The following is a 56,630-nucleotide window of genomic DNA, read 5'->3' as shown; positions in this document are numbered from 1 at the left end:
TGTCGAGCACCTGCGCGACGATCTCGAGAGCGCTCAGGATGCGCTGGAAGCGATCGAAGTGAATGCCCTCGATAAGGCGGGCGGCAAGCCGGCACGGGAAGCGCTTGAGGCGCTGGCCATCGAGCTTGACGAAATCGACGCAAGGATCGTCGAAACAGAGGACCGCCGTGAGGCGTTGACCCAGGAGCAAAAGCAGATTGCTCATGGGGGCGATCCCACTTACGAAATGGCGGTTTCTCAACTCGCAAAAGCGCTTGGCAGTGTTGAAATCGGTCAACTGGTTGCAGATGCACGCGCCACGGCAACCCCTGAGGACGATGCAATTGTCGAGCGCATCGACGAGACGCGCCGTCGTATTCGCACCGAGGACGCCGAAATCGAAGATCAGCGCAATCGGTTGCGGGTTCTTGAAACCAGAAGGCGTGAGCTCGAAGATATGGAGTTCGAGTTCAAAAAGTCCCGCTTTGATGATCCGCGTTCGCGCTTCGGCGAGGACAAACTTGTTGGCGATATGCTGGACGAGTTTCTCAAGGGTGCGATTTCAGCGTCAGCTTATTGGGGGCATTGGCGCAATTCGCAAGGATGGGCGGGCACGTCCGGTCCGATTATCGCTCAGCCACGCGACAAGGCAAAGCGCTCAGGGGGCTTTGCAGTTCCACCAGGCGGATTCAGTCCGCGCCCCCGCTCGGGAGGAAGTTGGAGCAAGCCGTCCGGCGGCGGCTTTTCGCGCCCGCGCTCGGGAGGGTTCTCTGGCGGTGGCTTCAAGACGGGCGGCGGCTTTAAAGGCGGCGGCGGGTTCCGTACCGGCGGAAAATTTTAACGCACGCATTCTGAAAAAATAAAATCGAAACCGGACGCATAAGCGTAACGGTTGCTCTATGGTGCCGCCAAAACGGTATATGCCGCTGGTCTTGAAACAGGAGGGAACGATATGAGCAAACGGATCGTATTTACCGGAGGCAGCGGCAAGGCGGGACGCCACGTCATTCCCTATCTGCTCGATCAGGGCCATTCGGTTTTCAATCTCGACCTTGCGCCGCTCGATTGTCCTGGCGTCAATACGCTTACGACCGATCTGACCGATAGCGGCGAAACCTTCAACGCGCTTTCGATGCATTTCGATTTCGATGGGCTTGCGACGGGCAAAGGCCCGGCACCTGTCGATGCGGTGGTTCATTTTGCCGCTGTGCCGCGTATCCTGCTGCGCCCCGACAATGAGACCTACAGGACCAATGTGATCTCGACCTACAACGTGATCGAGGCTGCCGTGAAGCTGGGCATCCGGAAAATTATTGTCGCGTCGAGCGAAACCACTTACGGGGTCTGTTTTGCCGAAGGCGACAAGGATTACGCCTCCTTTCCGCTGGAAGAAGACTACGATATTGATCCCATGGATAGCTATGGGCTTTCAAAACTGATTAATGAAAAGACGGCGCGCGCCTTTGCGATGCGCAGCGGCGCAGATATTTATGCCCTTAGGATCGGAAACGTGATCGAGCCGCATGAGTATGATCGCTTCCCGCGCTTTGCAGCCGATCCCGCTTCGCGCAAGCGCAATGCCTGGAGCTATATCGACGCGCGCGACCTCGGTCAGATCGTGGACCTGTGCATTAAGAAAGATGGTCTGGGCTTTCAGGTCTTTAATGCCGTCAACGACACGATCACGACCAACGAGCCAACGGCGGACGTTCTCAGAAAATTTGCGCCCAATACGCCGGTCATCCGGGAGATGGGCGAGTTTGAGGCGCCATTGTCAAATCGCAAGATACGTAAAGTGCTTGGCTTTTCCGAAAAGCACAACTGGCGCCAGTATATCTGAGCCGCGCTACCCCTGGCGCAGCAGTAGCCGCAACCTGGGCCGGCGTCCTTGTTCGTGCTCGATCCCTCTTTGGTGTTGAAGTTCCGGCCCGAACGCTCTTGCAGGGACAGCTTGAGCGGCCCATATTTGGCACCAAGGAGAGATTTATTGGCCGAAAAGCGACCCAGTACCAGACCCCAATCCCCTGCATCGAAATCCGATGCGGGCAAGGCAAGTTCGGCTGTGTCCGATTTCATCGCCAAGGTTGGTGCAATGACCGAGGCCAAGGCGGGTGAAGGCGGTGGTCGCGGACGGCTGTTGTTTGCACTCGATGCCACGATGAGCCGCCAGCCGACATGGGACCTTGCCTGTCAGTTGCAGGCCGAAATGTTCGAAGCCGTCGCCGATACAGGCGGGCTCGACGTGCAACTGATCTATTTCCGCGGCTTTGGCGAATGCCGGTCTTCCAAATGGGTTGCCAATGCGCGGGCGCTGGCGGACCTTATGAGCGGCATCGACTGCCGGGGTGGTCATACGCAGATTTCCAAAGTGCTCTCTCACGCACGCAACGAGCACAAGAAGGAAAAGATCAACGCGGTGGTCTATGTTGGAGACGCGATGGAGGAAGACATCGACCGGTTGGCGCAAAAGGCGGGCGAACTCGGCTTGCTTGGCTGCCCGATGTTTGTCTTTCAGGAAGGCCATGATCCGATAGCGGAAAACGCATTTCGCGAATTCGCGCGTCTGACCAAGGGCGCATATGCCCGGTTCGACTCCTCGGCCTCCAAGGAACTGGCGGCGTTGCTCCGCGCCGTTGCCGCTTTTGCAACCGGCGGGCGCAAGGCTTTGCAATTACAGCGCAGCGGATCGGCCAAACTCCTGCTCGAGCAATTGAAATGACGTGGGTGCTCGCCGGATCGGCGATTGTCGTTTTGCTGGTCTATCTTTACTCCCTCTATACTCAGGGCGAAATTCGCCGCCTTGTGCGGACGTTGCGTTGGATTTTCGGGCTTGCCATGATGGCCGCTGCCGCCATTGTCGCTCTGCGCGGCAATATCATGCTGGGCAGTTTCATTGCCATGGGTGCCGCAGGCGTCTTGATGCGCGGCAGGCTCGGTCCCATCGATTTCGGTGCGGGCATGTCCAGCGCCAACAATGCCTCTACCGTCAAGAGCCGCTATTTTTCCATGAAGCTCGAGCATGAGACCGGTTCGGTCAGTGGAACTGTGCGCGAGGGGCTGTTTTCCGGGCGCGATCTGGCGTCTCTTGGTCCCGACGAATGTTGGGCGCTTTATGACGAGGTTAGCGAGGATCCAGATTCCATCGCTCTGCTTGAAAGCTGGCTCGACGCCAATCGCAAGGGCTGGCGCGAGTATTTTGCCGAGCATTTCGGCATGGATGACGGGCAGCGCGAGGAAACCGAAAGGCCTGCCGGGCGCAGTTCGGGTCTGGGCAGCATCGATGAAGCCTATGACGTTCTCGGCCTCAAGCCGGGCGCTTCGGCCGACGAGATTCGCAGGGCACATCGGGAACTGATGAAAAAGGTTCATCCCGATCACGGCGGCTCGTCCTTCCTGGCCGCACGGATCAATGAAGCCAAGGATATGCTTCTGGCCCACACCAAGCGCTCTGCGCGGTGATCCGCCGGTTTCAACTGTATCCAAATCGCGCAATTGCTCTTGATTGTGACTATAGGCTTCGCCATAAGTTGGCGTGGCCGACGCAATCCAAGTGTTTGTCCTGCCATTCCTTTTAACAACACAGGCTCTAACCCGATGGACGACCCTTCCAGTCGTTGCGAAATCAATATGGTGCCGCACCCTTCATGCTGCGCCCGGGATAGTAGACGGGCCTAGCTCCCCGGACTGCCTAAGTCTCGGACGCCGCCCGCATGGCGCGGCAGAAAAGACGAGGCAGACCAATGACCTTCGACACACTCGCTCAAGACCTCGCCATGGAAAATGGCGTAGGAAACGCGACCAATCGCGAATTCCTTGCCACTCAACACGCGGCAGATATCGCGCAATTCCTTACCGAACATGACGCGGACATCGATTGGCGCGTGCTTGACCTGCTGGAATTGCAGCGGCAGGCGGAAGTGCTTGGCTATCTCGACCGCGAAGTGCAGGTCGAACTTGCCAAATCGGCGCCGCGTGCGCGCCTTGCCGCGATCGTTACCGAAATGGATTCGGACGATCGCGCCGATCTTTTCAACGCGCTTTCCGAGGAAGAGCAGGAGGCTTTGCTTCCAGCGTTGGCACAAGCCGAGCGTGAAGATATCCGCCGCCTTGCCGGTTACAAGGAAGGCACCGCCGGGGCCATTATGACCTCGGACTACGCGGTGCTGACCCCGGACATCACCGCGCGGCAGGCACTCGACAAACTGCGCCTTGAAGCGCCTGACAAGGAAACCATCTACCGTGCTTATGTTATCGATCCAGAACGCAAGCTGATCGGTTCGGTGCGGCTCCAGGACCTGATCCTGGTTGCTCCGGCCACCAGGATCGAAAAGGTTATGGAGCGCAATACGCTTGCAGTCAGCGTCGATGAAGATCAGGAATCGGTCGCTCAAAAGATCGCGCGCTATGACAGGTTGGCCCTGCCGGTCGTCGATGCCGACGGACGCATTGTTGGCATCGTAACCCACGACGACGCAATCGACGTTATCACCCAGGAGGCGACCGAAGACTTTCACAAGTCCGGCACCGTGCGCGGCCTTGGTGAAAGCGTCCGCGATGCCGGGATATTCATTCTGTATCGTGCCCGCGTTGCCTGGTTGGTGCTGCTGGTGTTCGGGAATATCTTTTCGGGCGCCGGCATCGCATATTTTGAAGACACGATCGCATCGCATCTGGCGCTCTTGTTCTTCCTGCCGCTGCTGATTGCCTCGGGTGGTAACGCCGGTGCGCAGGCGGCCACGCTGATGGTGCGCGCTATCGCGACTGGTGATGTTCGGACTGCGGACTGGGGTAAAATGCTGGGACGCGAAACGCTGGTTGCCGGACTGCTGGGTCTGACAATGGCGCTTGCTATTTATGGCATAGGCGTTTGGCGCGGCGGGCCGGAAATCGCTGTCGTGGTCTCGGTGTCAATGATTATAATCGTGCTGGTCGGCTCGCTCATCGGCATGACGCTGCCGTTCATTCTAACGCGCTTTCGCATGGATCCGGCGACAGCCAGCGGGCCTCTCGTGACCTCGATAGCAGACGCGGTTGGCGTACTGATCTACTTTGCAATCGCGACCGCCTGGTTGCTCTAGCCCTGTGTATCGCCGCGGATCGTGTCCCAGCGGTTCTGCTGGGTCAGCATGGCACGAATATAGGCCATATTGGCTTCCACCTCTTCAGGGGGAAGCTCTTGGGCGTAAATGGCGCGCGCCTGCTCGAACTGCCCCTTCAAGCCAAGCACGAGGGCGAGATTCTGCCGCACGCGGCTTGACGCGCCTGGAAGGCTCACTGCCTGTCGCAGATGCCGTTCCGCCGAATCCAATTCGCCGGTCATGGCATAGGACAGACCGAGATTGGCGTGCAGGCCTGGGCGCTCAGGAGCCAGTAGTAAGGCCTGTGTATAGGCCTGCCGGGCCGGTTGATGCTGGCCCATCTGATCGAGAATGGCACCTTTTACCGATAGGGGTTCCCAGTCGGGCGCGACGCGGTTTATAGCATTTTCAACAACCGTCAGCGCCTGCTCGAAACGCCCTTCCGATGACAGCGCTTTTGCATAGGCCAACCCGACATCTGGATCGCGGCCATGCTGGGCCATGAGGTTTTCCATCACGAGGACTGCCTGGCTGTTCTGCCCGGCGGCACGCAGTGCCGCTGAATAGTGTATGCCAAGCTCGCGATTACGCGGATCGGAACGATAGCGCTGGGTAAGATCGGCAACGGTCGCCTGAATTTGCGGACCCGAGAGATTGGAGTAATCGGCGCTGACAGGGCCAGTCGTACGGTTCGACGCACACGCTGAAAGCGCCAGCGCAGCAACCCCGGCCAATACAGCAATCCGTGATACGCGCCAGAATGCGCCAAATCCTGCGGCCATCCTCAACTCCAAACCCGATCGACGCGCGGCGCCGTTCTGCAAATGCATAAATCATTAACCCTAACAGCCGGTTAAAGCAGGGCTTGGCGATTGCCTCGCTTGGGGGGAACCGATACACAATGGAGCCAAAGCGAATGCCTGACCAGGAGACGAGCAATGAGCGATTCCCAACCCATTATCTGTGTCAGCGAGGGTGAGCTTGAAGGCGCCGGTCTCTCGCAGGAACAATTGCAATGGGCCAAGGCCAATGGCTTTGCCGGCCAGAGTGGCAGGTTGCTGGCCCTGCCAGATAGCGAAGGTGATATTGGCGCTTATTTGTTCGGTATGGGGGCGCCCGGCAAGGCAGCGCCGCTTGCGCTCGGCGCGGCCTCGGCAGCACTGCAAGAGGGCTCTTATGAACTCAAGGGCAATTTTGGCGACCCCGATCTGGCGGCGCTCGGTTTCCTTCTGGGAGCCTACCGCTTCGACCGCTACAAAAAGGGAAAGGCCGCGCCGGAACTGAAAATGCCTGAAAAGGCCGATAGCGCTGAAGTCAAGCGGCTCGCCGAGGCAGCCTCGATTGCCCGCGACCTCATCAATACGCCGGCCAATGATCTCGGCCCCGAGCTGTTCGAGGCCTCGGTCCGCTATTTTGCCCGTGCGCGGAAAATGAATGTCGCCATGGTTATGGGCGATGATCTGATCGAAGAAAATTTCCCGCTCATCCACACGGTTGGGCGCGCGTCCAGCCAACCCCCGCGGCTGATGGATTTGACATGGGGCAACGCAAACCATCCCAAACTGACGCTTGTAGGCAAGGGCGTGACGTTCGATACCGGCGGGCTCAATATCAAGCCCGGCAATTCCATGGCACTGATGAAAAAGGATATGGGTGGCGCAGCCAACGTGCTGGGACTCGCTCATGCCATTATCGATGCCAAGCTGAAGGTGCGTTTACGCGTTCTGCTGCCGATCGTGGAAAATGCCATTTCCGGCTCGGCCTTCCGGCCCGGCGACGTTCTGCCATCGCGCAAGGGGCTTACGGTCGAAATCGGCAACACCGATGCAGAAGGGCGCCTCATCCTGGCTGACGCTCTGACGCTTGCCGATGAAGAAGATCCCGACCTTGTAATCGACATGGCCACGCTGACCGGCGCGGCCCGCGTGGCGCTCGGCCCTGAACTGCCGCCGCTTTACGCGCGCGACGATGAACTGGCTGCGCGCATCATGAAATCCGGTCTGGCACTGGGCGATCCGCTTTGGCACATGCCGCTGTGGCCGGGTTATGACAAGATGCTCGAGTCAAAGATCGCTGACATCAATCATATCTCGAATGGCCCCTTTGCCGGATCGATTACGGCGGCACTGTTTCTCAATCGGTTCACCAGACAGCAAACAGACTGGGTACATCTCGACATCTTCGGCTGGGCGCCGGAAGCTCGCCCCGGTCATCCATTCGGCGGCACGGACCAGGGCATCCGCGCGCTTTATGGCATGCTCAAGGAGCGATACGGTCAGTAGCCCCGGTCGCGATCAACGACATTGCGCAGTGGCTTGCCGGCTTCGTGGTCGAGCAGCATCTGCGCAAAATACTTCACTCCCGAGCGCTCGTTTGAAATCGCGGCAATATGGGGGGTGATGAAACAGGTTTCGATCGTCCAGAGCGGGCTGTCCTTGGGCAATGGCTCGACCTCGAAAACATCAAGGCTGGCGGCAGAAAGCGTGCCATCGCCGAGCGCGCGGACGATATCGGCTTCCCGCTGGTGCTTGCCACGGGCCGCATTGATGATCACCGGTCCGCCAATGAGCCTGCGGCGCAGTTTGCGGAAGGTTTCGTAGTTGAGAATGCCCTCGGTCTCAGGCGTGAGCGGCAGAAGATTGACAAGAATATCTGTGCTCGCAAGGAACGGATCCAGGCCATCCGGCCCTGCAAAGGTTTCCACGTTCTCAACGCTTTTGGGGCTGCGGCTCCAACCCTTTACGTTAAAGCCTAGCAGGCTTAGCTTTTGCGCAGCATCAAGACCGAGAACGCCCAGTCCCATGATCCCCACATTGATCTCAAAAGCAGCGGGCGGATATAGCTGGCTCCAGACCTTGGCCCTTTGATGCGCCTTGTAGCGAGTGAAAAGCCGTTGATGCATTGTCACATTGGCGACGACGTAATCGCTCATGCACTGGGTCAATTCGTCATCGACAAACCGAACGATCGGTACGTCGGGCAGGCGCGGGTGGGCGAGCAGGGCATCGACCCCGGCACCGAGCGAAAAAATAGCCTTGAGATTGTCCAGACCGTCGAACGCGTCTTGGGCAGGCTTCCACGCAAAAATGTAATGGATATTGCCCGGATCGAAGGACTCATCGCGTCGCAGGACCGGATAACCACCGAGGGCCGATTGCAGCCCTTCCGCCCACGCATGTTCGTTCACGTCCGACAAGTGCAACAATAAGGCCATATCTTTTCCTACCCATAACAAAAAGGCCATGCAACAATTGCACGGCCCTTTGCGATTCTCAAATGCAACGCCTTCTGACTATTGAGCAGCTTCCGCGTTTTCGTCCTCAACCGGAGCAACTTCGGCCTCGGCTTCCACATCCACGTCAGTTGCCTCGGCGTCGGTCGCAGCCGCGTCTTCCGCCGGGACCGATGTTGCGTCGTCTGCTTCTGCCGCCGAAGCATTATTGGCGTCTGCTTCATCTTCAACAACGTCCTCTGCCGATACTTCAGGCAGGTCGATCGGATTGGGCGAAAGGGTGCGCAAAAATGCGATCATGTTTGCACGATCTTGCGGATTGGAAAGCCCGGCAAAGGTCATGCGCGTGCCTGGCGCGAAATTACGGGGCGAAGCAAGGAAGTCATCCATGTGCTGGTAATCCCAGACCTCGCCTTGTTCGCGCAGTGCAATCAGAGCGTCCGAATAGTTGAAATCGTCGTGATGCGCGATCACTTCGCCCATGATGTTATAGATGCCGGGGCCTGTGCGGTTGGCATTGGCTTCCGAATAATCGTGACAAGACTGGCAGCGGTTCATCAGGCGTTCGCCCGCTTCAGCCGATGCGGTCTGCATGCGTACGGCGATTGGTTCGATTTCCTGCACGACAGGGCCGGTTTGTCCTTCGGCAATTTCCGGCTCCGGCAATTCATAGGTTGCGCCGCGATTCTCGATGGGCCGATATATGGCTTCTGCAATAAACCCGACACCCATGACGAATACCAGCGCACCAAGGATGGCGCCGAAAATCTTGTTGAGTTCAAACGAATTCATAATTTCGGTCTCTCCGTACCGTTACCCCCGCCGGCGCCGGCAGTGCTGAATGTGTGTTCTGTGCCGTTCAAGACAAATCCAAATCGCCCGAAAGATAGGCGCTCGCGCCAAACTAGATGGATTCGCCTCCAAAAGCTCGCGCGGACCTTATAATAGAAGCTTTGACCGGCGCAACTGGCATTGGCCGGGTGCGACAATTCCCGCAAGACCTGCCTATGGCATGGTTAAAGCCATGGTGCAATTGACTTGATTGGTCGCCGGGGCCATTAGTGGCGCCGCATCCGGTCTGGGCGGATCTTGATAAAAGGGCTTAGAGGACAATGAGAAATATCGCGTTTCAAGGGGAATTGGGGGCATTCAGCCATGCGACGACGGTTGCCGTTTTTCCTGACGATGCGCCGATGCCATGCGTCACGTTCGAGGAAACCATCGGCGCGGTACAATCGGGCGCTGCCGATTATGCGGTTGTGCCGGTGGAAAATTCGCTCTATGGCCGGATTACCGATATTCACCATATCCTGCCCGAAAGCGGGCTTTATATCATCGGTGAATATTACTTGCCCGTACGCATGAACCTACTGGCGGTTCCCGGTGCGACGCTGTCCGACGTCAAGGCGGTACAGTCGCTTTCAGTGGCACTCGGCCAATGCCGCACCTTCATAAAGAAGCACGGTCTGCGCACCATAAATGCGGTCGACACAGCAGGTTCGGCCAAGGAAGTCGCTCTCAAGGCCGACAAATCGGTTGGCGCCATCGCTTCGCGCTTTGCGGCAGAAATTTATGGCCTCGATGTTATAGCGGAAAACATAGAGGACGCAGAGCACAATACGACACGCTTTCTCATTATGGCGCGCGAGCCGCAAACACCCAAGCCAAACGGTACGCGGATCAAAACCACTTTCGTGTTCCGGGTGCGCAACGTGCCAGCAGCGCTATACAAGGCCATGGGCGGGTTTGCCACGAACGGCGTCAACATGACCAAACTCGAAAGCTATATGGTCGGCGGCTCATTTACTGCAACGCAATTTTACGCCGATATCGAAGGTCACCCTGAAGACCGCAATGTCCAGTTCGCGCTCGAGGAGTTGGGATTCTTTTCCGATCATTTCAAGATTCTGGGCATTTATCCGGTGGCTGAAAACGCACCGGATGCAAAGTAACAATGCACTTTGCCCTGTTGATCGGGACCGGTTTGCCCTTGCAAACCGGTTCGTGATGTAACACATAGGGATCGGGAGGTTGGTGGCGGACGAACCGCTCGCCAACCGGGTCAGGTCCGGAAGGAAGCAGCCCTAACGAGTACGGCACGGGTCGTTGTCAGCCTCCTGCTCATTTGCGTCTGATGCGAAGGCGCGGGATTTTCCAAGCATAAATGGGCCTACATGCCGACCGCGAGCGCCGATATCCAGACAACGCCGTATAAAGTTCTGGCCCGAAAATATCGGCCATCGAGCTTTGAAAGTCTTGTCGGTCAGGACGCCATGGTCCAGACCTTGGGCAATGCGTTCAAGTCAGGCCGCATCCATCACGCCTTCATACTCACTGGTGTCCGTGGCGTAGGCAAGACCACAACCGCCCGTATCCTTGCGCGCGCTTTTAATTATGTCGACGAGAGCGGCGCACGTCCCACGCTGGACCTGTCAAAAGAGGGCGCCCATTGCGCAGAGATAGTTGCAGGCACTCATGTCGATGTGATGGAAATGGACGCTGCGTCCAACACCGGCATAGACTCGATCCGCGAAATCAACGCCATGACGCGTACGCCGCCGATGAGCGCACCTTACAAGGTGTTTATCATCGACGAAGTGCATATGCTGTCGACTTCGGCTTTCAACGGACTGCTCAAGACGCTTGAAGAGCCGCCCCCATATGTAAAATTCATCTTTGCGACCACTGAAATCCGCAAAGTGCCCGTGACGATCCTTTCGCGGTGTCAGCGCTTCGATCTGCGGCGCATCACGCCCGAAGTAATGACCGGTTATCTCGGTGGCCTTTTGGAAAAGGAAGGCGTTTCGGTCGAACCCGAAGCCCTTTCTATGATCGTGCGCGCTGGCGAGGGTTCTGCACGCGACTGCCTCTCGCTGACCGATCAGGCCATTGCCCATGGCGACGGAAAAATCACGACTCAGGCCGTGCGGGACATGCTTGGGCTTGCCGACCGCGCCCGCGTCATAGATCTTTTTGAAAAGCTGATGGGCGGCGATATTGGGGGCGCACTCGACGATGCGCGGGCGCTCTATGATTCCGGCGCCGATCCAACGACCATCATTGCCGATCTGGCCGAATTTACCCACCTTGCAACACGCATCAAGATTGTGCCGTCTGCCGCCGCCGATCCGGTGCTTACCCCTGACGAACGCAGTCGCGGCGCCGAACTGGCGCAGAAACTCTCCTTGCGGGTTCTGACGCGCACCTGGCAGATTCTCTCGCGTGGGCTCGGTGAAATCGCGCAATCGGGCAATGGGCTTCAAGCGGCCGAAATGGTGTTGATCCGGCTGGCCTACGCGGCCGATATGCCCAGCCCCGACGAATTGATCGAAAAGCTCACGAGCCAGCCCGATGCGCCGACAACAGGTTCAGCGCCCGGTATGCCGATGCCCAATGGCGGGGGCGCGCAGGCGCGGGCATTCGCGCCGGTGCCGCAAAGCCAGCCGCAGGCGCAACCGGTCAGCCAGCCGCGGGCGCAGGCAGTGGCTTTGCCCGATCCCAGGTCTTACGACCAACTGGTGGCCCTGGCGGGTGAAAAACGCGACATCCTTTTGAAGCACGCTCTTGAGTCCGATCTTAAACCTGTGACGTTTGAAACGGGCCGGATCGAAGTGGCGCTGACGCCGACGGCCAACCCATCGATCGTTTCGGCTCTTTCGGCAAAGCTCAAGGACTGGACCGGTCGACCATGGATGGTCACTGTTTCCACAAAGCCGGTCGATGCACCGACACTGCGCGAAGCGCGGCAGGCCGCCGAGCAATCGGAACGCAATGCGGCGCTTGAAGACCCTATGGTGCAGGCGGTCATGGAGACCTTTCCCGGCGCGCGCCTCGTCAACATCAAGACACGCAGCCAACATGACGATGCCGAGGGTATCGTTGATGGCTTTGAAAGCGATTCCCCGGATATGGAGGACGACGAATGAAAGACCTTATGGGCATGATGGCCAAGGCCCAGCAATTGCAGCAACGTGCGCAGGAATTGCAGGAAGAAGCCGCCTCTAAAATCGTTGAAGGCAGTGCTGGGGCCGGCCTGGTTTCGGTCACGATGACCGCAAAGGGAGAACTGCGCGGGATCAAGATCGATCCCAGCCTTTTCAAGCCCGACGATGCGGAGATCGTTGAAGATCTTATCGTTGCCGCCCATGCCGATGCCAAGCGCAAGGGCGAAGAATATATGGCCGAGAAAATGTCCGAATTGACAGCAGGCTTGCCGATCCCTCCGGGCATGAAACTGCCGTTCTAGGATAGATCCACAAAATGTCCCAGGCATCCGGCGGCCCGGAAATCGAACAGCTTATTCAGCTTTTGTCGCGGTTGCCCGGTCTGGGGCCGCGCTCGGGGCGTCGCGCGGTTCTGCATCTTATCAAGAAAAAAGAGCAGTTGATGATCCCGCTCGCCGCCGCGCTTGATCGCGCAGTGGCTGCGGTCAAGGTGTGCGAAACCTGTGGCAACATCGATACGGTCTCGCCCTGCACAATCTGCTCCGATCCCCGGCGCGGCGAAAGCGGTCTGTTGATCGTTGTCGAGGATGTTGCCGACCTCTGGGCGCTCGAACGCGCGGGCATTGGCGCGGTGCGCTATCATGTGCTTGGAGGCGTGCTCTCGCCGCTCGATGGCATCGGCCCAGATGATCTTTCCATCAATCAGTTGGTCGGGCGCGCATCCGATTACAAGGAAATCGTGATCGGGGTGAACGCGACGGTCGAAGGTCAGACAACAGCGCATTACATCACCGACAGGCTGGCCGATTCCGGAATTGCTATCACGCGCCTTGCGCATGGCGTACCGGTCGGCGGTGAACTGGACTATCTTGATGAAGGTACACTGAGTCAGGCGCTCAAGGCCCGTACCAAATTCTGAATCACAAACGCCGCCAAAACGTAATTTTTTGTTCACGCTAAGACAACGTGATCTGACGGGCCATCGATCGCCCGGTGTTTTGTTTACGTATTCCCTCCTATGCGAGTGTCTTGTGGCGCATAATGCGTGGGAAGTTTGATGTTTGAAGTATTGTATAACCTGGTCGTCCAGCACGACCTTCGCCTTGTCATCATAGCAGCGGCTATTTGTATGTTATCGGCCTTTGCCTGTGTCTCCATATTGGTGCATGCAAGGCAGGCAAAAGGCGCCGCGCGTCATGTCTGGGTGGCAATAGCATCTGTTGCAGTAGGCTTCGGCATCTGGGCAACCCATTTCGTTGCCATGCTCTCGTTCGATGCTGGCTTTCATGTCGGTTATGACATTGGCCTGACAGGACTTTCGCTTTTAATTGCCATTCTTGTTTGTGGTGGCGGGCTTTGGTTTGCCGCGCAAGGCACGCATAGGGGCGATCTGGCGCTTGGTGGCGCCGTTGTCGGTATAGGCATTGCCGTCATGCACTTTACTGGCATGGCCTCGCTGGTTGTCGGCGGAGCCATCGAATGGAATTCCGGAGCAGTGGCTGCTTCCATCCTTTTAGGTATGGCGCTGGGCGGGGCAGCGCTCTATTGGGGCAGTGATCCAGCCAACAAGAAATCGCGCTGGGTCGGAGCCGGGCTTTTGACGCTCGCCGTCTGCTCCATGCACTTTACCGCCATGGGGGCTGCCGGGTTTGAAAATTGCTATGCAATTGTCGGTGAAACCGACATGTCGCCAGCAAACCTTTCGCTCGCAGCGACTCTCGCTTCGATTTTCATTCTGCTGTTCGCGCTCGGCGCGGTCTTTCTTGACGCCCGTGAGCGCAAACGCAGCCGACTCGAAGCGGATCGCATGCGCGGGCTTGCTGATGCTGCGGTTGAGGGTCTCATCGTTTGCGACGATCAGGCGATCGTTGCGGTCAATACCAGTTTCGAAAATCTCGTCGGTGGTGACAAGAAACGCCTGCCCGGACGGTCGATCCTGGAGTTTATTCCGAGCTCGGCCTGCCAAGCCCTTCTGCATGGAGGTCAGGATCTCGTGGAAACCGAACTCCACGCTCATAATGGGGAGCTTGTCCCGGTCGAGCTTGTAATCCACGAGATCGATTTTGGCGGCAAACCGCATCACGCCATTGCGGTACGCGACCTGCGCAACCGCAAAGAAGCCGAACGGCATATCCGCTTCCTCGCCCATCACGACGCGCTGACCGGGCTGCCTAATCGCGCGAGTTTTTCCGCCCGGCTGGAAAGCGAAATCATGAGCGCTGCCGAAATGGACAAGCGCTTTGCGGTTCTGTGCCTTGATCTTGATCGATTCAAGGACGTCAACGACCTCTTTGGCCATGCGGCGGGCGACGCTTTACTGCGCAAGGTGGCCTCCGCCCTGGAACGCACGCTTGGTGGCGACCAGATTGCGGCAAGGCTCGGCGGGGATGAATTTGCTTTGATCGTGCCCGACATCACGACACCGGCAGAAGCGGGCCATGTGGCTCAGGCTATTCTAGACGCCTTCCGTAAGGAAAATCAGAAAACCCATGACGGCACGCTCATTTCCGCGTCTATCGGCATTGCTATTTACCCGAAGGATGCCGAGGAGGCCGAGCACCTGATGAACTGCGCCGATACGGCGCTTTACAGTGCAAAAGATGAAGGGCGCGGCATTTACAAGTTCTTCGAGATGGAAATGGGCGCGCAATTGCGTGATCGCCGTTTGCTCGAGCACGATGCCCGACATGCGGTTGTGCGCAATGAGTTAAGCCTCGTCTATCAGCCGCAGGTCGACATAAAGAGTGGAGAAGTTACAGGTTTTGAGGCGCTTGTGCGTTGGGATCATCCCGAGCGTGGCAGAATTTCGCCAGCCGAATTCATTCCCGTGGCCGAAGATAGCGGATTGATCCTCCAGATCGGGGAATGGGTTCTGCGTCATGCCTGCCAGCAGGCCGCGAAATGGCAAAACCCGCTATCGATCGCAATAAACGTTTCGCCCGTGCAGCTTCATGCGCCGCAATTTCCTGCGCTCGTTTGCGAGATTTTGTTTGAAACCGGCTTGGCACCCAATCGGCTCGAAATCGAAGTGACTGAAACGGCGCTCGTAAAGAACATGAGTCGGGCGCTCTCGGCCTTGCGGCAGATCAAGGCTCTGGGCGTTAAGGTTGCCATGGATGATTTCGGCACGGGCTATTCATCCCTGTCCAACCTGCGCGCCTTCCCTTTCGACAAGCTCAAAGTCGATCAGTCCTTCATCAAATCGGTCGATTCCAACGGCCAGTCCGCAGCAATCGTGCAAGCGGTTCTGGGGCTGGGCAAGGGGCTCAATCTTCCCGTGCTCGCGGAAGGGGTAGAGCGGCCCGAAGAACTGGAGTTTCTGAGAGGTGCTGTATGTCAATCGGCACAAGGCTACTGGTTCGGCCGTCCGCAAACCATCGATGTCTATGAGGCGATCACATCAGGGACGACAACGAACCTCGATACGATTGATTTTGAGCCCATGCGCGAACGCAGAAGCGCTTAATCAGCTATGCGCGGCTTTTCCTCGAAGTCCAGCGCTTCTATGCGTTCGCTGCGCTTTGTGACCTTTCCGGTTGAGATCAGGATTTGGTCGACATCGTTCTGCGTCTGGGTGAAGTGGGACTTGAGTTTGTTGACACGCTCGTCGAGGCGACCAACGTCTTCAAGCAGTGCCATGACTTCTTTCTGAATGACATGGGCCTGCTCGCGCATCCGCACATCGCGCAGCAGCGCCTGAATGACCTGAATTGAAAGCATGAGCAGGGACGGCGATACAATCACAACCCGCGCGCGCGCGGCACGTTGCACGATATCCTCGAACCGCTCATGCAGATCCGCAAAAATCGATTCCGAGGGCACGAACATGAAGGCAGTGTCCTGCGTCTCGCCTGCTATCAGGTATTTCTCTGAAATTGCCTTGATATGAACCCAGCAATCGTTGCGGAAACCAGTCATGGCGGCCTTGAGGGCTTCAGGGTTTTCCGCCTCATTTATCCGCTGCCAGCTTTCGAGTGGAAATTTTGCATCGATGACGAGAGAGGGCGCATCGTTGGGCATATGGATCAAGGCATCCGGGCGGCTGCCATTGGAAAGCGTGACCTGAAAATTATAGGCGTTTGAAGCCAGCCCGTCGGCGATGATCGCTTCCATTCGACCCTGCCCAAACGCCCCGCGCTGCTGCTTGTTGGAAAGGATCGATTGCAGCGAAACGATCTCGCCGGACAATTGGGTGATGTTCGATTGTGCCTTGTCGATAACGGCAAGCCGTTCATGGAGCTTGGACAGAGTTTCTTCCGTCTTGCTTCGGCTTTCGGTCATGGATTGATTGACCCGGTGGCTCGAAGCGTCGATGCGTTCGGTCAAAACCCTGGCAAGATCGGATGTGCGGGTGCCGAAAATCTCGCTCATGGTCTGCATCCGGCCCGTCATCTCCGATTGCACCCGCATCATGTCCGCGAGATGGCGCTCCATTTCCGCAGCACGCACCGCGTCACTGGCTGCCTCATACTGCCGCTGCCGCGCCGAGCGCAGCAAAACAACCAGAAGCACCAGCAGCAAAAACAGCGCCAACCCCAGCCCAATGGCGAGCGATTCAATAACCGTTATGGTGTGACCAGCGATTTCAAACAGAACCGTTTCCATAATGTTCTTGTTATCTGATTCGCGGCTTCCCATATCGCTTTGCTTGACCAGCCTGCAACAAGTGCATTAACCAGAGGCCCAATTGCCCCTGAGCTTGAGACCATAGATGACCAAACGCGAAATCCTGATCCTGCCTGACCCTTTGCTGCGCAAGGTGGCCGAACCTGTCCATGAATTTGACGATGCGCTGAAAAGCACTGTCGAGGACATGTTCGAGACCATGTATGCCGCGCCGGGGATCGGGCTTGCCGGCCCGCAAATCGGCTATATGAAGCGGGTTGTGGTGATCGATCTCGCTGACGAGGAAAATCCGGATTCCGGTAAGATCGCCATGGTCAATCCCGAGATTGTCGCCATGAGCGAAGAGACCGCGATCAGCGAAGAGGGCTGCCTGTCTATTCCCGAATTCGCCTATGAGGTCGAGCGGCCAGCCGAAGTCACCGTCAAATATTTCACGCCCGAAGGCGAGGAAGTTGTGCGCGAGGCCACGGGGCGTCTGGCGGTGTGCATGCAGCACGAAATCGATCATCTCGATGGTGTGCTCTATATCGACTATCTCTCCCGGCTCAAGCGTGACCGGGTGGTCAAGAAGTTCCAGAAACGGGCCAAGGTTGCTGGCTAGATCGTGTTAGCGCTTCATTGAAGAGCTGGCATGACCCGGCCTTTTGTTTTGTCGCAAGTCTTTTCGGAAAGCCGGTTCCCACTTTTCCGGACTTGCTCACTAGGGAGATAGTGTGATGAAGGTGGTCTTCATGGGCACCCCCGATTTTGCCGTGCCCACGCTGACCGAAATCGTCATGCGCGGCCACGATGTTGTGGCCTGCTATAGCCAGCCGCCGCGCCCTGCGGGGCGCGGGCAGGCTGAACGCAAGAGCCCGGTCCACGCCGCGGCGGAAGAGTTCGGCATTCCGGTCTTCACCCCACTCAACTTCCGCAATGCCGAGGATCGCGAAATCTTTGCGAGCCTTGACGCTGATGTCGCGGTGGTCGTCGCCTATGGCTTGTTGCTACCGCCTGCCATTCTCGAGGCGCCTGCCAAGGGCTGCCTGAACCTGCATGGTTCACTGCTTCCGCGCTGGCGTGGTGCCGCGCCGATCCAGCGCGCGATCATGGCGGGCGACAGCCGCACCGCCGTTTCGGTGATGCTGATGGAAAAAGGGCTCGATACCGGCCCGGTTTCGCTGCTGGAGGAAATTCCAATCGGACCCGATATGACAGCGGGCGAACTCCATGATGAAATGATGCGTCGCGGCGCCGATCTTATGGGCCGCGCCCTTGCGGCGCTTGAGCGCGATGGTCTTGTTTTTACGCCCCAGCGGGAAGATGGCGTAACCTACGCCAAAAAGATCGAGAAGGCCGAGGCGCGGATCGATTTTTCGCGCACGGCCCAGGACGTGCATAATCACATCCGCGGCCTGTCGCCATTTCCCGGCGCGTGGTTCTCGCTTGAGATTTCCGGCAAGCCGGTGCGGGTAAAGGTGATCCGTTCGTCGCTGGCGCAGGGCAGCGGAGAGCCGGGTACCGTGCTCAATGGCCTCACAATCGCTTGTGGCGAGGGTGCCGTGTCTTTCAAGACCGTGCAGCGCGAAGGCAAGGGCGCAATGGACGCCGAGGCCTTCTTGCGCGGCTCAGGCGATCTTGCTGGCACGCAAGTGTCCTGACCCCATGCCACGCTATAAGCTCACGATAGAATACGACGGAACCCCGTTTGTGGGTTGGCAACGTCAGGCTGTTGGACTTTCAGTCCAGCAGGCACTGGAAGAGGCGATCGAAAAATTTTCAGGCGAGGCAATCCGCACCCAGACCGCCGGACGAACCGATGCCGGTGTTCACGCGCTCGGGCAGGTCGCGCATTGCGATCTGCAAAAGGACTGGGAGCCCTTTACCGTTCAGCAGGCATTGAACTTCCATCTCAAACCGCTGCCGATTGCCGTTCTGGCATGTGAAAAGGCGGGGGAGGATTTCGAGGCGCGCTTTTCAGCGATTGCCCGCCACTATCAATATCGTATTCTCAACCGCCGTGCCCGGCCCGCGCTCGACGCAAATCGCGTGTGGTTCGTGAACCAACCGCTCGATGCCCAGGCCATGGACAGGGCTGCGCAAACGATCTTGGGCCGCCATGATTTCACGACCTTTCGCGCTGCCCAATGCCAAGCAAAATCGCCCGTTCGTACGCTCGACAGGCTCGATGTTCGCCGGGATGGCGATATGGTTGTGCTGGAGGTTTCGGCTCAATCATTCCTGCATCATCAGGTGCGCTCGCTGACCGGTTCGCTCAAGCTCGTTGGGCAAGGCAAATGGCCGGAAGCCGAGTTGCGCGCTGCACTCGATGCAAAAGACCGCACCCGCTGCGGCGCGATGGCGCCTGCATCGGGGCTTTATCTCGTCAAGGTGGATTACTGAACCGAAACGCCGAACATTGCACCCAAAAGCATCAGGCCGACAAAGCCGCCAACCGCTTGAGCGATAATCAGCATGACGATCTGAAGCGCGGGCAACTCGACGATAAGCCGCGCAATATTGATTTTTACGATGAAGGCCGTGATTGCTGTCAGGAAGGTCATTATCGTCGCAAAGTCGGAAATGACGGCGCCCTGTCCCTGAAACAACCCCAAATTTGCCAGGACAACAATCGCAAAGACGGGCGTGATAAAGACAAGCGAGATGATCGCGGTCGACCAGTTATCTGCGGTCACGAATGCCTCGAACATATCGCCCTTTTGCAACTGGCGCAGCACGATCCAGGTCGCAAGGATTTGGCAGACATAGAGAATGGTCTGAGATGCCAGCATTTCAAGGCCGGAAAGCGTATCGGGATTGGAGGCCGACCGGGCCGAAAATCCGATAATGATGCCATTAGCAACCAGAAGCCCGATAAAACTGCCGATCAATCCATAGCGGGAAAAATCGAAGTAAGTGCCTGCATTACGCTTACCGGTCAGCAAGGCCCATGTGCCGCGCAAGGCCGAACGGAGCTCGTCGATGAGATCGGACACATTGGAAGACACGGGCGGCAATTATCCTTTTTAGGCGGGAACGGTGAAGCTGTTGACAAGCATGTAGAGTGCCAGCGGCAATCCGGCAAGGAGCAGGAAACCGATTATGGCATAGCCGACTGAATGCGCCATATTAAGTCCATTACCGCGCGCCAGTTTATAAAACAGAAATGCGGTTAGTCCCAAAAGTGCTCCAAGCAGCGGGAATCCGATAAAAATCGTTATCGCTTCAACGATCTTGACCAACGCCAGAAGATAGAGCGCAGGCACGAAGAACGCCGCAAATGGCGCGGGCGCGGCCGAGATCGCGCGCACGATAATCGTAACGATCACCGTGGCGACAACCGGCAGGCTGTGCCCGATCACCTCGACCATCATGATGGCGGGAGCCGGCAGTCCAAAACGCACAGAAACAACGATGATGGCCAGCAGGGCGGCGGAGAAATAGACCCAGATGGCCCGGTTTATGCCTTCCGGCGTCAAATCGAAATGCTTCGGCCAGTCATTTGTTTTGACCATGATGCCGGACCAGCCGTTCGCCGCATGCTTTATGCCATCGATCAAGTTCATCTGCCGTCCCCTGTCATGAATGCCTCGATGATTTTTGCATAGAGGCCGGTCAGTTTTTCGACATCGGCAACGGGCACACGCTCATCGACCTGATGCATTGTCGCGCCGACCAGCCCACATTCTACGACCGGGCAATAATCGGCAATGAAGCGCGCATCCGACGTGCCGCCTCCTGTCGCAAGGTTCGGAGCGATACCGGTATAGGCTTCCATGACTTTGCGGAGTGTTGCAACCGACCCGTCGGGCGGACAGATAAAACACTTGGAAATCGGGCCGAGCACTTCCATTCTCGCCGTGCAGCCGCGCAAATCGGCGTTGGCGATCCGGCGCTCGATTTCAGCAAGCAGCGTTTCACCGGCCCAGGTATCGTTGAACCGGACATTGAACCGCAAGGTTCCCTTGGCCGGGATCACATTGGAAGCCGGGTTGCCGGTATCGAGCGAAGTTACTTCCAGATTGGTCGGCTGGAAATGTTCGGTGCCCCGATCGAACGGCGCATCAAGCGTGGTGGCAATGGACGCCAGCGCAGGCATTGGATTGCGCGCGCGCTCCGGATAGGCCGAATGGCCCTGCTTGCCTTCAACCGTCACGCGGCCGGAAACCGATCCGCGCCGCCCGATCTTTATAGAATCGCCGAAAATCTCGAACGAAGATGGTTCGCCTACAATGGCGAAATCGAACTTCTCACCCTGTGCCTGCGCCCACTCCATCAGCTTTCTGGTGCCGTTGACCGCGTCCGCTTCCTCGTCATTGGTAATGGCGAGCGACACCGAGCCATGATCGAGTACGCCGCTGTCATGCGCCTTTAAAAGCGCCGCGCAAAAGGCGGCGACGCCGCTTTTCATGTCGGTGGCGCCACGCCCCCATATCACGCCATCTACGATCTCGGCAGAAAACGGTCCATGCGTCCAGGCATCAAGATCGCCAGGCGGCACGACGTCGGTATGCCCGGCAAACAGCAGATGAAATCCTTCCCTGTTGCCCTTGCGCGTCGCGTAAAGATTATCGACCGGATAAGAGCTGCCGCCTTCAAATTTCAGGCGCGTACACTCAAACCCGAGCGGGGTCAGAAAAGCCTCGAGTATGGCAAGCACGCCTTCTTCGGCCGGCGTGACCGAGGGGCACCGGATAAGATCGGCCAGAAGCGCGGTTTCAGGGCTGCTCACAATATTTCCGATCAGTCGCGCAAAAGATCGTTGATCGAAGTTTTCGAGCGGGTCTGTTCATCCACCCGCTTGACAATGACAGCGCAGTAAAGGCTGGGGCCGGGCGTGCCATCGGGAAGAGGTTTGCCCGGCAGACTGCCCGAAACGACAACAGAATAGGGCGGCACTTCGCCGATAAAGACCTCACCGGTGTTACGGTCGACGATCTTGGTCGATTTGCCGATGAAAACGCCCATTGAAATGACCGAACCCTCGCCGACCTTTACGCCCTCGACAACTTCCGAGCGGGCACCGATAAAGCAATTGTCCTCGATGATTACAGGATCGGCCTGGAGGGGCTCAAGCACGCCACCAATGCCTACACCGCCGGAAAGATGCACATTCTTGCCGATCTGCGCGCAGGAGCCGACGGTGGCCCATGTATCGACCATCACGCCCTCATCCACATAGGCGCCCAGATTGACGAACGAGGGCATGAGAACCGCGTTCTTGCCCACAAATGCCGAATGACGAACGATGGCACCGGGCACGGCGCGGAAACCGGCTTCGCGGAACTGTTTCTCGCTCCAGCCGGAAAATTTCGAGGGCACCTTATCCCACCAATGTGCGCCGCCGGGGCCGCCTGCAATCGCTTGCATGTCGTTGAGGCGGAACGACAAAAGCACGGCTTTCTTGAGCCACTGGTTCACAACCCATTGTCCGTCCGCACCTTTTTCTGCAACGCGGGCCCTGCCGGTGTCGAGCATCTCCAGGGCTTCGTTCACCGCATCACGCACGGTCCCTTGCGTCTGATAGTTTACAGTGTCGCGGGCTTCAAAAGCGGTATCGATGGTGGCGGCAAGATCGCTCATGGACATATGACGGGCAGCCTTTGTTCTTGATTTGGTAAGGGGTTGCAGCTTTGTGGCGGACCATAGCCGAACCTTTTCCCGCGCGGAACCCTAGAACAGTCAGGTTTGGCCAGAATCCAAAGAGATCGGCCATTGCCTTCACATTTGCGTGGGGGGTATCGAAAAACCGTGTGCTGGAGCCACTCATCCTTAACATCCACCTGAGATAATCAAACGAAATGAACCTAAAGGAGCCAACCGGCATGGGCCGCAAACGCCATTCATCGCTCAGGACGTCTCAGGAAGACATCGAAGTCGTAAAACATTCCCCGCAAACGCCCCAGACCAAGGCTTCCGCCTACCGTCTCGCCTTTGCCGACGAGGAATTCCTGACCTCCGAAGACCTGCGCGGCATGCGGTTCCAACTCGAATATCTCAAGGTCGAGATGCGCCTGCGCGAGGCGGGGGTAAATTCAACCGTGGTTTTGTTTGGCGGCGCGCGCATCCCCGAACCCGGCAAGGACGCCTGGGCCGCTAAAAATGCGGTGCAGAGGAAAAATCTCGAAGCCAATTCCAAATATTACACCGAAGCGCGGCGCTTTGCTCAACTGGCCTCCAAGACTTCCGAGGCGACCGATTATTCCGAATATGTTGTTGTAACAGGTGGCGGGCCGGGCGTGATGGAGGCGGGCAATCGTGGCGCAACCGATGTTGGGGCGCCCTCGATCGGGCTTAACATCGTGCTGCCCCACGAGCAGGCGCCCAACCAATATGTGACCCCTGATTTCTCGTTCAATTTCCACTATTTTGCGACGCGCAAGATTCATTTTCTGGTGCGCGCAAAAGCGGTGGCCATCTTCCCTGGCGGCTTTGGCACGCTCGATGAGTTCTTTGAAACGATTACGCTCATTCAAACCGGCCGCATGGCGCGCATCCCGCTGCTGTTGTTTGGGAAATCATTCTGGAGCCGTGTACTAAACCTTGAAGCACTCGCCGAGGAAGGGACGATTTCTCCCCAAGACCTCGATTTGTTCACACTGGTCGATACGGCCGATGAGGCCTGGGGCCATATCCGAAAGACATATAATTTGCCCGAAATCGCTGTCTGAAAGAAAAAGGCCCGGATGAAAATCCGGGCCTCTTGCCGTTTGAAGCTATGCTCGCTTACTGATTTGCCCTGATCTCGATATTGAGCATATCGACGAGAATAAACGGATCGTTCTCGATTTCGATCGTGTCGAGATCGGCAAAGCTTATGGGCTCAACGGGTGCTGCTTCGATTTCAAGGCTCTGGGGGTTATCGATGAATGCGTTCAAAGCACTTGTGATCATCGATACCAGGGGCGGGTTATCCACCTCGGTCAATACCATGGGCACCATGAACTTGAGCCCACTGGCAAAAGTGGCGCCATCGATACCTTGTTCCTTCCCGATAAAATCGAGGACTTTCATAAAGAGCGAGGCATCGTCGTAACGTATCTTCGCATTATCGAGGCGCAGGTTCATGACGATTTCCATCATCGCATTGTCGAATGCGTCCAGATCGGCCATCGAGGCGTCTTCACCCAGCTCCGCCATTTTCATGTTGAGTTTCATCATGTCCCGATAAAGCTCCAGCGTATAGCCACTGATAACGCCGGTAATATCAATGCGGCCCAGATCGGCAATGTCGTAGGACATCTCGGTCAACTCCATGACGCCCTCGCTCGGCAGCCATGTGCCCAGTATGCGCAACTCGGAAGTCAGGGTTTCGACGCCGAACGCCTCAAAGACCTCTCGCGCCTCTGCATCTGGAATCAACCCGAGATTGGCGGTCATGCCGGAGAGAACAAAGCCCGACGATAATGCGCTCATATCCGCAGCGCTGTCGGTCCAAAGTTCGATGGATTCGATAACGAATGCGTCCTGCGCATCGTCTTCGAGCACCGAGATGACCAATGGTCCGGCGCTGGCACGTTCGATCATCGTGTAAGAGAGCAGCATTGCGTTGTCAGGCGAAATATCGGCAGGCAATGAAATGCCTTGTGCCATGATATTTTGCAGCGAAATCGCAACGTCGTCATCGGCGAAGTCGATATCTTCGATAGTCGCTGTCTGCGCAAAATAGCCGCCGTCACCGGTTTCGGTGACGCCGCTGAAGACAAGGTCGCCTTCAATTTCCACGGGGGCCTCGCCCGGAATGCTAAGCGTAAAGTCGGAAAGCGTAACCGTGTCGCCGTCAGTATGGCTGGCGCCGATTTCAATGCCAATGCCCATAATGCGGCCAAGTTCGCTAAAGCGGTTGGCAAATTCATCGGCGTCCAGTGCCAAAGCGCTTTGGGCGGAAAATAGCGCAATGGCTGCGCTTGTCAGGGCGAGTTTCGTTGCCGTTCTTGTCATGCTGGTCCCCGTTTGTGTTTTTCTGGTGCAAGCGCAACTGAGCAGCTTGGAGTCATTCAGCGCATATTATCTCAATGGGCAATGCACTTACCATGTCTTAGTTGCCGACAAAAAGCGACACAAGCATGACGGAAAGATAGCTAAGAATTTACAGATATTTATGCACGCAATGCCGCAAGAAATGCTGCCAGATCGTCTGTCACATGATGCACATGTTCCAACTGGTCGCCGCGCCCAAGCTCCCAGGCATCGACCTGCTCATGCGCAAAATCTTGCCCGGCAACAACCTGCACGGTGGCCATGCCTGTCTGATGGGGGACGAGAAGGTTCTTTTCCAGATCGTCGAACATGATTGCGCTTTTGGCGTCTATTCCGTGACCGGCAAGAAAAGTGTCATAAGCAACTTGAAGCGGTTTTGGCTGGTATTTGGCCGATCGGATGTCGAAAACAGCCTCGAAAATGTCGCCCGCACCCAGGCGTTTGAGGACGGCATGGGCATGGCCCGCATCGGCATTGGTGAAAATGAACTTGCGGCCGGGCAGGGCTGCAATCGTCTCAACAAGCTCCGGATGCGGATCGACTATCGAATAATCGATCGCATGGACGGAATTGAGATAGTCGTCCGGATCCACGTCATGCTTGTGCATGAGTCCGTTCAATGTCGTGCCATAATCGCGGTAATAGGCTTTTTGCAGATCCCGCGCCGCCTCGAATTCCAGCCGGGTCAGCTCCATCACATATTGGGTGATCTTGATGTCGATCTGCGCAAACAGATTGCACTCACGCGGATAAAGCGTGTTGTCCAGATCGAACACCCAATCGGTAATGTGGTTCAGCGAGTCAGCAGGCGTAAATGGCTTTGTCATTTGCCCATTATGCGCCAAATGGGTGAACGGTAAATGACCGGCAACGCAGTTGTGATCCGGTCATCTTACAATCAGCGTGCCTGCGCCATGCTCGGTGAAAAGCTCCAGCAAAACCGAATGCGGCGTCTTGCCGTTGACGATCACGACGCCTTCGACGCCGCGATCGAGCGCCTCGATGCACGTTTCAACCTTCGGAATCATGCCCCCCGAAATCGTGCCGTCGGCAATCATGCGCTTGGCATCAGACACCGAAAGCTGCGGGATGAGGGTGCCGGATTTGTCGAGTACGCCTGGAACGTCGGTCAAGAACAGCAGCCGTTTGGCAAAGACCGCACCGGCAATCGCGCCTGCAAACGTATCGGCATTGATGTTATAGGTCTCCCCATCTCGCCCCGGCGCTACAGGTGCGATAACCGGGATCATTTCCGAGCGTGCCAGAAGGTCGAGCAGCGTCCTGTCGACTTCAACAGGTTCACCTACAAAGCCCAGATCGAGAATTTTCTCGATATTGGAGGTCGGATCGACATATTTCTTGTTGGCTTTTTCGGCAAAGACCATGTTGCCGTCCTTGCCGCAAAGCCCGATTGCCCATTCGCCTTCGGCATTGATGAGCGCAACGATTTCCTTGTTGATAGAACCAGCCAGGACCATCTCGACAATTTCGACGGTCTTCTTGTCGGTAACGCGCAGCCCGCCCTCGAACTTGGACTCAATGCCAAGCTTTTTCAGCATTTCCCCGATTTGCGGGCCACCGCCATGCACTACAATCGGGTTGACGCCTGATTGCTTGAGAAGTGCCACGTCGCGTGCAAATGCCCGGCCCAATGCGGGGTCGCCCATGGCATGGCCGCCATATTTAATGACGACTGTCTTGTTCTCATAGCGCTGCATGAAAGGCAGGGCCTTGGCAAGAATTTCGGCGTCATAGGCATTTTCGTGCGTATCGGTCATTGATTCCCACGGTTTTTTAACGGGTTTTGCCTTTACTAGCGCAAGAAGCGTTTTGCTGCATAGTGCCCATACTGATCCAAATTGTCCCTTTGAGCGTATTGGGGCCAGGACGCAGCGCAACGGGAGCGTCAATTGGCAAAACAAATGCCCGATCTGGAGTATTTGCTGTCTCGGATTGCCTTGCGTGACCGGGATTGCTTTCGTGAGCTTTATCGGTTCACCAGCGCGAAACTTTTTGGCGTCAGCTTGCGTATCCTTGGCAACAAAAGCGAAGCTGAGGATGCCTTGCAGGATATTTACATAAAAGTGTGGCAGCGCGCAGGCTCCTTCCAGTCGGGTATGTCGCAGCCTATGACGTGGCTGATCACCATTGCCCGAAACCATTGCATCGACATGATCCGCGCGCGTAAGCCCCTGACCGACGATCTCGATCAGGCGGAAACATTGCCCGACAAGGACAAGACGCCGGAAGAGGCCGCAATTAATTCAAGTGAAGGCGCGCGCATTTCCCATTGTCTCGATCAACTCGAACAGGACAGGGCGAGGGCCGTGCGACTGGCCTATGTCGATGGAGAAAACTACAAGGATCTTGCGCAGCGTTTTGCCGTTCCGCTCAATACGATGCGGACATGGCTGCGGCGTAGCCTGCTGCAATTGCGAGAATGTCTGGGCCAATGAGCGAGCCATTTGAAATCGGCGGAGAAGGTGGCGACGATATTCGCGCAGCCGAATATGTGCTTGGGCTCATGGAAGCATCCGAGCGCGCTGCGATTGAGCGCGAGTTGACGACCAATACAGAACTCGCTGAAAAAGTGCGCTATTGGGAAGCGCATTTTGCGGCTTTTAACGCTCAGTATGCGGAAGTTTTGCCGCCGGCCGATCTGTTGGGCCGGATAGAAGGGCGCCTGTTCGGGCAGGCCATGCAATCGCGCTGGTACGATTCGCTCTTGCTCTGGCGGTCAATAGCAGGCGCCACTGTCGCTGCAGCGGTGTTTGCAATCGGGCTCAATGTTCTTGCGCCCACCCCCGAACCAACAGATCCAGTGCCCTCGCTCGTCACGGCCCTTGAAACGCTGGAAGGCGATATCGAGGTCGTTGCGCTATATGATCCGCAAACAACTTCGCTGCGCCTCAATGTCGGCGGTTCTCCTGCTGCTGCGGGGCAGGATTATGAGCTTTGGTTCATCCAAGGCGAAAGCGATCCTGTTTCCATGGGCACGATTTCCGTTGGAACCGGCATCACGCTCGCGGTCGATGCGGCCCTTGCTGCCAATTTTGGTGAGGGCATTGCGCTGGCTGTGAGTCTCGAGCCGGAAGGCGGCTCGCCCGTTGATGCTCCGACCGGACCGATTCTCGCGATCGGCACCGTAGCAGCGATTTAAAATGCACGCAGGCTGAAACTTTCCATTTCAAGGCACCGTAACTTGGACTGTCACTGCCCGTATGGGTCTGACGCCAAGTAAATGGAATTTGAAAAATGGAGATACCCGTCATGCCTATTCTTTCCCTGCGTGCAATTACTTCTGCCGCAATGGTCTCAGCTGCCATTCTAGCAGCGCCAGCTCTTGCACAAGACAATCCTGAAGTTGGTGGCGCACCGATGTTTGCGGATCGCAACATTATCGAAAACGCCGTCAACTCGGCCGATCACACGACGCTTGTCGCGGCCGTACAAGCCGCCGGCCTTGTCGAAACACTTCAGGGCGAAGGTCCCTTTACCGTTTTCGCACCCACCAATGCAGCTTTTGACGCACTTCCCGAAGGCACTGTTGAAACCCTTCTGATGGCAGAAAATCTCGGAACGCTTCAGACAATTCTCACATGCCATGTGGTCGGCGCCAACGCCCTTTCAAGCGACATCGCCGGCATGGCTGCCGAAGGTGGCGGAACATTTGAAATCGAAACCGTTGGCGGCTGCGTCTTTGGTGTCACTGTCGATGGTGACATGGTTATGATCACCGATGAAATGGGCGGTGTCGCCAATGTTACCATCGCCGACGTTATCCAGTCCAACGGGGTGATTCATGTGATCGACGCGGTTTTGCTGCCGGCAATGTAAGCAGCAAAGGGGCCGGTTGTGCGGTTTCCGCCCCGAAATGCCTGCCGGCGCAATGCACCCGGACCTTCTCCATTCGGTCCGGGTGCTCCCCTGCGTAACATGGACTTGATTTGCAGATGATCGGCCCATCGGTGTTGATGGGATAAAGGAGAGCAGCATGATTATGCGCCGCCATTTTTTAGGCCTTGCCGGAGCATTTTGTGCTGCCGGGATTTTCGTGCCGCGTCTTGCAATCGGGGCAACCCAGGGCGAATTCGAGTTCATGCTGTCCGATGACGAATGGCGCCAGCGGCTAACCGAGATGCAATATTATGTCTTGCGTGAGCATGGCACAGAACGCGCCTTCACATCGCCGCTCGACAAGATTTATGATGCCGGCATCTATCATTGCGCCGGTTGCGATTTGGCGCTTTATTCGTCCGAGACCAAATACGACAGCCGCACCGGTTGGCCGAGCTTCTGGGAGGCCCTGCCCGATGCCATCGGCACCTCGATCGATACTTCATTCATGATGGTTCGGACGGAGTGTCATTGCGCGCGGTGTGGAGGACATCTCGGTCACATTTTCGACGACGGACCGCCGCCGACCGGCAAGCGTCACTGCATCAACGGTGTTGCCCTTAATTTTGTCCCGGCTTAGCCCTGAAATTTCCCTTCAGGGCTCAACGAAATGACTTGATTTCTTTGCAATCTGCTCCGATAAGCCGCGCCCAGCGACTTTGCCACTCAGCGAGCATTTTGAAACACAATGAAACTGACCCTGATACAGACCGGCGACGTCCCTGAACCTTTGGCCGACCGGTTCGGGCCTTATGCCGAAATGTTCGTCAAGATGTTCGAGCGCGATGGCGCTGGCCTGTCCTATGAGACGATCCGCGCGCACGAGGGTGAGCCGCTTCCCGATCCCTCACGCCTGCAGGCAGCGCTCATCACCGGTTCGGCGGCTGGCGTTTATGACAGGCTCGATTGGCTCGATCCCTTGCGTGATTTTATCCGCAAGGCGCATGGCATGCGTACAAAGCTGGTGGGGATCTGTTTTGGCCATCAGGTCATTGCCGATGCGCTGGGCGGTGAGGTGCGTAAGTCCGAAAAGGGTTGGGGACTGGGCCGTCACACCTATCAGATCTGCAAGCGCCCGGGCTTTTTCGACCTACCGCGCGCCAGTGTATCGGTGGCCTGTTCGCATCAGGATCAGGTGATTACCGCTCCCCAGGATGCCAAGGTCCTGCTGGCCTCAGAGTTCACGCCCAATGCAGGGCTGCTTTATGCAAACGGCACAACGCTCAGCCTTCAACCGCATCCCGAGTTCGACGATACCTATACATTGGCGCTCGCCGAGTTGCGGCGCGGACAGGCCGACGACGAGTTGGTCGATAAAGCTGTTCAGTCGTTGCAAAAGCCATCCGACAGCCCGCTCGTTGCGCGGGCGATCAGCCGCTTCCTGCGTCAGTAGCCTTCGAGAAATTTCGCGATCTCGGCGCGCAGCATATCGACGCCTGCGCCCTTTTCGCTGGACGTAGCAATGATTTCCGGATGGGCCGCGGGGCGCTTGGCAATAAATTTCCTTGTCGCGTCGAGCACCGCTTCGGTGCCCTTTTCCGGCAGCTTGTCCATCTTGGTGAGAACCACCTGATAGCTCACAGCCGCCTTGTCCAACTCATTCATGACCGTCGCATCATTGGCTTTGGGGCCGTGCCTGCCATCGATCAGCACATAGACACGCCGAAGGTTCGGACGTCCGCGCAGGAACTGGTGGATGAGCTTGTTCCATTTTTCGACCGCAGGCTTGGGAGCCTTGGCGAAACCATAGCCGGGCATATCGACAATGCGGATGCCGCCCTGTTCGGGCGCAAAGAGATTGAGTTCCTGCGTGCGGCCCGGCGTGTTCGATGTGCGCGCGAGCGCGCGTTGACCGACAAGCGCATTGATCAGTGAGGACTTGCCGACATTTGAACGCCCTGCAAAAGCGACCTCGACGATATTGTCGGCAGGCAGATCCGATACGCGGACGCAGCCCTTGAGAAAAACCCAGGGACGGGCAAACAGCAGGCGAACAGCTTCGGAGGGCTCGGTCATTATCGGTCCAAAATTATAGGGCGCCTGCCGCTTATCACGTCAACCTGCCTGCCAAAAGGCCTAAATCTGGCAACGAATGTGCTCGCGTACCCTGGACTGGTAAAATTCTGCCAGTGTTTCATGCACTGATCGGGGCAGCTCCGGCAGATCGCCAGCCTCGACATTGACCGCGATCTGTTCGGGCCTGGATACACCGGCAATGATCGAGGAAACCGCCTTGTGATCCAAGATCCAGCGCAAGGCAAACTGGGTCATGTCCATGCCCTCGGGCAAAAAGCCGCGCAATTCATCGGCCAGTTCGACACCCTTTTCAAACGGGATGCCATTGAACGTTTCGCCCACCGAGAATGCCTTGCCGTCCTTGTTGTAATTGCGATGGTCGGACGGGGAGAACTCGCTGTCTTTGGTAAACTTGCCCGAAAGCAGGCCCGAGGCCAGCGGAAGACGGACGATGATCCCGATATCTTTTTCGGCCGCGGCATCGAAAAGCTTTTCGGCCGCATCCTGGCGAAAGATGTTGAATATGATTTGCAGGCTCGCAAGCTTTTCATGCTCAAGGCACCACTGTGCTTCCTCAATCGTCTCCACGCTGGCGCCAAAATGCCGGATCAGACCATCGGTTTGCAATTCTTCAAGCCAGGCGAATATCTCACCATCTTTGAGTACCTCTGGCGGTACGCAATGCAGTTGGGCCAGGTCGATTGTCTCGACACAAAGCCGCTTTGCCGATTCTTCAAGGCTCTCGCGAACGCCGGCCTTTGTGTATTTGTCGGGATAGAGCGTTGGCGACCGGCCCACTTTTGTTGCCACGATCAGATTGTCGGGCTTGCCATAGTGTGTGCCGATACGATGCTCGGAAAGACCCGAGCCATAAACGTCGGCTGTATCCCAGAAGGTTACGCCGAGGCGCGATGCATTGGCCAATATCGTTGAGGCGTCCTCATCGCCCATTGGGCCGAAATCGCCGCCCAATTGCCAGCAGCCCAGCCCGATCTCGGAAACATTGAATCCAGACTTGCCTAACCGCCGCGTTTTCATGATCACTCCCTGCAAACGTCAAATTCTATGCTTCCTTGATAGGCGAGCGGAAGCTGCGATGCAATTGACACCGGCTAACCGCCCATGTCACAGGTTCAAACGTGTTGGTTTGCCATTTCGATGCAAGAATTCGTCTGGCAAAGCAAAAGGGAACACGGTGCGGATGACCCGTTAAGGGGCCAATGCCGTGGCTGCCCCCGCAACTGTAAGCCGCGAAGGCGTCTGCGCGATTTCTGCCACTGATCCAGGTTAGGATCGGGAAGGCACGCAGGCACCGCTTGAGCGGCGAGCCAGGAGACCTGCCAGCACGCTTCGCCAGAACGGCTTTCGGCCTTTCTGCCTTTTTTGATCTGGCCTGTCGGGTGGACAGGTAAGGAGAATGGAAACGTGACTGCAATCGCAAAAATCCCAACCACTGTCATCACCGGCTTTCTTGGTGCAGGCAAGACAACGCTCGTTCGCCACCTTCTGGCGCACGCCAAGGGCAAGCGCATTGCGCTTATTATCAACGAGTTTGGCGATATCGGCGTCGACAAGGACGTTCTGGCCGGCTGTGGCGATGAAACCTGCCGCGAAGAAGACATGATCGAGCTTGCCAATGGCTGCATTTGCTGCACGGTGGCCGACGATTTCATTCCCACCATGAAAGCCTTGCTAGCGCGCCCCGATCGCCCCGATCATATTGTTATCGAAACTTCGGGCCTCGCTCTGCCCCAGCCCTTGATCCGGGCTTTCAACTGGCCGGAAATCAAAACCGAAGTCACGATCGATGGCGTTGTGACGGTTGCCGATGCCGCCGCGCTTGCCGAGGGGCGTTTTGCCGCCAACGAAGCGGCGGTCGATGCACAGCGTAAACTTGACGAAATGCTCGATCACGAAACGCCTCTGGGCGAATTGTTCGAGGATCAGATGGTCGCTGCCGACATGATCGTTCTCAACAAAACCGATCTGGTGGATGCCGATGCGCTTGAAGCGGTTGAAGCCGAGCTCAAAAGGCACATGCGCAAGGGCACCTCGATCATCCGCGCCGCAAACGGGCATGTGGACGCCATGGCCCTTCTAGGACTTGGTATGGGTTCGGAAGACGATCTTGAGGGACGCGAAAGCCACCACGAGCTCGAACATGACGGGGAACCCCATGAGCATGACGATTTCGACAGCTTTTCGGTAACATTACCCTCTGGACCTGCGCGCGATCAGTTGCTCGACACAATCGCGCAAGCCATCGCCACCCATGACATTTTGCGGCTCAAGGGCTTCGCTGCCATTCCCGGCGCCAATGCGCGCCTTGCTATTCAGGCAGTGGGCCCGCGCATCAACGCCTATTTTGACCGGGCATGGAAAGATGGCGAGGCACGCGAAACAAGGCTTGTCGTGATCGGTGAAACCCCGCTTGCCCGCCAAGCCATTGAGGCGAGCCTGAGAAGCGTGGCGCAGGCGGCCTGAGAGCTAAAAAAGGGCGCCCATGAGCGGCATTGAGGCCGGAGTGATGGCGTTGGCGGCCATGGCGCGCCCGTTTTCCAAAGGTTAGATTGATGCACCTGCTCGCTGCACAGGCCGGAGCGCTTCAACAGGAAGGTGAGGCAATCGACCTTGCCCAGACGCTTGGCGCTTATGTCTATGCTTCGTCGGCCGATAGTGAGCTGGCGATGTTGGCCGCCGCCGCTGACCGGGCGGGAGAGGACGGGCTGCGGCTGGCCAACCTCATGCGCCTTGCGCATAATTTTTCGGTCGATCTTTGGTGCGAGCAAACACTGGTCCATGCAAAGCTCATCGTCATCCGGCTGATCGGCGGCGCGGCCTATTGGCCCTATGGTTGCGATGAAATCGAAATGCTCGCGCGCCAGAACGGCATTCCGTTGGCTTTTTTGCCCGGTGACGCCAGTCCCGATCCAACCCTTTCGGCCCGTTCGACCATCTCCGAAGCCGATTGGCACGCGCTGCACAGATTGTTTTTGTCCGGCGGTCCCGACAATGCCGATGCCATACTTGCGGCCTTTCGCGCTTTGGCCGAGAACATACCCGTGCCGCAAGACGCACAGCCCTTCCCAGCCTTCGGGTTTTGGGACCGCCAGCGCGGGATCGTCGTTGAACCGCCGCGCGCGGTCTGTCCCGAGTCCAAAGATTCACCAGCGCCCAAGCCGGCCCATGTCCCCATCCTCTTTTACCGCGCTGTGCTTGAAGGTGCAGGGACCGCAACACTTGAGGCATTGATGGACGGTCTCGAAAGCCACGGGCTGGCGCCAGTGCCCATCGTCATCTCCTCGCTTAAAGCCGGCGATTGCGCGCGGTTTGTCCGCGAGGCGCTCGGCGAGGTCCAACCCGTTGCCATATTCAACCTCACCGGCTTTGCCCTGGGCATTAACGATCTGGCTGATGAGAAAAATCCTTTCGCCTTGACCGACGCACCGATCATTCAGCTTGTGCAGGGTTCGCGCCCGCCCGCCATGTGGGAGACTGACCCGCGCGGCCTTACGGCCAAAGATCTCGCAATGCAGATCGTTTTGCCCGAAATCGACGGGCGGATCGGCGGGTTGATCGTCGGACACAAGGCTGAAGCCGTCTGGCATGAGCGTACCCAGTGCCCTCTGACCAGTTTTACGCCGGAGCCCGATGGCATCACGCGCGCTGTGGACCTTGCTGCCAATTACGCCCGCCTGCGCGGGAAATCACCGTCCGAGCGCAGGATCGGACTTGTCCTCGCCAACTATCCCTTGCGCGACGGGCGGTTGGCCAACGGCGTGGGCTACGACGCCCCGCAATCGACAGTAGAGATTTTGCGGGTGCTGGGGGATGGTGGGTACGGAGTTCCTATGGCGCCTGCGTCCGGCACCGCACTCATCGAATACCTGCAGTCCGGCCCTACCAACGCCCGCCCGCAGCATGGAGTGTCCGACGCCGTCTTGCCTGTTGAGACCTATAAGCGTTGGCTGGCGACGCTGCACCCGTGTATCCCCGAGGATGTGACCGAGCGCTGGGGCGCACCGGAGGCCGATCCTTTTGTGCGCGACGATGCCTTTCATCTGCCGGTAAAGATTCTCGGCAATATCGCGATCTTGCTACAGCCAGCGCGTGCCTACGACATGAGCGAGGAAGAGAGCTTTCACGATCCCAATCTGGTGCCGCCACACGCCTATGTTGCAGCTTACCTCTGGCTCCTCCACGAATTCGGCGTCGATGCGCTGATCCACAATGGCAAGCATGGCAATCTCGAGTGGTTGCCGGGTAAGGCCAATGCGCTCGACAGCGAGTCCTACCCTTTAGTGCTTTGGGGGCAGGTGCCGCATTTTTATCCCTTCATCGTCAACGATCCCGGCGAGGGCACACAGGCCAAGCGCCGCGCCGGCGCAACCATTATCGATCATCTTGTGCCCCCTTTGACGCGTGCCGAAACCTATGGGCCGCTAAAGGATCTCGAAGCGCTGCTCGATGAATATTATGCGGCCATGGGTATGGACCAGCGGCGGCTCGAGGAGCTCAAGCGCCGCATTCTCGATTTCACCCGCGATGCACGGCTCGATCGCGACATCGGGCTCCCCGAGGATGAGCTCGAGGCACTAACCAAAATCGACAATTTCCTTTGCGAACTCAAGGAAACGCAGATCCGCGATGGCCTGCACATCTTTGGGCAATCACCAGAAGGGGATTTCGAGCGCGATCTTCTCGTCGCCTTTGCGCGCGTGCCACGCGGCGAGGGACGGGATGGTGATGCGTCATTGATCCGCGCCCTGGCCGATGACCTCAAACTCGGTGCCGATCCGCTGACCTTGGAAATGGCCGCAAAATGGACCGGCCCCAAACCCCAAATCTTGGACACCGGCGGCGTTTGGCGCAGTGCGGGCGATACTGTCGAGCGGCTGGAAGCGCTTGCCGCCGAGCTTGTTACTGGCCGCAAAGCTGATCCCGACTGGCCGGCCACAGCCGCCGTCCTCGAGCAGATCGAAACCACTATCCGTCCACGTGTCGCTGCGTCGGGACCGAGCGAAATCAAGGCGCTTCTCGACGGACTGGACGGTAAGTTTATAGCACCCGGCCCTTCCGGCGCGCCGACGCGCGGGCGGATCGATACGCTTCCCACGGGGCGCAATTTCTATTCGGTCGATAATCGCGCCATTCCCACACAAACCGCCTGGGCCTTGGGGCAAAAGGCCGCCGAAAGCCTTTTGCTGCGACATTTTCAGGACCACGGTGTCTGGCTCCAGTCCATCGCCATGAGTGTCTGGGGTACAGCCAATATGCGCACCGGCGGCGATGACATTGCGCAGGCCCTTGCGCTCATCGGCGCAAAGCCGGTCTGGCAAGGTGCATCGCTCTCGGTCATGGGCTACGAGATTATCCCGCTCGCCAAGCTCAATCGCCCGCGCGTCGATGTCACCTTGCGCATTTCGGGCCTGTTCCGCGATACCTTCCCGGCCCAGATCGCGCTGTTCGACAAGGCCGTTCGTGCCATTGGAGCGCTCGATGAGCCGATTGAAGATAATCCAATCGCCGCCCGCATGCGCACCGACGTTCTGGGGCTGATGGAGACCGGCGCCTCCCAGGATGAAGCCGCTTTGCGCGCGGGCCACCGTATTTTCGGCGCTGCGCCGGGTGGTTATGGCACGGGCGTCGGCAAATTGGTGGATGGCGGCAATTGGCAGGACAAGGCCGATCTGGCCGAAGCCGTTATTGCAACCGGCCAATACGCCTATGGCGCACATGCGGAGGGCATTGCGGAAAAATCCGCCTTCACCCAACGTCTCAAAGCGTCCGATGCGGTCGTTCATGTTCAGGACAATGCCGAGCACGACCTGCTTGATTCCGACCAATATTACCAGTTCGAAGGCGGACTGTCGGCCGCTGTCGAAACCCTTTCTGGCATCCGGCCTGCCGCCTATCACACCGATACTTCGCGTCCCGATCGCATTGCCGTACGCACGCTGGAAGAAGAAATCGCGCGCGTCATGCGCGCTCGCGTTGTCAATCCCAAATGGATCGAAGCCATGAAACGTCACGGCTATCGCGGCGCTTTCGAGATTATCGCTACCGTCGATTTCATGTTCGGTTTTGCCGCCACTACCGGCGCGGTCAAATCCCATCATTTCGATCTGGCATTCGAGGCTTTCGTCGAGGACGACGCAACCCGCGACTTTCTGCTGACCAGCAATCGCTTCGGCTATGATGAACTGATCGACAAATTCAATGAGGCGCGCGACCGCGGTTTCTGGTCTCCGCGCTCCAATTCCGCTTATGCCTATCTTGAGGGGGGAGCCCGATGACCGAAGAACGCACCAAAAAAACCGACCGCATGACCGAAGCGGAACGCGATGCCTACCATGCCGAAAAGATGAAAAAGAAAAAGGCGGCGCGCGATAAGCTGGTTGCTGCCAATCAGGCGGAAAAAGGACTGGTGATCGTTCATACCGGTAAGGGAAAGGGCAAGTCGACTGCAGCCTTTGGCATGGTATTTCGCGCCATTGCTCACGGCTTCAATGTCGGGATTGTGCAATTTGTCAAAGGTAAGTGGGGGACGGGCGAACGCGACATTCTGGAACGCTTTCCCGATCAGGTGTCGATCAACGCCATGGGGGACGGGTTCACATGGGATACTCAGGATCGCCAGCGCGATCTTGCCGCGGCGCGCACAGCCTGGGACAAGGCAAAGGAACTGATTGCCGACCCAAATTACAAGATGGTGCTGCTTGATGAGCTCAACATCTGCCTGCGCTACGATTATCTGCCGCTCGAAGAGGTGATTGAGGTGCTAAAGAACAAGCCCGCCGATACCCATGTAATCGTCACCGGCCGCAACGCCAAGGACGAGTTGATCGACATCGCCGATCTGGTGACGGAAATGACGCTCATCAAGCACCCTTTCCGCGAACAGGGTGTCAAGGCGCAGGCTGGTATCGAGTTCTAAAGTTCCGGCGGCTTGCCCTTGACCACCATTGGAATGCCAGCGGCGACGAAATAGACGTCGCTGCAGATTTCGCCCAGCCGCTGATGCGCCGAGCCTGTCAGGTCGCGGAACGTGCGGGCCAAGGCGTTGTCGGGTACGATGCCAAGCCCGACTTCGTTCGACACGAGCAATACGCGCGTTGATTCGATCGATTGCAAAGTGTCGGCCAGAACTTCCACCTCATCGGCAACATCGCGTTCCATGCTCAAAAGATTGGTGATCCATAGCGTCAGGCAATCGACGAGAATCACGTCGTGCTGTTGCGCGGTCGCAAACAGCGCTTCGGGCAGCTCCAACGGTTCCTCGACTGTTGCGAACCGGGCGGATCGTGATCGCTGATGGGCTGCGACACGCTCGGTCATCTCATCGTCAAGCGCCTCGGCGGTTGCCAGATAGGCAGGTCTGCTGCCCAGGCGCATTGCCACACGTTCGGCCAGCGAAGTCTTGCCTGACCGTGCGCCGCCCAAAATCAGAACATGTCGACTCATAGGTTTCGCCCCTCCAATGACGGCGAGTCATTGATCGCCGCATCTTGATATATGCCACATCTGCAAGCCTAAAGCCTTATGCATGGCTGGTCTGCAATCAGATAGCCTTGCGAGCATGGCATGCTTGTGGCGACAATTGCAGCGCTTTCCACCATATTGAATTTGACCATATACGACTTTTGTCTTAGGCCGTTCCTCAAAATCGATATCCGGAGCATGCGAACTTGACCACATATTTTCTCGGCGTCGATGGGGGAGGCACCAATTGCCGCGTTCGGCTGGCCGATTCCAATATGAACATATTGGCTGAAGCGCGCGGCGGCCGTTCCAATCTCCAGCTTGAAAATGGCGATCCCGCCTATCACTCGATTATGGACGGCACCCGAGAGGTGTTTGCGCAGGCCGGCATCGACTATGCGCAAGCCGCTCAAGCCGTTGCCTGCTTCGGCATGGCGGGAGGGCGCTTGCCCTCGGCTCGGGAGACGTTCGCAACGCGCGATTGGCCTTTTGCCAAAGTTGAGGTCTTCGACGACATCGACATAGCGCTTGCAGGCGCCCATGAAGGCGCCGATGGTGCGGTCATTATCGTTGGGACCGGCTCTGCCGGATTGGCCAAGGTAAAGGGAGAGCGTTATCAAGTCGGTGGCTGGGGCTTTCACATTGGCGATCAGATGTCAGGGGCAATACTGGGCCGCAAACTGGTGCGCTATGCCGTTGAAGCCACCGATGGTCTTGTTGAAGGCTCGCCGCTTACCGAGGCGGTCATTGAAAAGCTCGGCGGATCGCTCGATGCTGTGATGGACTGGAGTTTTTCGGGACGCCAGCCTGCCGATTACGGTGCGCTAATGCCCATGTTTATCGAATATTTTGAAAAGGGCGATCCGGTCGCCGCCGAGCTTATGGAAATCGAGCTTGGTTATATCGATCGCTATGTGAGCTACTTTAAGTCCTGCGGTGCGGATAAATTGGCAATCGTGGGCGGATTTGGTCAGCGGCTTATGCCGCTTCTGGAAATCCGCCATGGCGATTATGTTTGTCTGCCCCGCTCTGAACCACTGCACGGTGCCATAATTCTGGCCCGGCAGAACCAGTGAATTTCTCATCTTGAGCTTCGGAGGCTAGCCCTTGTCTGCCCGCATCATCCCCGTACAGCCGTTTGACTATGTTGTCTTTGGCGCAACTGGCGACCTGACCAAGCGCAAGCTGATCCCCGCGCTCTATCACCGGTTTCTCGATGGCCAGTTCGACGAGCGCTCCCATATCATCGGGGTATCGCGCACCAAGCTGAATGACGCAGATTTCCAGAAATTTGCCCGTGAAGCCGTGACCGAGTTTGTCCAAAAGGACTATCAGGATAAAAAGACGATCGACAAATTCGTCTCGTGTTTTTCCTATCTCGCCAATGATGTAACCGATAAGTCCGGTTGGGCCGATCTCGATTCCAAGTTGCGCTCTGACCCTGAAATTGTGCGTGCTTTTTATCTCGCTGTCGCGCCGTCGCTTTTCGGTCCCATCTGCGCCTATCTCGATGAAAAGGGATACTGGCGGCGCGATGCTCGCGTTGTGGTGGAAAAGCCGCTGGGCAATGATCTTGAATCGTCGATGGAAATCAATGACTCGATTTCCGAAGTCTTTGCCGAAGATCAGGTTTACCGCATCGACCACTATCTCGGTAAGGAAACGGTACAAAATCTTCTGGCCCTACGTTTTGGCAATGTTCTTTTCGAGCCGATCTGGGATGCTGCTCATATCGACCACGTGCAGATAACCGTGGCGGAGGAAGTAGGGGCAGGCACCCGCGGCTATTACGATGAATCCGGAGCGCTGCGCGATATGGTCCAGAACCATCTGATGCAGCTTTTGTGCCTGGTCGCAATGGAGCCGCCCGCGTCTGACGATGCCAACGCCTTGCGCGATGAAAAGCTCAAGGTCCTGCGGTCGCTAAAGCCGATCACCGGCGACGCCGTTTCGCGCATGACTGTGCGCGGTCAATATCGCGGCGGAGCGGTCAATGGAGGCTCTGTTGCCTCCTATCAGGATGAATTGCCCGACGACAAGAAAGGCTCAAAAACCGAAACTTTCGTTGCCATAAAGGCCGAGGTGGAAAACTGGCGCTGGGCGGGTGTGCCCTTCTATCTGCGCACCGGCAAGCGGCTTGCAACAAGAGTGTCGGAAATCGTCATCCAGTTCCGCGCCATTCCGCACTCGATCTTCGATCACGCCGAAGGTGCGCCCAAGCCCAACAAGCTCGTTATCCGGCTGCAACCCGATGAAGGCGTCAAACTCTTCCTGATGATCAAGGACCCAGGTCCGGGCGGCATGCGCCTGCGCGAGGTTCCATTGAACCTCTCGTTTGCCGAAACCTTCTCCGAGAGGACGCCCGAAGCCTATGAACGGCTTCTGCTGGACGTCGTTCGCGGCAACCAGACTTTGTTCATGCGTCGTGACGAGTTGGAAGAGGCATGGAAATGGGTCGATCCGATCCGCAATGCCTGGGACAATGCCTCGGATGCTCCGCAAGCCTATACGGCTGGCACATGGGGCCCAACCGCCTCAGTCGCCCTCATTGAACGCGATGGTCGCACCTGGCACGAAGGGGACGATTGATGAGCATAGAACGCAACGTATTTTCCTCCAAGGACCAACTCGCGGAGGCTTTGGCCGATGCAGTGGTTGAAAACCTCAATGCCGGTTTGGAAGAGCGCGGCGCTGCTTCGCTTGCGGTCTCGGGCGGTTCGACGCCCAAGCGCTTTTTCGAGATGCTTGCCGCTCGCGATGACGTGGATTGGAAAAATGTAACGGTCACACTTGTCGACGAGCGTTGGGTCGATGAAGACTCGGATCGCTCCAATGCCCGGTTGGTCAAGCAGAACCTTCTGCAGGGCCCGGCGAGCGCTGCGAAATTTGTCCCGCTGTGGTCGGGCGGCGATTTGCCAACCCTCGAACAGATTGCCAAGACCAACAGCGCCGTTGGTGCCGTTCCGGCACCCTTCGATGCTGTAATCCTTGGCATGGGCAATGATGGGCATACCGCGTCGTTTTTCCCCGGTGGAGATGCGCTTACCCAGGCGCTGACAGACGAGGGGCCGACCCTTGCAATCGAAGCGCCCGGAGCAGGTGAACCGCGCGTCACCTTTACCCTGCCCAATCTTCTCAATACCCGCGCGCTTTATCTTCATATCGAAGGGGCCGAAAAAGCCGAAGTGCTCGACAAGGCCCTTGAAACCGGCCCGGTGGAAACCATGCCGGTGCGGGCCATACTTTCTCAGACTGTAAAACCGCTATCGCTTTACTGGTGTCCCTGAACTCCTTCCAATATTTCAGGTAAACCTCCACTCATCCTCGCAACAGGAGGCCGACCATGACCGTCAAGACTGCCATCAAGGACGTGACCGACCGCATCGCAGCCAGGTCGGAAATCTCTCGACGCAATTATCTCGACCGGCTGGACAAAGCTCATGCACAGGGTGTGCATCGCACCGCCCTTTCATGCGGCAACCTTGCGCATGGCTTCGCGGCGTGTTCGCCTCATGACAAGGCAGCACTGGCGGGAGATCAGGCGCTCAATCTGGGCATCATCACCTCATACAACGATATGCTCTCGGCCCATCAGCCCTATGAGACTTATCCGGCGCTCATCAAGCAGACCGCGTTGGAAATTGGTGCTGTGGCTCAGGTTGCAGGGGGCGTGCCCGCAATGTGTGATGGCGTCACCCAGGGCCAGACCGGCATGGATCTCTCGCTCTTTTCCCGAGATGTGATTGCCATGGCCGCTGCGGTCGGTCTGTCGCACAACATGTTCGACGCTGCTGTATTTCTAGGCATATGCGACAAGATCGTACCGGGCCTTTTGATCGCTTCGCTGACCTTCGGGCACTTGCCGGCCGTTTTCATACCGGCCGGCCCCATGACGACTGGCCTGCCCAATGACGAAAAGGCGCGCGTGCGCCAATTGTTCATGGAAGGCAAGGTGGGCCGGGCCGAATTGCTCGAAGCCGAGAGCAAATCCTATCACGGCCCCGGCACCTGCACCTTTTATGGTACGGCCAATTCCAACCAGATGCTGATGGAAATCATGGGCCTGCATCTGCCTGGCGCCAGTTTTGTCAATCCAGGCACGCCCCTGCGTGATGCGCTGACGCGCGCAGCCACAAAGCGCGCACTGGCGATTACCGCGCAGGGCAATGAATATACCCCGGTCGGCCATATCATCGATGAAAAGGCGATTGTGAATGGTCTTGTTGGCCTGCTGACAACTGGCGGCTCGACAAATCATACAATGCATTTGGTCGCTATGGCGGCCGCCGCCGGCATTCACATCACATGGGATGACATGTCGGCGCTTTCCGATGTCGTGCCGCTTCTGGCCCGTGTTTATCCAAACGGATTGGCCGATGTGAACCATTTCCACGCCGCTGGCGGCATGGGCTTTTTAATCCGCGAACTGCTCGATGCAGGCTATCTGCACGAGGATGTTTCAACCGTCTGGGGCAAGGGGCTGGAGGCCTATACCAAGGAGCCGCGTTATATCGACGACGAGTTGACCTTTGAGCCAGCGCCAAAGGAAAGCGGCCAGCCCAAGGTGCTGACCAAGGCCAGCGAACCTTTTGCGTCAAATGGTGGGCTCAAGCTGCTGTCGGGCAATCTCGGAAAATCGGTTATCAAGATTTCGGCGGTTAAGCCGGAAAACCGTGTTGTGGAGGCCCCAGCGAAGGTGTTCCACACCCAGCAAGGGCTGATCGATGCCTTCAAGGCCGGCGAGTTGACGGATGATTTTATTGCGGTCATCCGCTTCCAAGGGCCCAAGGCTGTTGGTATGCCTGAATTGCACAAGCTGACCCCGACCCTCGGTATCCTGCAGGATCGCGGGATCAAGGTTGCAATGGTAACCGATGGTCGGATGTCAGGTGCATCGGGCAAGGTGCCTGCGGCAATTCATATGACCCCCGAGGCCGCCGATGGTGGCCCGATTGCCAAAATCCGGGAAGGGGACTTGCTCCGGCTCGATGCCGAAGCGGGCACGCTCACCTATCTTGGCGACGAACACGCATTTCTTGCCCGCACCCCGGCCACGGAAAATCTCGAGCATGAGCATTTCGGCATGGGGCGCGAACTGTTCGCCGGGTTCCGCCGCCTTGTCGGCACTGCCGATCGCGGCGCCAGCGTTTTTGCCTGATTGCGCCAGCATGGATGAACCAAAAAAAGCCCGGAAAACCTCCGGGCTTTTTTCTGTTTAGGTGTTGGGCTCTGCACTGTGTTCAGGAGCGGCCGTCACAAGTTGCGAGGCAGGCGACTGCACAAGCATCAAATAGCGCTCGAACTGTACGAGAACGTCGGCAATCAGTTGGTCCTTGGTCATCCCCATCACGTCATAGCCACGGCTACCATCGGAGAAATAGGTCCGTGCCTCATGGCGAAAGCCCGGCTTTGCTGCCTCAAAGGCCGAGAACGCGGCCAAAGGTTGGGTTGATGGCATGATGCCGTAAACGAAATCGCGCATACCCTCGGCAGGAGCGGACAGTTCCACCGACTTGCCTTCTTCCAGCACTTTCACCTCTGCAACCCGGCCCCGCCTGCTCAACTCGGTTGCCACTTGTCCAAGCGCATCCTTCACGTCCTTTCCGATAAAGTCGGCAACTTCCTTTTCTGTCGGTGCATGCAGCATCAGCGCCAGGCGCCGTTGCCACGTTAGTCCCGAGGCAGGCTGCGCCGGTTGCGCCTGGCTGCCAGCCTGAGCGTCGGCCTGTGCGAGATCGGCGCGCATGCCCTTGTAAAGCGCCCAGACCAGAACCAGCATCACCATCGAAAAGGGCAGTGCGCTGGCAACGGTCGCGGCCTGAAGGGCGCCGAGGCCGCCAGCAAGCAGAAGGCTGGCGGCAACCACGCCTTCGCCGCCGCACCAGAAGACCCGCTGCCCGGTCGTTGTCTGGGTTTCGCCACCCGACGCGATCGTATCGACGACCAGTGAGCCGGAATCCGATGAGGTGACGAAAAATACCGCCACGAGGATGATCGCAAGTACCGACGTTATCGCGGTAAAGGGCAGGTAGGTGAAAAACTGGAACAAACCTACAGACACATCATCGAGAACCGCAGCGCTCAAGGCGCCACCGGCAATCTGGGTGTCGACAAAAAAAGCCGTATTGCCGAAAACGCTCATCCAGAAAAAGGTGAATCCTGCAGGGATAAACAGCACCGCCGTCACGAACTCGCGCACGGTGCGTCCACGCGAAATCCGGGCGATGAACATGCCGACAAAGGGCGACCAGGAAATCCACCAGGCCCAATAAAACAGTGTCCAGCTATCCACCCAAGGGGTCGGCTCATAGGCATAGATATTGAATGTCCGCAGCAAGAGCGTATCGAGATAAAGCCCGATATTCTGAACAAAGCTGCGAAAGAGATCAGCGGTTGGGCCGACCGTGAGCACAAACAACATCAGCAAAATTGCAACGATGAGATTGGTTTCCGAGAGGCGTCGAATGCCCTTGTCGAGGCCCGTAACCACTGAAACCGTCGCAAGAAGCGTTATGGCCCCGATAAGGCCGACCTGCACCATCGGCGCTATCGGCAGGCCGACAAGATAGTTCAGCCCGGCATTGATCTGGGCAACGCCCAGGCCCAGTGAAGTCGCAATGCCAAACATCGTGCCCACAATGGCGAATATGTCGACCGCGTGCCCGATCGGTCCGTTGATCTTGTCCTTGAGCAGCGGGTAGAGGCCGGAGCGGATGGTGAGGGGCAGATTGTAGCGATAGCCGAAATACGCCAGCGAGAGGCCGACGACCGCGTAGATTGCCCAGGCATGAATGCCCCAATGAAAGAAGGTGACGCTCATCGATTCCCGCATCGCGGCAACCGTGCCGGGCTCTGCCGTTGGCGGCAGCGCAAAGTGGGTAATGGGTTCGCCCACTGCATAAAACATCAGCCCGATCCCCATGCCGGCGGCAAAGAGCATCGCGATCCAGCTTACATATCCAAAATCCGGGGTCGAATCGTCGGGGCCTAGTTTCAGGCGTCCGAATCTACCGAGTGAAAACAGCAAAACAGATGCAAGAAATATTCCGACCGATAGCAGATAGAACCAGCCGAAACGCTCCAGAATTTCCGATTGCAATCCGGTGAAAATTGCTTCTGCCCGGCCCGGAAAAACAAGCCCGATCAAAAGAAACACTGTGATTATCGCCACCGATCCGAAAAAGACCGGCGGATTTATAACGAAACTCCTGAACACGAATGCCCCCTGTCGTTCAAACCCGTCCCGCAAACAGGATGCGGGCAAAGCGGGCTCCAAACATAACGACGCCCAGCTTTGTGCAGCACGTTTTCGGGTCTCAATCGTGCTTATGGTAGTAGTCGTGAGCAGCGATACAACCATTGTGGGAGATCGATGCAATCACTCTGGCCAAGACTGCCATGCCGCAGTAGATACGGTTCATGATCACATCGCCGCTCACACTCCTGCCTGTGCCCGTATTTTCCCCGCTATGCAATCTCGGATTTGCATTGCGTCGCGAGGTTTTCATTCTTGAGCAGAACGTGCCCGAAGAGTTGGAGCATGACGCCGACGATTTGACTGCCACCCACATTGTTGGCATTGCCGATGGTGCGGTGGTTGCCGTTCTGCGCATTCTCTGGAAAAGTGACTATGCCAAGATCGGTCGGGTCGCCGTTGCCCGGTCTCATCGGGGCAAAAATATCGGCGCGCAACTGATCCGGTTCGCAATCGACCATGCCAAGGATCAGGGCCAACCCCGTTGCTATCTGGAAAGTCAGGCCGACAAGACCGGCTTTTACGAGCGGCTGGGGTTCAACGCTTATGGCGAGATTTTCATGGACGCGGGCATCCCGCATCTGCGCATGAAGAACTTTTAGATCGCGCCATGCATGAAGTGAGGCGAGCAGAGCTTATGGCTTAGTCACAAGCCCACAAAGCCGCCGCGTCGCCAGCACATAGCCCTCGACCCCGAAACCCGCGATAACGCCGGTGGCGATATCGGACACATAGGAATGGTGCCGGAAGGCCTCGCGCGCATGCACGTTTGAAATATGCACTTCAAATAGCGGCATTTCGCATGTTGCCAGCGCGTCGCGAATGGCAACCGATGTATGGGTAAAGGCGGCCGGATTGATAATGATGCCGCAGGCAGTCGTCCGCGCCTCATGAATCCAGTCGATGAGCTGGCCTTCCCAATTGCTCTGCTCGAGCCGGACGTCCAGCCCGAATTCGCTTGCCACTTCGGCGCAGCCCTTTTTCACGTCATCGAGCGTGTCGTACCCGTAAATATGCGGCTGGCGGACGCCAAGAAGGTTGAGATTCGGCCCATTCAGCACAAAAATCGTCTTGTTCATGTCAGGTGCTTTTCCCCAAGCTCGCGCAACAGTCTCCGGCCGCATGGGTATCGGCTTGCGATGGGCAGCGCAAGTAGGTGCGGAACTAACATGCTTGACAGCAACAAAGGCTGCGTGATCCAACACGGCCAGTTTGGAGGACAGCTATGACAGAAGATCTGGTGCCATCGGAAGGTGTTTTGTTGGGGCGGGCATTTATTCCCGGATGCACCCACCCGCGGCTCGTCACCGTTCGCGACAGGAAAATTTTCGACATCACCACAGCCGACGCGCCAACCTCGCGCGATATCTGCGAACTGGGCAATCCGGCAGCCTATGTTGAAAGCATAAAGGGTCGTCACATTGGTCCATTGTCCGATATTCTCGATGAAAGCTGGAACGGTGCGCGCGACGGTTCAAGGCCTTATCTGCTCTCTCCGGTCGATCTTCAGGCAGTAAAGGCCTCGGGCGTCACCTTTGTTGTCAGCCTGCTCGAACGCGTGATCGAGGAGCAGGCCGCCGGAGACCCTTCCAAGGCGGCGGACCTGCGCAATGAAATCACCGCGCTTGTCGGCGCCGATCTGTCTCAGATCGAGCCGGGTTCGGACGCGGCAATGGAGGTGAAAAAGGCGCTGATCGAAAAAGGCGTCTGGTCGCAATATCTCGAAGTCGGTATCGGCCCGGATGCGGAGATTTTCACCAAATGCCAGCCCATGGCGAGCGTCGGCTTCGGTGCCGATGTTGGTCTGCACCCGGTTTCCAAATGGAACAATCCCGAGCCGGAAGTGGCTCTTATTGTTTCCTCGAAAGGGGAAATTGTCGGTGCCACTCTGGGCAATGACGTCAATCTGCGCGATGTCGAGGGCCGTTCGGCCCTGCTCTTGGGCAAGGCCAAGGACAATAATGCATCCGCTGCACTCGGTCCCTTCATTCGCCTTTTCGATTCCGGTTTCGGTCTCGATGATGTCAAGGCGCTTGAACTGACGATGACAGTCACAGGCGAAGACGGCTTTGTGCTCGACGGTGCCAGCTCCATGAGCGAAATCTCCCGGCCGCCTGAAAAGCTCGTTGCGGCAACCGTAGGCAGCCATCATCAATATCCGGATGGCTTCGTGCTCTATCTCGGCACCATGTTCGCACCCATCAAGGACCGCGATACCAAAGGCGGCGGCTTCACCCACAAACTTGGCGATGTGGTGGCGATCTCCACTCCGGCGCTCGGTACGCTCAAGAACCGCGTACAGCTTTCCACCCAATGTGCGCCCTGGTCCTATGGTGCCAGCCATTTGATGCGGGATCTGGCCAAGGCCGGACTTCTCTAGGAGAAAAAGATATGCTCAAGGGTCTCGATCCGGTTCTCGATGCGGACGCGCTTTATGTCCTGCGTGCAATGGGCCATGGCGATGATCTCATCATTGCCGATGCCAACTTCCCCGCCGAAACCATGGCACGCGGCACGATCTTTGGTCGTCCCATCCGCATAGGTTGCGGCACGGCGCGTGCCGTCAAGGCCGTGCTTTCGGTCATGCCCGTCGACACTTTTGTCGATGATGCGCTGGCGCGCATGGAGGTGGTGGGTAAGCCCGAGGAAATCACCGAAGTTCAACGTGAGGTTCTCGACGTCACCGAGCCGGGCGGCGTTACAATGATGGGTGTCGAGCGCTTCGCGTTTTACGAACGCGCCAAAAAGGCCTTCGCAATTATCCAGACCCAGGAACGGCGGTTTTATGGCTGCTTTGCCATCCGCAAGGGTGTGATCGATCCCAACGAGACGCTGCCCGGAGAATAAAAACCCGACAAAACGGCTCCAGAAATATATATGAAGCGAGCGGCAGCGATGAGGAAAACGGCGACATCAGGAGCTTGTCGCAAAGAGATTTGCCTTTGGGGATTGTTCTCGATGCGTGTCCCGGACTGAAAGACCTGGCCGCTGGTAGAGAAGTCCGGCATTGGCGTGATTTCCTGGCCGCGGCAGAAATAGCACCACCGATGTTGGGCATCAATCCAAGCGCATGGCGTGATGCGACAGAGGCGATGGGAGAGCGGCAAGCGGCGATCACTCTGGCTGCGATTTACCAGAAAGGCGCGCAGATCAACGATGCCGGCGGTTATCTGCGCAGGCTGACAGACCGAGTGCGAGACGGAAAGTTCACCACCTGGCCAATGATCATGGCGCTCTTGCGTGCCGATCTCGATAGCAAGGCCAGTAGTGGCGTTTCCGAGATCGGCGGCGATCGACGGGATCTTGCCAGGCAGCATCTGGATGCTGAGGAGCGGCGACAATCCACGGTGCCAGTCTCGGATGCGCTGCGTCAAAGTCTTGAGAAGCCGAAATGACAGATATACGGCCGACAGCTGATAACTCTCTGGGCTTGCACGGGGATTCACGTTCGATCATGATTCGCTTCTCGAATTCGGAGCGGCGAAAATGGCGGGTGAAAGCAATGCAGATCACGGCATCGACCTTGTCCGCATTGATCCTGAGCGCAACATGCGGCGCTTCTACTCCATGCGTTACGAGAAAGACCTTTTCGGCCAATGGCTCCTCATACGGAGGTGGGGGCGTATCGGGCGATCATGCCAGACCAGGAAGGATCTGGCTGAGAGTTTGGAGAGGGCTCGACAGGCCGCGCAAAAGCTTGCCGAGAGCAAGATGCGGCGAGGCTATAGGCAGACATAAATTTGGCCGCTACAGAAGGGCCTGGTTCACTTCCTGTCTGTCTTCCACCAACCCCAGCCTCCTCGCCCGATCGAGCAGGTTCTTGACCGGAGACGCCGCCCATTTGGTTCCGCCGCGGGGCGTTCTTTCATGCAAACGCTCCAGCTGAGTAGCGATCTCGCGCAAGGTGAGGTCAGGATTGGCCGAGTGCATGCCGGCAACCAGCGTCATCAGTCGATCGTTTGTAAACGTCTTTTAAGGCATTGACTGCCCTCCCCATCGCTCAAAAGTGCCCGGAAAACGGGCTCTCTCGTCGATCTCAGCATCGACGGCCGTCCCGTTGTACACTCTGAGAGCCCTGGCGTTTCTATATAGTACGCGCGCGAGAAATTGCGTCCGAGTAACGGAACGTAATCACAGTATAGCTTCCGTATCGTAAAAAAAGGCACGCAAAAACAGTAGAGTAGGAAAGTAGGTTTGTGTCCTGCGAGGCCAGAATTCGGGGCAGGGGAGGGGCTTTGTCGTTTTTGACTAAGGATTTCAATTGAAGCGCTAAGCGGACAAAATTGAAATGCTAAGCGGAAAATCATGCACATCGGTCGGGCCAGAAAGTGCCGGGAAACGGGACTTTCCAGTACATGAAGCCTGGAGTCGGCATTGCAAAAAATGAATGCGCCGCCGGCCTGCAGTCTGTCGAACTCACGCCGTAAGAACTGTGGTGAGCCAACTCCTTGCTTGGTGGCTGGCTGGGATTCGTACCGCTTGCGGCGCTTGCCGATTGTCTGAAATTGGGCTGGAGACCGGATTGGCAGCTTCTGGCGCCGCAGATTGAAAAGCCGACAATTAAGGCGAACTATCCGCCGAAAACGTCGACGCCCTTCTCCGGGTTGGCGCGATAATGTGCCAGCCGCGTTTCCAGCGACCCCAGATGAATTTCGAGCTTGTGTCCGTCTGGGTCGAGGAAATAGGTAGAAGCGCCTTCGCTACGGTTCTCCCTCCAGATAGTGGCTTGGGTGCTTATCCGGTCATGCAAGCCAGCGTAGGCGTCATCAGAAACGCTGAACGCAATATGGGTATAATCTGGGTGAGGAGTGGACCGCGCGTGCTGATCCTTCGATAGGCAAAGCCAGAGGTCGCCAGCCTCCAGATAGGCACCATCCGGCCACACTGCTCGGACATTAAAACCAAGGACATCGCGGTAGAAAGCAAGAGACCGCTGAACGTTGGTTACCGCCAATGTGACGTGGTTTAATCCCGTGATAGCCAACGGCGATCCTTCCAATTCTGTAGCCGTTCAAGCGTTGCACGGACGCTTAGCGCCCGATGATGGCGGCTTTTCGGCATTCGTTGTCCAAGGCTATTCGTGACGATGCGTCTTAGGAGGATTGGGCGTGAAAACCAGCATTGCGCTCCAGTTGACCCCCGGTCCAGCGGGCCAGTCGCTGTTGTGCGTGCGGATAATCTCTGCCGTTTGGATGAAGACTTCGCCGAGTAACTGAGTGAACTGTGCAACTAGCGGTCGAAAGCCATCCTTGGTCCTGACATTAGAGACTTCGATGACCATGTGACCATCAGGCCGCACCCGCGTGGCGAGTCGCTGAAATATGTCTCGCATGTCCTCAAAGTAGGTCGAACCCCACGGGTCGTCGCGCAGGTGGACGGTTGGATAAGGAGGGCTACAATAGAGCAGGCTTACTGGCGGCAGCGAGGCAACCTCGACATCCTGCACTCTGCTTGCAATTACCATGTGCGGCGGTGCGAACGTCCTGTGTAGATGTGCGACGCGTTCAGGATTTACCTCGATACCGATCACCTTTCGCCCGGTCTGCGATCCAGCGGCGAAGGTAGTGCCGAGGCCGACGAATGGATCTAGGACAGTATCGCCGGGCGAGGAGAAAGTTTCCAGCACGCGAACCGCGAGCTCGAGCGGAAATCGATCTTCGGCAAATCCCACGAATTCAGTCGGCTCAAGGCGGTCATCGATGGTCCACACTTCGTTCATGGTCTCAAGCTGCATTCTTTCGCAACAATCCGCAATACTGGAGAGTGTGACACACTTCACCCAGCGAAAGCGATTGTCTGTTTTCGCGCAGCGGCGGGAGATGGTTTAATGGCCACAATTGCGCCGAGTGCTGCCTGTCCGCTTATGCCTAGGCGCGACCCGGACTGCTCGGTTATCGTAGGCATTGACACGATTCGCAGCAAACACCGTATTGATCTGATGGTCAGCTTCACGATCTCCTCCGAAGACTATGCGGACGCCCTGCGCCTCCATATGCGGCAATACTGGGTGTGCAGCCTCATGCCCAAGCTGTTCATGGCAGTGCTTTTGTTGCTCTGCGTTGCGGCGATAGTCCTCTCGGGGATCGAGCCTACAGTCACCAGCGCTGCGATCGGCGCCATGATCGCCGTGGCCTGCCTGCCGCTATTGAGCTATTTTGTCGTGCTGCCGTATCGGGCGCGTCGGACCCATAGACAACAAAAGACCCTGCACTACCCAGTCGAGGCGGCCTGGGGCGAGCAAGGCTATTCAGCATCTACCAAAGATACATCAGGCACCATAAGTTGGAGCGATTATTTTGGCTGGAGCGCCGACAACAGAATGATCCTTTTCATGCGATCGCCGACTTTGTTTCAGATGCTGCCGCGCCGTGCATTTAGGCTGGGTATTGAAACAACAAGGCGGTCTGAAAGTCGCCGTGGAGGGTAAGAACGCATGGCAACGTCGGGTCTCGATGCAATCGCCATATTCATAAAGGTAATCGAATCCGGCAGCTTTGCCAAAGCTTCGCTCGCGACAGGGGTTCCTAGATCGACAGTGAGCGCACGCATCGCGGAGCTGGAGGCCCGATTGGGCGTCTCGCTAATAAAGCGCACAACCCGGAGCCTGCAACTCACCAATGTCGGTCAGGACTTCTTCGAGGTAACCCGACGCAGCCTCGAGGAGATCGAGGCGGCAGAGCGAGCATTGCGGGGCAGCCAGACCGAGGCACGGGGAAAACTGCGCATCGCAGCGGCGACCAATATGGGCGAAGGTCCGATCGGAAATGCCATCGCAGATTTCCTCATGGCTTACCCAGAGATCGAGATCGAACTAGAACTCGGCCAGCGACGGGTGGACCTCATCGCGGAACGCTTCGACCTGGCGCTCAGGCTTGGGGAGCTTGACAATTCATCTTCGCTCATTGCTCGACCGCTCGGCAGCATCGCCAGGCAATTGATGGCGAGCCCCAGCTATGCTGCTGCTCATCCCATCCGTCATCCACACGAGCTCAATCCGCGCGATGTGATAGGATTTGCTGCGGAGCATTCCGTCGAGCTGTTCCATGAAGGTGGCGAGCGACATCTGCTAGATTGTCGAGGTCGCATTCGGGCCAATCGGATGACTGCCATTCGTCATCAGGCTCAGCGCGGCATGGGTGTTGCGCTGCTGCCGACGGCGCTAACCCTCGATAACACCGACGCCTCCGGGCTGGTGGTCATGCTGCCCGAGTGGAAGACGACGAGCTTCCCCGTCCATGTCCTCTATGCACGCCAGTACGCACTACCGCGTCGAGCTCGGTTATTCATCGATTTTTTGGTCGAAGCGCTGGAGATAAATCGCTGATTGTCCATCAGGGAGGATAAAGCTTCCCAAATAACCCACTTCCGGACGGTTCTTCGCGCCTGCATCTTCTCCTGGAAACTGACAGGAGTGTTGAGATCATGCGCGCCGCTATTTTCCGTGAGTTCGGCCCGGCCAATGTGCTTGAGGTTGCCGAGATGCCAATGCCGAAGATCGGCTCGAAGGACGTGCTGGTGCGCGTGTACGCGAGCGCGGTGCAGCCTTTCGATGTCGCTGCACGCGCGGGCTGGATGCCCAGCACGGCAGAGGTGCGATTGCCGGTCATTACCGGCAACGAGTTCGCCGGTGAGATCGTAGCGATGGGCGCTGACGTTGACGGCTTTACCGTTGGCGACCGCGTCTCGGGTCGGCACACCTTCGGCTGCGCCGCGGAGTATCTTTCCGTGCCAGCCACCGACATCGCCCGCATCGCACCAAATCTCAGCTTTGCACAAGCTGCCTATTTAGGCGGAACGGGGCAAACCGCGCACATGGCGGTCGAGTTCCTCAAGGTCAGGTCCGGTGACACCTTTCTCATCCATGGTGGCTCGGGCGGTGTTGGGTCCATCGCAGTCCAACTCGGCGTCCTCGCCGGGGCCCGCGTCCTCGCTACGGGCAGCGCGCGCAATCAGGGCTATCTGCGTGCACTGGGTGCCGAAGCGATCATCTATGGCGAAGGGTTGAAAGATCGCATCGAGGCTGCCGCGCCCGAAAGCGTCTCCGTTGTCCTTGATTGCGCAGGCGGGGAAGCACTCGACATCACTATTGCACTCGGCACTGACAAAGCCCGCATCGCGACCATCCGCGACTATAAGCGCTACAAGGAACTCGGCGTGCAATGGCCCGTGGGCGAGCGCAACGGAACACGACTCGCAAAGCTGATGGAGCTGGCCGCCGCGGGCGAGCTCATTGTGCATATCCGCAAGACCTACCCGCTTGAGGCCATCGCCGAGGCCCATCGCGAAGTCGAGACGGGGCATGGGCCCGGCAAGATTGCCGTTCTAATTCCTTGATAGTAGAGAAATTTCAATGGCTTCCACGGTTTCTCTGACCTCCGGGCGTCTTGACTTGCGTGCGCGGCTTGTAATCGCAGCGCTAATGCTTGGCCTCTTTATCTCCGCACTCGACTTCATGATCATGACCGTGGCGCTGCGCACAATTGCGGACCAACTCGGCGGGCTGAGCTTTCAGGGCTGGGCCACATCATCGTATGTCATCGCGTCCACCATCACCGCGCCGCTTTACGGCCGTCTCGCCGATCGCTTCGGCGGGCGCCGGATTTACATGGCTGCGCTCGGCTTATTTCTATCTGGATCAGCGCTTTGCGCCCTTTCCGGTTCGATGCTTGATCTTGCCCTGTGGCGTGCAGTGAAGGGGCTCGGTGGAGGTGGGCTAATGACACTGGCGCTGACTATCATGGCTGACATGCTCTCACCCGAACTGCGCACCCGCTATGCCGCCTGGTCGGGTGTGGTCTTTACCACCGCCTCGCTACTGGGCCCCGCGCTCGGCGGGTTTTTTGCCGGGATGGACGAGATCAGCGGCTTTGCCGGGTGGCGCTGGATGTTTCTCATAAATTTGCCGCTGGGACTTCTGCCCCTGCTCGCCGTAGCAGCGTTCGCGCCGCGCAAGGCCGGGCGCGAGGGAAGACCAGTGGACCTTGCGGGTGCGGCTTTGATGGGCCTTTCGGTCACGCCCTTGCTTGTCGCATTCGATTTGGGCATGCGGAGCGGACCGGTACCAGTCACATTGGGTCTGATGGCTGTCGGATTGGTCTCGCTTGCTCTGCTCGTCCGGGTACAATTATTTAAGGGTGACGACGCGTTGCTGCCTCCGCGCCTGTTTCAGCATCGTGCTTTCCTCGCGCTCAATGGGCTCAACATCACGCTCGGCATGGCGTTGTTCGTCGCCGCAGCGGTGGTGCCGCTCTACCTGCAGATCGTAAAGGGTTTTCCGCCCACGGTTGCGGGACTGCTGCTCGTGCCGCAATCCCTGATGACGACAGTCGCCGCGTTGCTGGCGGACCGCTTGGCCGTTGCCAGCGGACGCTATCGCGTTCTGCTGATCTTTGCCTCTATCGGTTGGGCATTCGCTGACCGTGACTCTCCGATCTGGCTGCTCGTGGGCGTTGTTATGTTGCATGGTGCGGGTATGGGAATGGCGCTGCAAATCCTGCTCATCGCCATGCAGAACGCCGTGCCGTCGTCAATGCTCGGTCTCGCCAACGGTCTCTACGGCTTCGGTCGCCAACTGGGCGGGGCAGTGGGCGCTGTGCTCGGCACGCTGGTTCTGTTCCGTTTCGCAGACCAATCCGTGCATCAGGCGCTGCCTGTACTGAAAGACAGTGTGCTGCTCGCTGCTGCTTCCGACGATGCAAGCCAGAAAGTTGTCGCTGCGGCACGCGGACTAGGCAGGCTGGACCTCAACGATACCGGCTTCCTCGAAAATCTAGACGCCGCACTCGCCGCGCCGGTCCGCCAGGGCTTTGGCGAAGCGACATCAAAAGTCTTCTTGCTGGCTTTGGCACTCTTTGGCCTTTCGATTGGTGCGGCGGCCCTGGTTTCCAATCGGACACCAGCCGATGAAGAGAATGAAGGAATGGCTGGCAATTCGCGCTCACCGTAATCTTCGGCATCCATCGTACGGCAAGGTCGCGGAGGTGGCGGCGTGCCCCGCCAGTGCTTCGCGATGGCCTCCTCCTTCTCCGCCTACTTTTCCGCTGGCGATAAAGACGCCTCACTTCATAAAGGAATCCACACATGCAAAAGCTTCGCATCGGCATCATCATCAGCACCACGCGGGAGGGGCGTTTTGCCGATAAACCGACCCAGTGGCTGCTCCAGCATCTCGCAATGTTTCCTCAGATCAGTGCCGAAGTTCTCGACCTGAGGGATTATCCGATGCCGTTCTTTGATGAGCAGACTTCGCCCGCCTATGCACCGCCCAGGTGCGCCGAAGCTCGCGCATGGGCAGCGAAGGTGGCGGAGATGGACGGCTTTATTTTCGTAACGGCCGAGTACAACCGGAGCGTACCAAGCGTGCTCAAGAACGCGCTCGACTACGCCTATCACGAGTTCAACCGCAAGCCAGCGACGTTCCTCGGCTATGGCGGTGTCGGCGCCGCGCGCGCGATCGAGCAACTTCGTCTCATCTGCGTGGAGCTCCAGATCGCCCCTCTGCGCAATGCCGTTCATATCGGGATGGAGCAGTATCTGGCGGTCGCCAGCGGCGACCGGCGGCTCGAGGACTTCGATTTCCTCGATGCCAGCGCCACCTCAATGATCCGAGACCTTATCTGGTGGACGCGCGCTTTGGGGCAGCGTGTCGCGAGCAGGTGGCATAGGAAAAAGAGTCTGCTTTCAGAAAATGCTCGGGTGCTTGTAATGACCGACTTGGCCTCGATACCTGCCGGTCATTGGAGCTCGGGAATGGCAAGGCGGGGGTGAATAACTGCCGTTCACGCGGTCGACCGGTGATGGCGGCTGTACCCGAAGAGCTCAAGCGCGATGGGCAAAGGGGCCGCTCACGGTCCGAGTGATCTATGCTGCAGATATCTCTTCCGGCTTATCGCCAAAGGCAATAAACCAGGAGTTGGCTAGGCTCTCTTGGTCATCAATGTCTGGTTGTCGATAGCGATAATCACTGCCCCATACATTCCGTAAAACTCCTCCAGCCGCGCTGAGAACAGCATGGCCTGCAGCAATATCCCATTGCATGGTCCTGCCAAATCGTGGGTATATATCGGCAGCTCCCTCAGCGACCATACACAGCTTCAATGATGATCCTGTCGCTTGGCAGTTAATCGCGAGAATGCGGTCGTTTCAGTCATGTTGTGCTGTTA

At 57.5% G+C, this 56,630-nt stretch carries 56 protein-coding genes, 1 other RNA gene, 1 pseudogene and 1 riboswitch (1 of these 59 running past the window's edge); of the genes and pseudogenes, 38 read left to right on the top strand and 20 right to left on the bottom strand.

Translation table 11 applies throughout. From position 1 onward, the window contains the following. The 5 genes from EO133_RS14205 to mgtE all read left to right on the top strand — a co-directional run. Positions 1–820, top strand: the 3' portion of a protein-coding gene (locus EO133_RS14205; protein WP_127073306.1) for a coiled-coil domain-containing protein. It extends 692 nt beyond the left edge of the window; the window shows 820 of its 1,512 coding nt (coding positions 693–1,512); the start codon falls outside the window, past its left edge; the stop codon is at positions 818–820. 111 nt (positions 821–931) lie between these two features. Next, positions 932–1,819: an NAD-dependent epimerase/dehydratase family protein gene (locus EO133_RS14200; protein WP_127073305.1), complete on the top strand. Its 888-nt coding sequence runs from the start codon at positions 932–934 to the stop codon at positions 1,817–1,819. 111 nt (positions 1,820–1,930) lie between these two features. Next, the gene (locus tag EO133_RS14195; RefSeq protein WP_127073304.1) at positions 1,931–2,698 is read left to right on the top strand and encodes a VWA domain-containing protein; all 768 of its coding nucleotides are present in this window, start codon (positions 1,931–1,933) and stop codon (positions 2,696–2,698) included. Beyond that, complete coding sequence (locus EO133_RS20700; RefSeq protein WP_280516081.1) at positions 2,695–3,438, top strand: DnaJ domain-containing protein; 744 nt, start codon at positions 2,695–2,697, stop codon at positions 3,436–3,438. The genes EO133_RS14195 and EO133_RS20700 overlap by 4 nt, the downstream gene beginning before the upstream one ends. A gap of 281 nt (positions 3,439–3,719) precedes the next feature. After that, positions 3,720–5,057: a magnesium transporter gene (gene mgtE / locus EO133_RS14185; RefSeq protein WP_127073303.1), complete on the top strand. Its 1,338-nt coding sequence runs from the start codon at positions 3,720–3,722 to the stop codon at positions 5,055–5,057. Here mgtE and EO133_RS14180 read toward each other — a convergent pair. Beyond that, positions 5,054–5,839: a tetratricopeptide repeat protein gene (locus EO133_RS14180; protein ID WP_164735027.1), complete on the bottom strand. Its 786-nt coding sequence runs from the start codon at positions 5,837–5,839 to the stop codon at positions 5,054–5,056. The two genes, mgtE and EO133_RS14180, sit on opposite strands and share 4 nt — an antisense overlap. 156 nt (positions 5,840–5,995) lie before the next feature. Between EO133_RS14180 and EO133_RS14175 the strand changes: the two genes are divergently transcribed. Continuing rightward, entirely contained in the window at positions 5,996–7,339 is a 1,344-nt protein-coding gene (locus EO133_RS14175; protein WP_127073301.1) for a leucyl aminopeptidase family protein, read from the top strand. On the opposite strand, the gene EO133_RS14170 is transcribed toward EO133_RS14175, so the two are convergent. Beyond that, positions 7,333–8,271 (bottom strand): 2-hydroxyacid dehydrogenase, encoded by a 939-nt coding sequence (locus EO133_RS14170; protein WP_164735026.1) that lies wholly within the window; start codon positions 8,269–8,271, stop codon positions 7,333–7,335. The genes EO133_RS14175 and EO133_RS14170 overlap by 7 nt on opposite strands. 78 nt (positions 8,272–8,349) lie before the next feature. Further along, positions 8,350–9,081, bottom strand: a complete 732-nt coding sequence (locus tag EO133_RS14165; protein WP_127073299.1) for a c-type cytochrome — start codon at positions 9,079–9,081, stop codon at positions 8,350–8,352. A 320-nt stretch (positions 9,082–9,401) separates the two neighbouring features. Between EO133_RS14165 and EO133_RS14160 the strand changes: the two genes are divergently transcribed. The 6 genes from EO133_RS14160 to EO133_RS14135 all read left to right on the top strand — a co-directional run bounded on the left by EO133_RS14160 (position 9,402) and on the right by EO133_RS14135 (position 15,699). Next, positions 9,402–10,241 carry a prephenate dehydratase gene (locus EO133_RS14160; RefSeq protein ID WP_127073298.1) on the top strand — a complete coding sequence of 280 codons (840 nt, stop codon included), beginning with the start codon at positions 9,402–9,404 and terminating at the stop codon, positions 10,239–10,241. Between the two features lie 74 nt (positions 10,242–10,315). Further along, positions 10,316–10,410, top strand: an RNA gene (gene ffs / locus EO133_RS14155) — signal recognition particle sRNA small type. 53 nt (positions 10,411–10,463) lie between these two features. After that, a complete protein-coding gene (locus EO133_RS14150; RefSeq protein ID WP_127073297.1) occupies positions 10,464–12,215 on the top strand; it encodes a DNA polymerase III subunit gamma/tau in 1,752 nt (583 codons plus the stop codon). After that, a complete protein-coding gene (locus EO133_RS14145; protein ID WP_127073296.1) occupies positions 12,212–12,535 on the top strand; it encodes a YbaB/EbfC family nucleoid-associated protein in 324 nt (107 codons plus the stop codon). The genes EO133_RS14150 and EO133_RS14145 overlap by 4 nt, the downstream gene beginning before the upstream one ends. A 14-nt stretch (positions 12,536–12,549) precedes the next feature. Beyond that, positions 12,550–13,152, top strand: a complete 603-nt coding sequence (gene recR / locus EO133_RS14140; RefSeq protein ID WP_127073295.1) for a recombination mediator RecR — start codon at positions 12,550–12,552, stop codon at positions 13,150–13,152. A 138-nt stretch (positions 13,153–13,290) separates the two neighbouring features. Beyond that, the gene (locus EO133_RS14135) at positions 13,291–15,699 is read left to right on the top strand and encodes a sensor domain-containing diguanylate cyclase (protein ID WP_127073294.1); all 2,409 of its coding nucleotides are present in this window, start codon (positions 13,291–13,293) and stop codon (positions 15,697–15,699) included. On the opposite strand, the gene EO133_RS14130 is transcribed toward EO133_RS14135, so the two are convergent. Further along, on the bottom strand, positions 15,696–16,871 hold the full coding sequence (locus EO133_RS14130; RefSeq protein WP_244640603.1) for a DNA recombination protein RmuC: 1,176 nt from the start codon (positions 16,869–16,871) through the stop codon (positions 15,696–15,698). The two genes, EO133_RS14135 and EO133_RS14130, sit on opposite strands and share 4 nt — an antisense overlap. 73 nt (positions 16,872–16,944) lie before the next feature. Here EO133_RS14130 and def point away from each other — a divergent pair, with 73 nt between their 5' ends. The 3 genes from def (at position 16,945) to truA (ending at position 19,241) form a co-directional block, all read left to right on the top strand. Then, on the top strand, positions 16,945–17,460 hold the full coding sequence (gene def, locus EO133_RS14125; RefSeq protein WP_127073293.1) for a peptide deformylase: 516 nt from the start codon (positions 16,945–16,947) through the stop codon (positions 17,458–17,460). 115 nt (positions 17,461–17,575) lie between these two features. Continuing rightward, the gene (fmt, locus tag EO133_RS14120; protein ID WP_127073292.1) at positions 17,576–18,499 is read left to right on the top strand and encodes a methionyl-tRNA formyltransferase; all 924 of its coding nucleotides are present in this window, start codon (positions 17,576–17,578) and stop codon (positions 18,497–18,499) included. Positions 18,500–18,503: 4 nt separating this feature from the next. Next, positions 18,504–19,241 (top strand): tRNA pseudouridine(38-40) synthase TruA, encoded by a 738-nt coding sequence (truA, locus tag EO133_RS14115; RefSeq protein WP_127073291.1) that lies wholly within the window; start codon positions 18,504–18,506, stop codon positions 19,239–19,241. Here truA and EO133_RS14110 read toward each other — a convergent pair. Genes EO133_RS14110 through dapD form a run of 4 tightly spaced genes read right to left on the bottom strand, consistent with a single transcriptional unit; the run spans position 19,235 to position 22,427 of the window. Beyond that, complete coding sequence (locus EO133_RS14110) at positions 19,235–19,846, bottom strand: hypothetical protein (RefSeq protein WP_127073290.1); 612 nt, start codon at positions 19,844–19,846, stop codon at positions 19,235–19,237. The two genes, truA and EO133_RS14110, sit on opposite strands and share 7 nt — an antisense overlap. Before the next feature lie 18 nt (positions 19,847–19,864). Beyond that, complete coding sequence (locus tag EO133_RS14105; protein WP_127073289.1) at positions 19,865–20,404, bottom strand: hypothetical protein; 540 nt, start codon at positions 20,402–20,404, stop codon at positions 19,865–19,867. Continuing rightward, complete coding sequence (dapE, locus tag EO133_RS14100; RefSeq protein WP_164735047.1) at positions 20,401–21,573, bottom strand: succinyl-diaminopimelate desuccinylase; 1,173 nt, start codon at positions 21,571–21,573, stop codon at positions 20,401–20,403. The genes EO133_RS14105 and dapE overlap by 4 nt, the downstream gene beginning before the upstream one ends. 8 nt (positions 21,574–21,581) lie before the next feature. After that, on the bottom strand, positions 21,582–22,427 hold the full coding sequence (gene dapD / locus EO133_RS14095) for a 2,3,4,5-tetrahydropyridine-2,6-dicarboxylate N-succinyltransferase (RefSeq protein ID WP_127073287.1): 846 nt from the start codon (positions 22,425–22,427) through the stop codon (positions 21,582–21,584). Positions 22,428–22,663: 236 nt separating this feature from the next. Between dapD and EO133_RS14090 the strand changes: the two genes are divergently transcribed. Beyond that, positions 22,664–23,509 (top strand): LOG family protein, encoded by an 846-nt coding sequence (locus EO133_RS14090; RefSeq protein WP_127073286.1) that lies wholly within the window; start codon positions 22,664–22,666, stop codon positions 23,507–23,509. A gap of 55 nt (positions 23,510–23,564) precedes the next feature. Here the strand turns inward: EO133_RS14090 and EO133_RS14085 are convergent, their stop codons facing one another. From EO133_RS14085 to argB, 3 genes are all read right to left on the bottom strand, one after another. Further along, entirely contained in the window at positions 23,565–24,779 is a 1,215-nt protein-coding gene (locus EO133_RS14085; RefSeq protein ID WP_127073285.1) for a hypothetical protein, read from the bottom strand. A gap of 158 nt (positions 24,780–24,937) precedes the next feature. Next, a complete protein-coding gene (locus EO133_RS14080; RefSeq protein WP_127073284.1) occupies positions 24,938–25,645 on the bottom strand; it encodes a pyrimidine 5'-nucleotidase in 708 nt (235 codons plus the stop codon). A gap of 60 nt (positions 25,646–25,705) precedes the next feature. Next, entirely contained in the window at positions 25,706–26,596 is an 891-nt protein-coding gene (gene argB, locus EO133_RS14075) for an acetylglutamate kinase (protein ID WP_127073283.1), read from the bottom strand. A 144-nt stretch (positions 26,597–26,740) separates the two neighbouring features. Here argB and EO133_RS14070 point away from each other — a divergent pair, with 144 nt between their 5' ends. The 5 genes from EO133_RS14070 (at position 26,741) to EO133_RS14050 (ending at position 30,108) form a co-directional block, all read left to right on the top strand. Then, positions 26,741–27,274, top strand: a complete 534-nt coding sequence (locus EO133_RS14070; protein WP_127073642.1) for a sigma-70 family RNA polymerase sigma factor — start codon at positions 26,741–26,743, stop codon at positions 27,272–27,274. Beyond that, positions 27,271–27,978, top strand: coding sequence for an anti-sigma factor (locus tag EO133_RS14065; RefSeq protein WP_164735025.1), 708 nt, complete (start codon positions 27,271–27,273; stop codon positions 27,976–27,978). Before EO133_RS14070 ends, EO133_RS14065 begins: the two co-directional genes overlap by 4 nt. 110 nt (positions 27,979–28,088) lie before the next feature. After that, entirely contained in the window at positions 28,089–28,655 is a 567-nt protein-coding gene (locus tag EO133_RS14060; protein WP_127073281.1) for a fasciclin domain-containing protein, read from the top strand. 157 nt (positions 28,656–28,812) lie between these two features. After that, entirely contained in the window at positions 28,813–29,295 is a 483-nt protein-coding gene (gene msrB / locus EO133_RS14055; protein ID WP_127073280.1) for a peptide-methionine (R)-S-oxide reductase MsrB, read from the top strand. A 108-nt stretch (positions 29,296–29,403) separates the two neighbouring features. Continuing rightward, positions 29,404–30,108, top strand: a complete 705-nt coding sequence (locus tag EO133_RS14050; RefSeq protein ID WP_127073279.1) for a type 1 glutamine amidotransferase — start codon at positions 29,404–29,406, stop codon at positions 30,106–30,108. Here the strand turns inward: EO133_RS14050 and yihA are convergent. Beyond that, positions 30,102–30,731 (bottom strand): ribosome biogenesis GTP-binding protein YihA/YsxC, encoded by a 630-nt coding sequence (gene yihA / locus EO133_RS14045; protein WP_127073278.1) that lies wholly within the window; start codon positions 30,729–30,731, stop codon positions 30,102–30,104. The genes EO133_RS14050 and yihA overlap by 7 nt on opposite strands. Positions 30,732–30,791: 60 nt before the next feature. Further along, positions 30,792–31,769 carry an aldo/keto reductase gene (locus tag EO133_RS14040; protein WP_127073277.1) on the bottom strand — a complete coding sequence of 326 codons (978 nt, stop codon included), beginning with the start codon at positions 31,767–31,769 and terminating at the stop codon, positions 30,792–30,794. An 88-nt stretch (positions 31,770–31,857) separates the two neighbouring features. Further along, positions 31,858–32,090: riboswitch (cobalamin riboswitch) on the top strand. Positions 32,091–32,156: 66 nt separating this feature from the next. Here EO133_RS14040 and cobW point away from each other — a divergent pair. The 3 genes from cobW to cobO all read left to right on the top strand — a co-directional run bounded on the left by cobW (position 32,157) and on the right by cobO (position 37,668). Next, positions 32,157–33,215, top strand: a complete 1,059-nt coding sequence (cobW, locus tag EO133_RS14035; protein ID WP_127073276.1) for a cobalamin biosynthesis protein CobW — start codon at positions 32,157–32,159, stop codon at positions 33,213–33,215. A gap of 89 nt (positions 33,216–33,304) precedes the next feature. Then, positions 33,305–37,027: a cobaltochelatase subunit CobN gene (gene cobN, locus EO133_RS14030; RefSeq protein ID WP_127073275.1), complete on the top strand. Its 3,723-nt coding sequence runs from the start codon at positions 33,305–33,307 to the stop codon at positions 37,025–37,027. Continuing rightward, complete coding sequence (gene cobO, locus EO133_RS14025; RefSeq protein ID WP_127073274.1) at positions 37,024–37,668, top strand: cob(I)yrinic acid a,c-diamide adenosyltransferase; 645 nt, start codon at positions 37,024–37,026, stop codon at positions 37,666–37,668. The genes cobN and cobO overlap by 4 nt, the downstream gene beginning before the upstream one ends. On the opposite strand, the gene cobU is transcribed toward cobO, so the two are convergent. Further along, positions 37,665–38,195: a bifunctional adenosylcobinamide kinase/adenosylcobinamide-phosphate guanylyltransferase gene (gene cobU / locus EO133_RS14020; protein ID WP_127073273.1), complete on the bottom strand. Its 531-nt coding sequence runs from the start codon at positions 38,193–38,195 to the stop codon at positions 37,665–37,667. The two genes, cobO and cobU, sit on opposite strands and share 4 nt — an antisense overlap. Positions 38,196–38,419: 224 nt before the next feature. Between cobU and EO133_RS14015 the strand changes: the two genes are divergently transcribed. Genes EO133_RS14015 through edd form a run of 4 tightly spaced genes read left to right on the top strand, consistent with a single transcriptional unit; the run spans position 38,420 to position 43,371 of the window. After that, the gene (locus tag EO133_RS14015) at positions 38,420–39,289 is read left to right on the top strand and encodes a glucosamine kinase nucleotide-binding domain-containing protein (RefSeq protein ID WP_127073272.1); all 870 of its coding nucleotides are present in this window, start codon (positions 38,420–38,422) and stop codon (positions 39,287–39,289) included. 31 nt (positions 39,290–39,320) lie between these two features. Next, a complete protein-coding gene (gene zwf, locus EO133_RS14010) occupies positions 39,321–40,802 on the top strand; it encodes a glucose-6-phosphate dehydrogenase (RefSeq protein ID WP_127073271.1) in 1,482 nt (493 codons plus the stop codon). After that, positions 40,802–41,500: a 6-phosphogluconolactonase gene (gene pgl / locus EO133_RS14005; protein WP_127073270.1), complete on the top strand. Its 699-nt coding sequence runs from the start codon at positions 40,802–40,804 to the stop codon at positions 41,498–41,500. The genes zwf and pgl overlap by 1 nt, the downstream gene beginning before the upstream one ends. Before the next feature lie 56 nt (positions 41,501–41,556). Then, a complete protein-coding gene (edd, locus tag EO133_RS14000; protein ID WP_127073269.1) occupies positions 41,557–43,371 on the top strand; it encodes a phosphogluconate dehydratase in 1,815 nt (604 codons plus the stop codon). 57 nt (positions 43,372–43,428) lie between these two features. Here edd and EO133_RS13995 read toward each other — a convergent pair whose 3' ends face one another. After that, positions 43,429–45,429: a BCCT family transporter gene (locus tag EO133_RS13995; RefSeq protein ID WP_127073268.1), complete on the bottom strand. Its 2,001-nt coding sequence runs from the start codon at positions 45,427–45,429 to the stop codon at positions 43,429–43,431. Between the two features lie 203 nt (positions 45,430–45,632). Between EO133_RS13995 and EO133_RS13990 the strand changes: the two genes are divergently transcribed. Then, entirely contained in the window at positions 45,633–46,070 is a 438-nt protein-coding gene (locus EO133_RS13990) for a GNAT family N-acetyltransferase (RefSeq protein WP_127073267.1), read from the top strand. Positions 46,071–46,103: 33 nt separating this feature from the next. Here EO133_RS13990 and aroQ read toward each other — a convergent pair whose 3' ends face one another. After that, entirely contained in the window at positions 46,104–46,547 is a 444-nt protein-coding gene (aroQ, locus tag EO133_RS13985; RefSeq protein WP_127073266.1) for a type II 3-dehydroquinate dehydratase, read from the bottom strand. A 146-nt stretch (positions 46,548–46,693) separates the two neighbouring features. On the opposite strand from aroQ, the gene EO133_RS13980 reads away from it, so the two are divergent. The 4 genes from EO133_RS13980 to EO133_RS13965 all read left to right on the top strand — a co-directional run bounded on the left by EO133_RS13980 (position 46,694) and on the right by EO133_RS13965 (position 49,206). Continuing rightward, on the top strand, positions 46,694–47,848 hold the full coding sequence (locus EO133_RS13980; RefSeq protein WP_127073265.1) for a fumarylacetoacetate hydrolase family protein: 1,155 nt from the start codon (positions 46,694–46,696) through the stop codon (positions 47,846–47,848). A gap of 11 nt (positions 47,849–47,859) precedes the next feature. Then, the gene (locus tag EO133_RS13975) at positions 47,860–48,315 is read left to right on the top strand and encodes an RbsD/FucU family protein (RefSeq protein ID WP_127073264.1); all 456 of its coding nucleotides are present in this window, start codon (positions 47,860–47,862) and stop codon (positions 48,313–48,315) included. 74 nt (positions 48,316–48,389) lie between these two features. After that, complete coding sequence (repC, locus tag EO133_RS13970; protein ID WP_244640605.1) at positions 48,390–48,863, top strand: replication initiation protein RepC; 474 nt, start codon at positions 48,390–48,392, stop codon at positions 48,861–48,863. A gap of 91 nt (positions 48,864–48,954) precedes the next feature. Next, positions 48,955–49,206, top strand: a complete 252-nt coding sequence (locus tag EO133_RS13965) for a WGR domain-containing protein (RefSeq protein WP_127073262.1) — start codon at positions 48,955–48,957, stop codon at positions 49,204–49,206. 9 nt (positions 49,207–49,215) lie between these two features. Here the strand turns inward: EO133_RS13965 and EO133_RS13960 are convergent. From EO133_RS13960 to EO133_RS13950, 3 genes and pseudogenes are all read right to left on the bottom strand, one after another. Next, positions 49,216–49,425: pseudogene (locus EO133_RS13960) on the bottom strand (recombinase family protein); the annotation flags it as partial. 613 nt (positions 49,426–50,038) lie between these two features. Continuing rightward, positions 50,039–50,452: a VOC family protein gene (locus EO133_RS13955; RefSeq protein WP_371870901.1), complete on the bottom strand. Its 414-nt coding sequence runs from the start codon at positions 50,450–50,452 to the stop codon at positions 50,039–50,041. Positions 50,453–50,542: 90 nt separating this feature from the next. Continuing rightward, complete coding sequence (locus EO133_RS13950) at positions 50,543–51,202, bottom strand: DNA methyltransferase (RefSeq protein WP_127073261.1); 660 nt, start codon at positions 51,200–51,202, stop codon at positions 50,543–50,545. A gap of 93 nt (positions 51,203–51,295) precedes the next feature. On the opposite strand from EO133_RS13950, the gene EO133_RS13945 reads away from it, so the two are divergent. From EO133_RS13945 to EO133_RS13925, 5 genes are all read left to right on the top strand, one after another. Continuing rightward, positions 51,296–51,895, top strand: a complete 600-nt coding sequence (locus EO133_RS13945) for a YcxB family protein (protein ID WP_127073260.1) — start codon at positions 51,296–51,298, stop codon at positions 51,893–51,895. A gap of 6 nt (positions 51,896–51,901) precedes the next feature. Continuing rightward, positions 51,902–52,792 carry a LysR family transcriptional regulator gene (locus tag EO133_RS13940; protein WP_127073259.1) on the top strand — a complete coding sequence of 297 codons (891 nt, stop codon included), beginning with the start codon at positions 51,902–51,904 and terminating at the stop codon, positions 52,790–52,792. Positions 52,793–52,890: 98 nt separating this feature from the next. Beyond that, a complete protein-coding gene (locus EO133_RS13935) occupies positions 52,891–53,802 on the top strand; it encodes an NADP-dependent oxidoreductase (RefSeq protein ID WP_127073258.1) in 912 nt (303 codons plus the stop codon). Between the two features lie 16 nt (positions 53,803–53,818). Then, positions 53,819–55,414 carry an MFS transporter gene (locus tag EO133_RS13930; RefSeq protein WP_127073257.1) on the top strand — a complete coding sequence of 532 codons (1,596 nt, stop codon included), beginning with the start codon at positions 53,819–53,821 and terminating at the stop codon, positions 55,412–55,414. A gap of 134 nt (positions 55,415–55,548) precedes the next feature. After that, a complete protein-coding gene (locus tag EO133_RS13925; RefSeq protein ID WP_127073256.1) occupies positions 55,549–56,235 on the top strand; it encodes an NADPH-dependent FMN reductase in 687 nt (228 codons plus the stop codon). Between the two features lie 93 nt (positions 56,236–56,328). Here the strand turns inward: EO133_RS13925 and EO133_RS20755 are convergent, their stop codons facing one another. After that, complete coding sequence (locus EO133_RS20755; RefSeq protein WP_188681846.1) at positions 56,329–56,553, bottom strand: inositol monophosphatase family protein; 225 nt, start codon at positions 56,551–56,553, stop codon at positions 56,329–56,331. Positions 56,554–56,630: the final 77 nt, after the last annotated feature.

The organism is Pelagibacterium lentulum (assembly GCF_003992625.1).
Lineage (GTDB): Bacteria > Pseudomonadota > Alphaproteobacteria > Rhizobiales > Devosiaceae > Pelagibacterium > Pelagibacterium lentulum.
Note: the sequence above shows the minus strand (reverse complement) of the source record. Positions and strands in the feature narration are given on the sequence as shown.

Coding starts and splice junctions, on each gene's coding strand:
- EO133_RS14200 (WP_127073305.1), top strand. CDS start 932: ATGAGCAAACGGATCGTATTTACCGGAGGCAGCGGCAAGGCGGGACGC.
- EO133_RS20700 (WP_280516081.1), top strand. CDS start 2,695: ATGACGTGGGTGCTCGCCGGATCGGCGATTGTCGTTTTGCTGGTCTAT.
- mgtE (WP_127073303.1), top strand. CDS start 3,720: ATGACCTTCGACACACTCGCTCAAGACCTCGCCATGGAAAATGGCGTA.
- EO133_RS14180 (WP_164735027.1), bottom strand. CDS start 5,839: ATGGCCGCAGGATTTGGCGCATTCTGGCGCGTATCACGGATTGCTGTA.
- EO133_RS14175 (WP_127073301.1), top strand. CDS start 5,996: ATGAGCGATTCCCAACCCATTATCTGTGTCAGCGAGGGTGAGCTTGAA.
- EO133_RS14170 (WP_164735026.1), bottom strand. CDS start 8,271: ATGGCCTTATTGTTGCACTTGTCGGACGTGAACGAACATGCGTGGGCG.
- EO133_RS14165 (WP_127073299.1), bottom strand. CDS start 9,081: ATGAATTCGTTTGAACTCAACAAGATTTTCGGCGCCATCCTTGGTGCG.
- EO133_RS14160 (WP_127073298.1), top strand. CDS start 9,402: ATGAGAAATATCGCGTTTCAAGGGGAATTGGGGGCATTCAGCCATGCG.
- EO133_RS14150 (WP_127073297.1), top strand. CDS start 10,464: ATGCCGACCGCGAGCGCCGATATCCAGACAACGCCGTATAAAGTTCTG.
- EO133_RS14145 (WP_127073296.1), top strand. CDS start 12,212: ATGAAAGACCTTATGGGCATGATGGCCAAGGCCCAGCAATTGCAGCAA.
- recR (WP_127073295.1), top strand. CDS start 12,550: ATGTCCCAGGCATCCGGCGGCCCGGAAATCGAACAGCTTATTCAGCTT.
- EO133_RS14135 (WP_127073294.1), top strand. CDS start 13,291: ATGTTTGAAGTATTGTATAACCTGGTCGTCCAGCACGACCTTCGCCTT.
- EO133_RS14130 (WP_244640603.1), bottom strand. CDS start 16,871: ATGGGAAGCCGCGAATCAGATAACAAGAACATTATGGAAACGGTTCTG.
- def (WP_127073293.1), top strand. CDS start 16,945: ATGACCAAACGCGAAATCCTGATCCTGCCTGACCCTTTGCTGCGCAAG.
- fmt (WP_127073292.1), top strand. CDS start 17,576: ATGAAGGTGGTCTTCATGGGCACCCCCGATTTTGCCGTGCCCACGCTG.
- truA (WP_127073291.1), top strand. CDS start 18,504: ATGCCACGCTATAAGCTCACGATAGAATACGACGGAACCCCGTTTGTG.
- EO133_RS14105 (WP_127073289.1), bottom strand. CDS start 20,404: ATGAACTTGATCGATGGCATAAAGCATGCGGCGAACGGCTGGTCCGGC.
- dapD (WP_127073287.1), bottom strand. CDS start 22,427: ATGTCCATGAGCGATCTTGCCGCCACCATCGATACCGCTTTTGAAGCC.
- EO133_RS14090 (WP_127073286.1), top strand. CDS start 22,664: ATGGGCCGCAAACGCCATTCATCGCTCAGGACGTCTCAGGAAGACATC.
- EO133_RS14085 (WP_127073285.1), bottom strand. CDS start 24,779: ATGACAAGAACGGCAACGAAACTCGCCCTGACAAGCGCAGCCATTGCG.
- EO133_RS14080 (WP_127073284.1), bottom strand. CDS start 25,645: ATGACAAAGCCATTTACGCCTGCTGACTCGCTGAACCACATTACCGAT.
- argB (WP_127073283.1), bottom strand. CDS start 26,596: ATGACCGATACGCACGAAAATGCCTATGACGCCGAAATTCTTGCCAAG.
- EO133_RS14070 (WP_127073642.1), top strand. CDS start 26,741: ATGCCCGATCTGGAGTATTTGCTGTCTCGGATTGCCTTGCGTGACCGG.
- EO133_RS14065 (WP_164735025.1), top strand. CDS start 27,271: ATGAGCGAGCCATTTGAAATCGGCGGAGAAGGTGGCGACGATATTCGC.
- EO133_RS14060 (WP_127073281.1), top strand. CDS start 28,089: ATGCCTATTCTTTCCCTGCGTGCAATTACTTCTGCCGCAATGGTCTCA.
- msrB (WP_127073280.1), top strand. CDS start 28,813: ATGATTATGCGCCGCCATTTTTTAGGCCTTGCCGGAGCATTTTGTGCT.
- EO133_RS14050 (WP_127073279.1), top strand. CDS start 29,404: ATGAAACTGACCCTGATACAGACCGGCGACGTCCCTGAACCTTTGGCC.
- yihA (WP_127073278.1), bottom strand. CDS start 30,731: ATGACCGAGCCCTCCGAAGCTGTTCGCCTGCTGTTTGCCCGTCCCTGG.
- EO133_RS14040 (WP_127073277.1), bottom strand. CDS start 31,769: ATGAAAACGCGGCGGTTAGGCAAGTCTGGATTCAATGTTTCCGAGATC.
- cobN (WP_127073275.1), top strand. CDS start 33,305: ATGCACCTGCTCGCTGCACAGGCCGGAGCGCTTCAACAGGAAGGTGAG.
- cobO (WP_127073274.1), top strand. CDS start 37,024: ATGACCGAAGAACGCACCAAAAAAACCGACCGCATGACCGAAGCGGAA.
- cobU (WP_127073273.1), bottom strand. CDS start 38,195: ATGAGTCGACATGTTCTGATTTTGGGCGGCGCACGGTCAGGCAAGACT.
- pgl (WP_127073270.1), top strand. CDS start 40,802: ATGAGCATAGAACGCAACGTATTTTCCTCCAAGGACCAACTCGCGGAG.
- edd (WP_127073269.1), top strand. CDS start 41,557: ATGACCGTCAAGACTGCCATCAAGGACGTGACCGACCGCATCGCAGCC.
- EO133_RS13990 (WP_127073267.1), top strand. CDS start 45,633: ATGATCACATCGCCGCTCACACTCCTGCCTGTGCCCGTATTTTCCCCG.
- aroQ (WP_127073266.1), bottom strand. CDS start 46,547: ATGAACAAGACGATTTTTGTGCTGAATGGGCCGAATCTCAACCTTCTT.
- EO133_RS13980 (WP_127073265.1), top strand. CDS start 46,694: ATGACAGAAGATCTGGTGCCATCGGAAGGTGTTTTGTTGGGGCGGGCA.
- EO133_RS13975 (WP_127073264.1), top strand. CDS start 47,860: ATGCTCAAGGGTCTCGATCCGGTTCTCGATGCGGACGCGCTTTATGTC.
- EO133_RS13965 (WP_127073262.1), top strand. CDS start 48,955: ATGGCGGGTGAAAGCAATGCAGATCACGGCATCGACCTTGTCCGCATT.
- EO133_RS13950 (WP_127073261.1), bottom strand. CDS start 51,202: ATGCAGCTTGAGACCATGAACGAAGTGTGGACCATCGATGACCGCCTT.
- EO133_RS13945 (WP_127073260.1), top strand. CDS start 51,296: ATGGCCACAATTGCGCCGAGTGCTGCCTGTCCGCTTATGCCTAGGCGC.
- EO133_RS13940 (WP_127073259.1), top strand. CDS start 51,902: ATGGCAACGTCGGGTCTCGATGCAATCGCCATATTCATAAAGGTAATC.
- EO133_RS13935 (WP_127073258.1), top strand. CDS start 52,891: ATGCGCGCCGCTATTTTCCGTGAGTTCGGCCCGGCCAATGTGCTTGAG.
- EO133_RS13930 (WP_127073257.1), top strand. CDS start 53,819: ATGGCTTCCACGGTTTCTCTGACCTCCGGGCGTCTTGACTTGCGTGCG.
- EO133_RS13925 (WP_127073256.1), top strand. CDS start 55,549: ATGCAAAAGCTTCGCATCGGCATCATCATCAGCACCACGCGGGAGGGG.
- EO133_RS20755 (WP_188681846.1), bottom strand. CDS start 56,553: ATGGTCGCTGAGGGAGCTGCCGATATATACCCACGATTTGGCAGGACC.